The sequence below is a fragment of the Chitinophaga sp. YR627 genome (assembly GCF_900114995.1).
In the GTDB taxonomy this organism is placed as follows: Bacteria; Bacteroidota; Bacteroidia; order Chitinophagales; family Chitinophagaceae; genus Chitinophaga.
On the sequence record NZ_FOUX01000003.1, the window covers coordinates 1038086 to 1095756 of the forward strand.

Below are 57671 nucleotides of genomic sequence, written 5' to 3' on the forward strand. Positions count from 1 at the left end.
CGAATAACGGTATTCTGATCAAAGGGGCCAATACACTGGAAGCTTTTAAGGATATTAAATATGTAGTCCTGGATAAAACGGGTACCCTCACGACCGGGAAATTACAGATAGGTAAGTACCACTTTGAAGGCATGACCGAACAGGAGTTCAAAGCCACTGTTTATAGTCTGGAGAAATATTCCTCCCACCCGATTGCCCGTTCTCTTTCCGGTCAGTGGAAAGGACAGGGAGAGGCCGGATTATTACAGGTCAGAGAGATCAAAGGCCGCGGTATGCAGGCAAAAGATACACAGGGCAATGAGTGGCAGCTGGGTTCCTATACAATGGCGGAACAGGCTACCAAAGATGATAATCATAACATTTATCTGCTGAAAAACGGGCAACTGGCAGGCTGGATCGACTTTACGGATGAGATCAGACCAGATGCCGCCCGGATGGTGCAGCTGTTGCAGCACAGGGGGATCAAAACGGTGTTGCTGAGCGGAGATACAGAAAGAAAGTGCCGGGAACTGGCTGCACAGGTAGGGATCACGGAAGTATTTGCCGGACAAACACCTGAACAGAAGCTACAAAAGATAGATGCCCTGATGAAAGAAGCTGCCGTAGCGATGGTGGGTGACGGTATCAATGACGCTCCTGCCCTGGCAAGAGCCAGTATTGGTATCTCCCTGAGTGATGCCACACATGTGGCCATGCAGAGCGCCAATGTGATCCTGCTGAATAACCGCCTGTCATCACTGCCACTGGCCCTGGGACTGGGACGGCATACTTACCTGACAATCAAACAGAACCTTTTCTGGGCATTTATCTATAATATCATTGCTATTCCTTTCGCCGCATTTGGCGTATTAAGCCCTATTTCGGGCGCCGGTGTAATGGCCCTGTCAGATATCGTCCTGGCAGTGAACTCAGTCAGATTACGCTATAAAAAGGTGGTCTGAGTATTGCATCCTGTAGGAGCAGATTCTTTATTTTTACACCTGCTCAGATATGCTCAATCCATCCGACATACTCAAGAAGTTCTGGGGATACGAACAATTCCGTCCTTTACAGGAAGATATCATACAATCGATCATCAACGGAAAAGATACCCTTGCATTGCTGCCTACGGGTGGAGGTAAGTCCATTTGCTTCCAGGTACCGGCCCTGATGAAACCAGGCCTGTGTCTGGTCGTGACCCCGCTGATCGCGTTGATGAAAGACCAGGTAGCGAATCTGCAAAAGCGGAATATACCCGCTGCTGCGATCTATGCCGGTATGTATTATCAGGATGTGGAACGACTCCTGGAAGAAGCCCGCAGAGGAAAGTACAAGTTCCTGTATGTTTCTCCGGAGCGCTTGCAGAGTAAGCGGTTCCTGGAGTATTGTGACGGGATGCCGGTGAACCTGCTGGCTATTGATGAAGCACACTGTATTTCACAGTGGGGCTATGATTTTCGACCTGCCTATCTGGAAATAGCGGCTATCAGGGAGTATTTTCCAGGAGTGCGTGTACTGGCACTTACCGCATCTGCAACTCCTGAAGTACAGCAGGATATCTGTGAAAAGCTGCTCATGAAAAGGGCGGTAATATTTACTAAAAGCTTTGCCCGCGCTAATCTTTCCTATAGTGTTATTGAAGAGGATAATAAACCTGAAAAGCTGAAGCACATCCTGCAAAGGGTACCTGGTAGCGCCATCGTCTATTGTCGTAACCGGAAGCGTACCCGGGAGATTGCTGATATGCTGGAACAGGAGGGGATTTCTGCAACCTACTATCACGCAGGACTGACCGGAGAGGAGCGTACTGCACGACAGGAGTTATGGATTAACGGCCGTATACGGGTGATCGCCTGTACCAATGCTTTCGGTATGGGGATCGATAAGCCGGATGTACGGGTGGTGGTGCATTATGATGCGACCGATGCACTGGAAGCCTACTATCAGGAAGCTGGCCGCGCAGGCAGAGATGAAAAGAAAGCTTATGCCGTACTCCTGTATCAGCAGCAGGAACTGAATGAAATGGTGCAGGCCATGCAGTTACAGTTTCCCGAAATATCTGAGATCCGTGAAGTGTACCAAAGTCTGGTCAACTACCTGCAGGTGGCAGTGGGCAGTGCGGAAGGAGTATACTATGATTTTGATATCAATGATTTTGTCAGAAGATTTAATCTCAATATCACGATTGCCTATAGCGCCCTACGTATACTGGAGCAGGAAGGGATACTACAGTTAAGTGAAAGTGTATTTATGCCTTCACGGATAGAGTTTGTGATCAGTAAGCAGACGCTGTACGATTTTACAGATATGCAACCTGACTTCGAACCCATCACCCAGACATTGCTGCGTACCTATGAAGGTATTTTCGATACACCTGTGCCGGTGTATGAAAAACAGCTTGCACGTATTTTAAGAAAACCTGAACCACAGATAGTACAGTGGTTACAACAACTGCATCAGCGGCGGATCATTCAGTATAATCAGCGTAAGGAAGAACCACAGCTGTGCTTTTCGCAGGAACGTGTATCTGCACAACATCTGCAGATAGATGCCGGAAAGATAAAAGAGCGTATGAAGGCATATAAAGCCCGGCTGGATGCCATGATGGGTTATGTAGAGAACAGGGATATCTGTCGTACGCAATTGCTGGTAAGGTATTTCGGTGAGAGAAATTCAGCGGAATGCGGTACCTGTGATGTGTGTATTGAGAAGAAGAAAAGACCATTGGAAGCAAAGGCAGGCGCCACAATCGCCAGTCAGCTGATCGCGCAGTTAGGGAGTGAGCCGGAGGAATGGAGTGTAGTGAGGAACAGACTCTCATCTATTGAAGAAGATGCATTGCTGGAAGTGATGCAGTTCCTGATCCTGGAAGAGAAAGCAGGCAGAGACGCTGATGGGAAAGTTTATCTCAGATAAGATGATTTGTATAAAAGCGAAAGCCGTACGCCTGAGGCGTACGGCTTTCGCTTTTATACAAAATGATTGTGTTACAGTTTAACGATACTACCGGTTTTGCTGCTTTCAAAAGCGGCTTCAATGACACGGATCACATTGACTGCGTCAGTAGGCTGAACCGGTACAGGTGCACCATTTGCAATAGCTGCATACATACCATCGAAGTATTCGAGGTAATTACCTTTTGGCGAAGGCAGGTATTTTCTGATCACTTCTCCGTCTTTCTCTGTGTGTATCAGGCCCCATTCATGAATGCCTTCTATACCCCATCCTGGTGCGCCAGGCATGAGTCCCTGTTGCAGCATGGTTTCCTGCGTATCGGCTTTTGTTTTGATGAAAGAACCTTTACGGCCATGGAACTGATAGGATGGAATTGGTTCTCTGGTGATATAGCTGCATTTTAAACGAACACGCAGTTTATCATAGAAGAAGACCAGTTCGAAGTAATCGTCCACCAGGGACTCTTTACGGATGATACGGATATCAGCCCAGATACCGTCAGGCATACCGAACAGTTGCAGCCCCTGATCTACCAGGTGAGAGCCAAGGTCATACAGACCGCCGGTTCCCGGTAATGCCGCTTCTTTATGTTTCTTGTAACTGAGTTCTTCGCGGTAGCGGTCATAGTGGATTTCAGCTTCCAGTATATCACCCAGATCGCCGCTGCTGATGACCTGTTGTACGATCTTGAAATCGCTGTCAAAACGTCTGTTATGATAAACGCTCAGTAAAAGACCTTTGCTTTTAGCCAGTTCCACCAGTTCCTGTCCTTCTTTGGATGCAACGGTGAACGGTTTTTCTACAATCACATGTTTGCCTGCATTCAGCGCAGCTTTGGTATACTCGTAGTGTGTATAGTTAGGCGTGTTTACAACGATCAGTTCCAGGCTGTCATCCTGGAGCATTTCTTCTACACTCTTGTACACCTTTACATCAGGATATCTTTCCTGAGCCATGTGTTTACTTCTTTCCACTACAGCCGTGAATGCAAATCCGGGATGTACATGAATAAATGGTGCGTGAAAAACGTGGCCTGACATGCCATAGGCGCATATGCCGGTTTTGATAATTTTTTCCATGTAATCTTTAGTTTGATCTATTGAGGCAATAAGATAATGAATCTTAAGAAAATGATATCAATAAAATGTATGACAGGCAGGAATGGGAGGGGGGAATACAATAAAAAAAGCCTGGCAGAAAGACGTTTGTTACGCTGCTGCCAGGCAATAAGGTGATTGTAGCAAGGCTTAGTTCTGTACCGTTCCTGTCAGATGTAATTCTTTTTCCTGGTCAATGCCTTTGATCTTTACCCAGATGGTTTTGTTTTGTTGTCCAACCGAGTTGGCAGAATAAGTAGTGGTTACTTTTCCTGTTTTACCTGGCAGTACGGGTTCTTTCGTCCATGTAGGAGCGGTGCATCCGCAGCTGGTACGTACATTTTCAATCAGCACCGGTTGTTTTTCCACATTGGTAAACTCAAAATTGACAGTAACGGGTTTGTTAAAAGCAGTGGTACCGAAGTCAACATTTTCCTTTTTGAATTTTACTTTGCTGTCTGCAGGGTGTTCCGTAGCGGTAGAGGTGTTTGTCTGGGCTTGGGTGCATAAGAAAAAGAGGCTGACAAAAAGGGTTAAAGCTAATTTCTTCATGTTATACTTTTGAGGGTTATAGATAAAGTAAATTTAAAGAAAATGTGGTAAACGCTATAAAGGATTTATTTTAGCTATCCGAAGCCCTTTTTAAACCCTGAAATATGTTACCGATACAACAATTGACTGCCGCCGGATTTGGCGCTTACCGTACATCAGTTAACCAGCAGGAACACCATGAAGCCCTTCTTGCTGCTATATATGCCGGATGTAATCTGCTTGATACCGCAGGTAATTATCTGAATGGCGCTTCTGAAAGACTTATAGGAGAGGTCCTGTCAGCGCATCAGCTCAGAGAGAAGGTTTTTATTGTGACGAAAGCAGGTTATATACAAGGGGAAAGCCTGCCCCTGCTGGATACTGTAGACAATAGACTACTGGAAGATGAAGTGATTACCTTTTCTGAAAGGATGAAATATTCTGTCCATCCGGTATACCTGGAATTACAGTTGCAGCTTTCCTTACAGCGCATGCAGACTGATTATGTGGATACATTTCTATTACATAATCCTGAGCATTATTTCCGGCAAACGAATGTGACATTGAGTAAAGATGAGTATTACGATCGTATCAGAAAAGCATTTTTATGGATGGAAACACAGGTTGATAAAGGTGTGATAAGATACTATGGTATTAGTTCCAATACTTTCCCTTTTGATACGGCAGCAGATGATACTACAGATCTTGACAGACTGTTGGATATCGCGCGCAGTATCCGGTCTGAACATCATTTTAAATTCATACAGTTTCCTTTTAATCTGCTTGAGCAACAGGCGCTTGCGCCACATCATAACGGACGAAGTATTATAGCTGCTGCAAAGGAAAATGATATCATCACCATTGCAAACAGACCATTGAGTAGTCAACAGGGAAATGAGATTATCAGGTTTGCCTCTTATGAGAAAGAGGCCGCAAAATTGCAGGAGGAAAAAGATTTGTTGCTGGTAGAAAAGGCGATAACGTTAATACAACAACGAATGATCAGGAATGGGCTTGAAGAAGATGTGTTGTCTTTGCCGGTTGTTAAAATTATTCATGAGCGATGGATGAGTATTGGTACCCCAGATGCGGTGGAGCAGGTGTTTCAGACACATTTGTATCCACTACTCAGAACTTTGTATGATAATAATATTCCGGTTACGCACAAACGCATATACGAAAAACTCAAACAGTTGTGTAAAGATTACTCACGAAAAGAACTCACGTTGAAGGCTGCTGCATGGAGAGATAAATTTGTCCAAAATGGCTTTTTACCAGCTAATGATAAACGAAAAATTTCTGAGCTCGCTTGTGAATATTGTCTGAAATCCGGTATGGATCACGTTTTGGTAGGAATGACAAAGAAAGCTTATGTAAAGTCTATTGAGCGTTTGTTCTCAATGCGTGACTAAATTTTTTTGGAGGATTGGAAAATGTTACTAAATTCGTTTTGAAGATTAAAGAAAGGAAGTAAGAAGTGTTGCCCAATAAATTAAGACCCATAACATAACATCCACAACACTATGTTACCCCTCAATATCACGCGGAGACCGGATCACTCAACAGATTTTATTGATGATCTCAAGCTGCAGGATAAGCTGGAAGAACTTGCGCAAACAATAAAAATACTGGTATATAAGGAGGACGAAAATATCATATCCCTACTGGACATCAATGATGATGATATCTTTCTGGAACCCCTGTTATTTGCCTGGTTTAATAACGCGACAGCTCCCAACCGTCCTTCACTGGAACAGATCCTGTTTGGATACATTTCTGAAGAACAGCGACCAAATTCGTTTACAGCGACATTTGACCCGCATGGGATAGCTTATCTGCCTAAGATGGGAAGCATTTGCCTTACCGGTGCAACCCAGATAGAAACAGCGCAGGTGCGCTACAGAGGAGGAACTGCCTTCGAAGTAAGACATGGTGATATACCGCTGACACATACTTTTGTGCCACTGCAGATGGTTGGTGATTTTGAATTACTACCATTCAATCATCCACTGTTTTACAAGTATTTTGTCCCTGTACGTGAAGACGCTGTTGTAGATGCATCAGCGATCGATACCTACAACATCAGCGTGTTACAGCGCGATAACCTGGAACGTGCCCTGAAGCTCATTGAAGTACATTGTCCTGCCTTTTACAGGTTGTCCTGTATGACCAACCGCAAGATAGTGATCTTTAACAGTGAACCCGTTAACAGCTTTGCTACGAAAGAATTACAGGGGACTGTGTTCCTGAATGCAAATGCGAACAGCAGCATCGCTTTTTTTCTGGATGATTTGATACACCAATGGTCACACAATATGCTCAACGCTTACATGTTCAATATGGACGAGTATTTTGTGATCAATCCTGAACTGAAATTATTATCAGATTATTCAGGGATAACAGCTGACAAAAGAAATATCTACGACGCTTTCCATGGAATATTTACCGTGGCACAACGTGTGAAATGTTTTGATGTGTTGTTTCGGTTAAAGGATGCATTCTCCAGAGAGGAACGCCATGAACTGATAGCCCGATACTGTGACCAGAGCCGGAGATACAAGACCGGTATGCAACAGGTTGTTTTTTCAGAAGTCTATACCGATGCAGGAGAAAATCTCTATACAGCCCTGCATGAAGGTATCGGGCATACACTGGAAAACATCCGGCATATACTGGATCGTGCGGACTTCTCCAATCAGGTTTCCAGGTTTAGTTATCCTAAATTTTGTCTCTTAAATGATTACTCAATAACCAGCGAATAACCAATAGATCCTGTTCCGATTTGCTTTTAAATGAAAACCTATGATGAGCGCTTGTAAAAAGACAGCGTCACTGTTAGTATTGTCTGTACTCATTCACCTGCAGGTGTTAGCCCAGGTACAGATAAGAGGAACAGTGAAGGAGGATAGTACGCAGTTACCTATCGCATATGCAAAAATTACTGTGTTGAATCTACCCGATTCGGCAATAGTTGCCAGTGCCGAAAGTGATGCTGCAGGTGGCTATGAAATCAGACACCTGAAGAAGGGAATCTATGTGCTGAAAGCAGTATTGATCGGTTACAGGGAAGCGGCGACGCCATTGAATCTCACAGGTGCTGACAACAGTGCCATAGAACAGTCACTGGTGTTGAAAAGAGATCCCCGCCTGTTAAAGGAAGTGACCGTCGTATCGCGGAAGCCACTGATAGAATATAAGATAGATAAGATCGTACTGAATGTAGAGAAGAGTATCCTGACAAACGGAAACTCGGTGTGGGACCTGCTGGGAAAATCACCCGGTGTTGAAACCAGTGGAAGTGCAGTATCTATCCTGGGTACTACAGGCGCTGTAGTACTGATAAATGGTAAGTCAACTTATCTGCGCGGAGAACAGTTGAGCAACATGCTGAGAGGTATGGCCGCTGATCAGGTAAGCCAGATAGAGATCATCAAACATCCTTCTGCCCGCTATGAAGCCGGACAGGGCGTTGGTGTGGTCAATATCAGAACAGTCAGGAACCAGGCGGAGGGCATGAATGGAACAGCGTCTTTCACGTATGGACAGGGAAAGTATGATAAGTATAGTCCCGCGTTGAACCTGAACTATAAAGTAGGAAAGCTGAATGCTTATGTGAATTATTCCTTCATGAGCATCAAAGATTATCAGCGGCAGCCATCTTATGTTGATTACGCAGATCAGGCCGTACCGGTTTACTTCGATCAGCAGCAATACGCACGTACAACAAACAGATCGCATACCCTGATAGGTGGGCTGGATTATACCATCAATGCGAAACATACGATAGGTTTTCAGGTCAATGCCCAGCGGGTGCGCAGGAAGAGCGGGTACGACAATGATACCTATATCTGGAGTAAAGGCAATATAGATTCTATTGTACATACCAATAGCGCCATCAGATATCCTTCAGGTGTGCAGTTGTATAACTTGTACTATAATCTGACAATGGGTACGAAAGGCTCCCTGAGTGTAAATGCAGACTATGCACGCTACAATGCCGAAAACGGACAGGATTATTTCTTTTCCTATTTCAATCCGAATATGGAGGAACGCAAGCCTTCTGCTTACTTCAGGAATGATGCTCCTGTAAAGCTGAATGTAAAGGGACTTACCGTAGACTTTACAAGAAAGCTGAAGAACGATTATACCCTTGAACTGGGTGCCAAGAGCACCTGGATGGAGAATAACAGTGATCTCGTTTACGCAGAGTTGCAAGGTGATAAATACCGGGTGGATACTTCGCAGTTGAATAAGTTTGACTATACAGAAAATGTCAATGCCGCCTATTTTAACCTGGAAAAAGCTTTTATGAAATGGACGGTAAAGGCTGGTACGCGTGTGGAACAGACCATTGCAAAAGGCAGTGTGCTAAGACAAAGCGACATCGTAGACAGAAATTACTTCAGGGTATTCCCTTCTGTGTTCGCACAGTATGTGGTCAATAAAAGCCATGAGTTTAATTTTTCCTACACGACGAGCTTTGAGCGGCCGAACTATAGCTATCTGAGTCCGCTGGCCATAAGGAGAGATCCAAATGCCTATTCAACGGGTAACCCTTTCCTGAAGCCTTCTTATACCAATACACTGGAACTGGCTTATATATTCAGAAAGAAATATCGTGTGGCGATCGAGATAGATAATATCAGAGACAGGATTGAGCAGTCAGTACAACAGCATTATGATACGCAGTCATTGCAGAATATCATTGCAAATATTGATCACTGCTATTACTACCGTATATACTTTATTATTCCTGTCACGATCACGAAATGGTGGCAGAGTAATATCACCTGGAATAATTACCTGATACAGTATAAGACGCCTTATCTGAATGGTACTTATAACATCACCAAACCGGTATTCTATATCAACGCTAATAATACATTCCCTATATCTAAGAGTCTGACAGCAGAGATGACAGCTTATTACAGAACGCCATCGCTGAATGGTCTGTATGAAGTAGGCACACGTTTCTTTGTGGATGCTGCTATCCGTAAAACATTCTCTGCAAAATTTGCAGCTGTATTAAGTGTAACGGATATATTCTATACCAACAGGTGGCAGTGGGACATCAACTACCTGGACCAGCACTCCGGATATAAGACCTATACCGACTCAAGGGTTGTTAAACTGAACCTCAGTTATAAGTTTGGCAACAGTAAACTGAGAACTGCCAAAAGACATACCATCGGTATTGGCAGTGAAAGGGACAGAATGAGATAATTGTTATTTACAATACAAGGGTTTTACAGAGGAAGCCGAAAATCTGAAACAGAGTAGGCGTTAACCAAATAAACGTTCATTGTATGAAAATGGGTAAAAACAGCTCCAAAGCTAACGAAACAAAGAAAAAACTGACCATCGAAGAGCTGAAAGCAGCTGCACAGTCAGTGAAAGCAGAAGATGCACTGGCAAAAATCGTAGGTGGTACACTCGCATCCTGCCACACTACGCTGGAAACAGCATCTGCGCTGTAATCTAAAAAACGTAAGAGTGTAAACAAGGGCAGTAGCAATACTGCTCTTGTCTTTTTCCCTTCACTATTAACCCCGCAAGATGGATAACGAATTAACAACGTTCCATGCCGGTGATACGATCGTTGCCGCCAATGCAGGATGGACCTTCTCCGGTAAAACTGTGGCTGCCTTTGATACACACGCTCCCAAGTCGATCCCACTATATCATGAAGGACATGACCTCATTGTAAAATTGTCGGATTTCTTTTTGTCGGATGATTCAGTATGTTATGAAATAGGCTGCTCAACAGCCGAACTTACAAAACAGTTAGCCATTAACTGTAAAGACAAGGATGTTGAAATCATAGGTGTAGACAGGGAAGCTGATATGATCAGTGCTGCAAAGGAGAAGTGCAGCGCATATCCGCAGGTGTCTTTTATTCACGATGATATCCTCGATATTGACCTGAAGAAAAGCGACCTGATCATCCTGTACTATACACTGCAATTTATAAAGCCAAAAGTGCGGCAACTGGTGGTGGACAAAATATATAATGCACTCAACTGGGGCGGCGCCCTGATCATGTTCGAAAAGGTACGGGCGAATGATGCACGGTTCCAGGATATTGCGACCAGCCTCTATACAGAGTTTAAACTGGCACAGGGCTTTACTGCCGGAGAGATCCTGGCAAAAAGCAGAAGTCTGAAAGGCGTACTGGAACCTTTTTCTACTACAGGCAACAAGGACCTGTTAACAAGAGCCGGTTTCGTAGATATCCTGTCTGTGATGAAATATGTTTGTTTTGAGGGTTTTCTTGCTATAAAATAATTCAGATGATTACATATACTGACATTGCTGCCGATCAGATGATCTGTCTGCAATGCGGATCACCTCTTATAAAAGAGGAAACATACAGTTGTGCCGTATGTCATAAAGACTATCAACACCTGCATGGAGTGCCATTGTTTGTGAGCAACGAAGAAGAATATATTGCCGGTATGGCAAAACAATATGCAGATTTTGCCCAGCAGAAAGAAAGAGAGCTGGGCGAACTGGAACAGGCTTTTGAAAACAGACCCTACAGACAGATCTACTGGCAGCAGTTGAGAAAAGCGCTGTCCGGTAATAATGAACTGATAGGCACACTGGTCAATATGCTGTGTGAACGGGTGAGTCCTGCTGCATTACTCAGGACGAAGTCTTCTCCGGTATCAGCGGCGGTGCTGAAAGATTTTCAATACCTGAAGCGGGACTGGTGCTGGCTGGAGGAAGGTGAACTACAGCTTTCCGAGATCCTGGGACCACTGGAAGAAGTGATCAGTGAAGCTATCAGCGACCGGGAGAACATCCTTGTAGCAGGTGCGGGAGTTGGACGTATTGCTGTAGAACTTTGCGGCTATTTTGAAAAGGTCTATGCAACAGATCTGTCCTTTTCCATGCTCTGGTTCTTTCAGCAGTTGCTGAAAGGCGCGAGTATCAATTTTCATGAAATCAACTACACTAATATATTACAGGATACTTATGTAGCCAGGGAACTGACAGCCACTTATCATCCGCCTTTCAGCGGATATACACTGCCTGGGGTGAATGATAAGCTGTTCTGCTACATTTCAGATATCCTGCATTCTCCTCATAAAGATGGTAGTATCTCGGCTTTCTGTTCCGCCTATTTCACGGATGTACTGGCCCTGAAGTTATTACTGCCTGAAGTGAAAAGGCTCCTGAAACCGGGAGGTGTATTTATTCATCTCGGACCGCTTGGATACGGTTTTGAAGACGTCAGCGAGAAACTGGCGGCTAATGAGATCAGGGCTGCTTTTATACGGGCCGGCTTTGAAGTGGTACGGGAAGAAGTGATCAGGTGTAATCACCTGGAATCGGAATTGTCTATGCAGACTGTTACGCTGAAAAACTGGCTGGTGGTGTTTCGGAAGAAAGAGTATGTACAGCAGCCGATAGTGGATACGACCATATTCGGCGTTTCTGAAGGTATCAGATATGAAGTAAGGGGCCGTCTGGAAGAAGATATTCCGATGGATCAGATCATGATCCGTAAGGCTGACGGAGAAGCGGTTATCATCGCCGAACTGGCGTTTGATATATTGCGTTTTCTGGCTACGCCACAGACATTTGAATCATTGATCTCACACCTGGATACCTGTTATGAGATCGAAGCGCCTTCCATGATAGCAGATGTATTGCTGCACCTTGAATCACTGAAAGTGATCAACAGGATCTAATTATCTTAAACCATTATCAGTTGATCAGATTTTCCTCATTTCCGTTCTTCAGGCAGCTGGATCAGATGGACTGCGGAGCAGCCTGTCTGAAGATGATCTGTGCTTTTTACAAAAAGAATTATTCCATTCAGCAGCTACGTGAAATGTCAGGTATCACCAGACAGGGCGTATCTGTGCTGGGGCTTTGTGATGCAGCAGAACAGATCGGGATGAAAACCCTGGCGCTGAATATCAGTTTTGAGTCACTGGTGAATGATGTACCGCTGCCCTGTATCGTACACTGGCGGCAACGCCATTTTGTAGTGGTGTATAAAACGGATGATAAGCATATATGGGTGGCAGATCCTGCTTTTGGCAAGGTAAAATACACCCACGCGAAATTCCTGGAAGGCTGGTTATACAACAGGAAGATTAAGAAAGAAGAAGAGCAGGAGGGATTTGCATTGTTTTTAGAGCCTTCTGCGGAGTTTTATAATAAAGAAGGACAAGGAGCAGGGAGACCCCTTGATCTTCGATTTTTGCTGCCTTATTTACGCTCACATAAGCAGATCCTCTATCAGGTAATGATCGGGGTGCTGATCCTTTCTTTTATACAGGTTGTTTTCCCTTTTCTGACAAAGGCATTGGTCGATAAGGGCATCAGGTTTAATAACCTCAACTTTGTATACCTGATCCTGGCCGGACAACTGATATTATTCCTGTCACAAACAGGAGCCGAGATAGTACGTCGCTGGCTGTTGCTGTACATGAGCAAGCGGGTAAATATCGCCATCGTATCAGATTTCCTGGTCAAGATGATGAAACTGCCGATCGCTTTTTTTGACTCCAAGATGATCACCGATCTTATTCAGCGTATAGAAGATCAAAAGCAGATAGATACCTTCTTATCCAATACATCACTCAGTGTATTGTTTTCTCTGATCAACATATTGTTGTTCGGAACGGTCCTATGTGTGTTCAGTTTTCCTTTGTTCCTGACCTTTCTGGCCGGCAGTGTATTGTATTTCACCTGGATCATGCTGTTTGTAAAAAAACGGGCAGTCCTGAGTTATAAAAGAAGGGATGAGTCAGTGGAGAACAGGAGTAGTATTCTTGAGATCATGCATGGTATCCAGGAGGTGAAACTGAATAATAGTGAACGCCGCCGCAGATGGGAATGGGAGTCGGTACAGAACAGGGTGTATAATACAGCGGTGAAGGAATTACGCCTGGAGCAATTGCAGGTGGTGGGCGGTAACTTCCTGTTGCAGCTCATGAATATCATTATCACTTTCGTGGCTGCCTGGTCAGTCATCGAAGGGAGGATCACACTGGGGGGGATGCTGGCAACGCAATACATCATCGGACAATTAGCCACACCCCTGAATAGTTTTGTGGCATTCATCCACGGCGCGGCAGAAGCCCGTATCAGTATAGAGAGGATAGGAGAAGTCCTGAATGTGGAAGAGGAAGATAAGCAGAAAAGCATTTTCGATGTGTCTGATGAAACCGATGACCTGGTACTGGACAATGTATCCTTCCGTTATGGGAGCGCCAGTTCCCGGCTGGTACTAAAGAATATCAGTCTGACGATCCCCCGGGGAAAGGTAACGGCTATCGTAGGTACCAGTGGCAGTGGAAAGACAACCCTGATGAAATTACTGCTGAAGTTCTATGATCCATCTTCTGGTAGTATCAATCTGGGAGACAAGTCACTGGAAGCACTGGACAGCCGTCACTGGCGTAGTAACTGTGGCGTGGTGATGCAGGACGGATTCATTTTTGCAGATACTGTTCTGCGCAATATCACAGAGTCGGATAACGATTATACCATCGACAAGGAAAGGCTGCAACAGGCGGTGCATGTAGCAAACATAGAAGATATGATCGAGCAATTGCCATCCGGTTATCATACCAACCTGAGTCATGGCGGCATTGCTTTAAGCGGTGGTGAATACCAAAGGGTATTGATCGCACGAGCTGTCTATAAAGGTCCGGCTTTCCTGTTCTTCGACGAGGCTACCAGTTCGCTGGACGCTAATAATGAGAAGGTGATCATGGAGAATCTGCAGGAGTTCTTCAGAGGCAGGACGGTTGTGATCATTGCGCATCGTTTAAGCACCGTAAAGCATGCAGATAAGATCATTGTACTGGATAAAGGAGAGATCATAGAAGAAGGGGATCATACGGAGCTGGTCGCCCTGAAACAGCATTACTTCAAACTTGTAAAGAATCAACTGGAACTGGGAAAATGATGAAGCGGTATAAAGCAATTGACGAGGTGCCTGAGAAAGGCGATTTTGTACTTGAAGTACAGAAGGATAAACCTCACTGGTTACTGCGTTATGGTAACCTGCTCATCCTGATATTCCTGGCAGCAGGGATATGCTTATTCATGTATTGGAAAGACCGGATATAAAAAAAGCCGGCACATGGCCGGCATGTCTCATTATTTTGACGCTGATCAGAACCAGCTACTACTTTTTTTGCTGCTTTTGCCACCAAGACCAAGAGCGCCCAGCAGACTGCGGGTGATGATATTGGCGGCAGTACGTCCTACCTGTCTGGCAGCAGAGCTGGTCAGTACAGTTTCCAATACACTTTTTTCTTCTTTCTGTTTGCCTCCCTTTGCAGCAGGCTTTTCCTGCTTTTCTTCTGCCGTTTTTTCGGCTGCTTCCTGTAGTTTGGCAGTTAGTATCTCGTACGCACTTTCATTGTCTATTTCGCGGTTATATTTCTTCACCAGCTTAGATGCAGTTACCAATGTATCCGCCTCGGCGTCGGTCAGCACGTCCATACGGGAGCGCGGAGATACCAGCATCGTCGCGGCAAGTGGTGTAGGCTGCCCTTTTTCATTCAGACAGGTAAAGAGGGCTTCCCCTATACCGATCTGCGTCAGCAGGTCATCCGTTTTATAGAATTCAGAGAGTGGGTAGTTTTCAGCTGTCTGTTTAATCGCCTTTCTGTCATTCGCAGTAAACGCGCGCAGCGCATGTTGTACTTTCATACCCAGTTGTCCCAGTACGGAAGGAGGTACATCCATAGGGTTCTGTGTACAGAAGAATATACCTACGCCTTTGGAGCGGATCAGTTTAATGATGGTTTCGATCTGTTGAAGAAGAGCGGTACTGGCTTCCTGGAAGATCAGGTGTGCTTCATCGATGAACATCACCAGCTTAGGTTTCTCCAGATCGCCTTCTTCCGGCAGGGTCGCATAAAGTTCGGCCAGCAGACTTAACATGAAGGTAGAGAAGAGCTTTGGACGGTCCTGGATATCGGCTACTCTCACGATGGAGATCACTCCACGGCCATCATCACTGATATGCATCAGGTCGTCCACTTCAAAGGAGGCTTCTCCAAAGAAACGATCAGCACCCTGCTGTTCCAGTCCGATCACCTTACGGAGAATGGTGCCGGCAGAAGTGGTGGATATTTTACCATAGTCTTTCTCCATTTCTGCTTTACCCTCATCACTGACATACTGCAATACTTTTTTGAAGTCTTTCAGGTCAAGCAGGGGGAGTTTGGTATCATCGCAATACTTGAAGATCATGGAGACCAGACCTTCCTGCGTATCGTTCAGTTCGAGGATCTTGGAGAGTAATACGGGGCCGAATTCACTTACGGTCGCACGCAGGCGGGCGCCTTTTTCATCACTGAGGGAGAGCAGTTCCACGGGGTAGGCAGAAGGAGACCAGCTACCGCCTATTTTCTGGTAACGCTCTTCAATTTTTGCATTGCTGGTGCCGGCGGCAGCTACACCACTCAGGTCACCTTTGATGTCCATCAGCAGGACAGGAACGCTTGCGTCACTAAGGGCCTCGGCTATGACCTGCAGGGTTTTTGTTTTACCGGTACCAGTGGCGCCGGCAATAAGACCGTGTCTGTTGAGTGTTTTCAGGGGTATGAATACATCTGCGCCAGTTACCACTTCGCCATCCAGTATGGCGCATCCAAGCTTAACGTGTTCACCCTTAAAGGAATAACCATTGCGGATATATTCCAGAAATGCTTCTTTCGTTGCCATGGTGTGCAAATTTTTACTGAAGATAAAGAAAAGCGATTTCGGACAATAGGGCTACACAAAAAAATTACGAATGCCTGGTGAGACAAAGTTTACACTTTGTCCGCACCTGACATTCGTAATAGCTAACGGTGTTTAATTCCCGTTACAGATCTTCTTCGCGTTCCAGCAGCAGAATAGCGCCCTGTGGAACGATATAGTATTTTTCGCCCTGGTAAGATACCTCGGTAGAACCACTTAACAGGAAGATGGCGAGGTCGCCTTCTTTTGCCTGTAGCGGAATATATTTCACTTTCTCTTCTTCCGGTTTCCACGCTTCATCTTCTTCAGAAGGAAGTGGTAGCGCATATCCGGGACCTGTTTTGATCACATATCCCTGTTGTACCTTTTCCTTTTCCTGCATACCTGGAGGAAGGTATAAGCCGCTGTCAGTGCGTTCATTCTGAGTGGTCAGTTTGATCAGCACCCGGTCTCCTACAACAATTAGCTTCTTCAATTTATTGTCTTGCGTCAAATGTATAGCCATGATAATATAACCTCCGGTAATGGTATTGCAAAATGTGTGCAGCAGGGACACATGGTGCCAATATGGCACTACTTATACATCAGATAGTCTGAATGTATCTGCTACACGGATGCCTTTGTCGGTCATCTGCACAGTGCAACACTCTGTTACAGGATCGTGTTCAAAAAACAGAATATATTTATTCTCGACGGCCTCCTGGAGGAAATTTTTTTTCTCCTGAAGGGTTGTCATCGGGAACATATCGTAAGACATGATATAAGGGATGGGAATATGTCCTTTGCTGGGTAACAGATCGGCCATATACAGGATCGTTTTATCCTTGTACTGAATCTGTGGCAGCATCATGGAATCAGTATGACCATGTACAAAACGGACATTAAAATCATTGCTGAAAGGAATGCCTTCTTCTCTGGGAATAAATTTCAGCTGACCACTTTCCTGGATAGGGAGGATGTTCTCCTTCAGGAAAGAGGCTTTTTCACGTTCATTTGGTTTGGTCGCCCATTGCCAGTGTTCCTCATTGCTCCAGTAGGCTGCATTTTTAAATGCAGGTACCAGTTGATCACCCTGTCTTTCTATACAACCTCCGCAATGATCAAAATGCAGATGTGTCAGAAATACGTCTGTAATGTCATTGCGGCTGAAACCATGTTTTGCCAGTGAACTGTCGATCGAGTCGTTACCATGCAGGTAATAGTGGCTGAAGAACTTCTCATCCTGTTTATTACCGATACCGGTGTCTATCAGGATCAGGCGGTCGCCGTCCTCAATAAGCAGACTACGCATGGCCCAGGAGCACATATTGTTTTCATCCGCCGGATTCAGCTTATTCCAGATACTTTTAGGCACAACGCCAAACATAGCGCCACCATCCAGTTTAAAATTGCCTGTCTCTATTGTATATAACTTCATGGTGTTGTCAGTTGATTGCCTGCTGAAGTTCGTGAATTTCAGCTTTTTGCAGCAAGGCTTTTTTGTTTTTTCTGTGCTGAAAACAGCCAGATCAATCCGATCACAAAGAAAACGATGAGTGCCAGTACGGAGTTACGCATACTGCCGGTCAGTTCGTGGATGTAACCAAAGGTGGTCAGGCCGACAGTAATGGATAATTTCTCCACTACGTCATAATAGCTAAAGAAGGAGGTGGTATCCTCTGTTTCCGGCATCAGCTTCGCATAAGTAGAGCGGCTGAGGGATTGTACACCACCCATCACCAGACCTACGGCAACGGCCAGCATATAGAAATCGTTAGCGGTCTGCATACGGTAGCCGGCCAGACAGATACCGATCCATAATACGATCACGACCATCAGTACGGGGAGGTTACCAAATCTACCGGAAAGCTTAGCCATACCCCAGGCCCCCAGTATTGCTACCACCTGAATCGCGACAACTGCTACGATCAGGTTGGTGGAAGGCAGGTGTAATTCCTGGCTGCCAAAGATAGTAGCGGCCATCATTACGGTCTGGACACCCATGCTGTAAAAGAAGAAGCCACGCAGGAAGTTTTTCAGTACAGGCATGGTCTTTACCTGTGCATATACTTTCTTGAGCTCATTAAAACCTTCAGTCAATGCACCTGCTTTATGTTCCTGGATGGTACCCTTAGATGCAGGCAGACGCAGGAAGGTGATCTGGGCAAAGCCGATCCACCATATACCGGTGAGCAGGAAAGTCAGTCGTACAGCGTCTCCGTCACTGAGACCAAATGGTTTTACTGCTACCAGCACAAACCCGATCAGCTGTAAGATCACGCTACCGATATATCCCATGGCGAAACCTTTGGCACTGATACGGTCACGGTCCTCGACAGCTGCCAGTTCAGGCAGGTAGGAGTTATAGAATACCAGTCCGCCGCAATAGCCAAGCGTTGCGAGGATAAAGAAGATGACGCCATATTCTACATTACCGCCCCGGAAATTGTACAGGGCAATACAGCTTAATCCACCCAGCCAGGTGAACAGCATCAGATATCTTTTCTTATTACCTCTCGTATCGGCGATAGAGGAGAGGATAGGTGACAGCAAAGCGGCCAGTATAAATGCAGCAGCCATTGCATAGTCATAGAGTGCAGAGTTGACAAAGTATTTACCAAAGAAGGAGACATTGTCGCCTGTTTCAGCAGAATGCGTTGCTGAGGTAAAGTAAATAGGGAAAAAAGTGGTGGTAATTACCAGGTTGTACACTGAGTTCGCCCAGTCATACATCGCCCAGCCATTGATTACTTTTTTACTGGCAGTTTGCATATTGAGTAAGTAAGTTAATGATCAAATATAAGAAACAAGACATAAGCAGCAGCTATCGGGGCTGCTACCTGAGGGGGGAGCTTATTTATAATCCTGTATTCTGATCTGGTTGGGACACATGAAGTATTCCTGTTCATCATTGGAACTGACAATGATCATGCGGTCGCCGCTATAGTCCGTGATCAGTTGCTGATAAAGCCGGATACCTGCGGCATCCAGGTTGGTACAGGGTTCATCCAGCAGCAATACGGGTACGTCAGAGAAAATGGTCAGTGCCAGTTTCAGACGCTGTTTCATGCCGGATGAGAAGTTGCGGACCTGTTTATGCATGGATTTCTCCAGGCCTACAACGGCCACAGCATCAGCGGGAGTAATATTGGGAATGAAGTTTTTGAACTGCAGGTGGAATTGCAGGCTTTCTGCGAGTGTAAATTCTTCCACCAGTTCAAGATAGGGAGCAGCGATGGCACAATGCCGGAAAAACTGATCATGACTGAGCAGTTCTTCCGGTGTGCTATAGGTAACGGTGCCTTCATTCTGGTGAAGGTGACCGCTTATAACCTGTAATAGAGTAGATTTTCCCGAGCCATTGGGACCCAGTATGGCATATCGTCCGCCCTGTTCGAAGGTAGCGGATACACGACGGAAGATCCAGTCGTAGTTAAAGCGTTTGCCTGTCTGGTCGAGCGTTATTTTCATTCGTCGCCGGCTAGTGACGTATAACCTTTCATAATGCCCCGGCCGGATTCACGGATGAAGGAAAGTATTTCGTCTCTTTCGTCAGTGGCAGGATATTCTGCTTCGATGATACTGATCGCTTTTGACAGCTTGTATCCTTTCACGAATATCACACGGTATATGTCAAGGATGTGATTGATCTTTTCGAGCGAGAAACCTCTTCTTTTGAGACCGATAGAGTTTACACCTACGTAAGACAGCGGTTCACGGGCTGCTTTTACGAAAGGCGGTACGTCTTTTCTCACCAGGGAGCCACCTGTAACAAAGGCATGATCGCCAATTTTACAGAATTGCTGTACGGCTACCATGCCTGCAAGCACCACGTAGTCGCCCACGGTGATATGACCTGCCAGGGTAGTGCTGTTGGAGAATACGCAGCTGTTACCAACTTCGCAGTCGTGAGCAATATGGCTATAGGCCATGATCAGGCAATTCTTGCCGATAACGGTTTTCCATTTGTCTTTGGTTCCCCGGTTAATGGTTACATACTCTCTGATGGTGGTGTTGTCTCCGATTTCAGTTGTAGTGTCTTCGCCAGCAAATTTGAGGTCTTGCGGGATAGCGGAAATTACAGACCCGGGGAAGATACGGCAGTTCTTGCCGATCCTTGCGCCTTCCATAATGGTGACGTTAGAACCGATCCAGGTGCCTTCACCGATTTCAACATTTTTGTGAATAACGGTAAACGGATCGATTTTCACGTTTGGCGCCACCTTAGCGTCCGGGTGAATGTAAGTAAGCGGATGGATCATTGCTATGGTTTAGCTTTCTCTTGTTTTAATGATTTGAGCGGTCAGGTCACCTTCAGTAACTACCTTGTTACCTACAAATACGGTTCCTCTCATTTCCACTATACCTCTTCTGATAGGACTCAGTAATTCCATCTTCAGGATCATGGTATCTCCCGGAACTACTTTCTGTTTGAACTTACAGTTGTCTATCTTAATAAAGTAGGTATCGTAATTATGAGGGTCCGGAACAGTGCTGAGTGCAAGAATGCCACCACATTGTGCCAGTGCTTCCACCTGGAGGACACCCGGCATTACCGGATTACTCGGGAAGTGGCCCTGGAAGAATGGCTCGTTGAACGTAACGTTCTTGATACCTACCACCTGCGTATCAGTAAGATCGATGATCTTGTCCACCAGCAGCATCGGAAAACGGTGCGGCAGTGTTCTTTCGATACGTGGTACATCGAAAACAGCTGGTTTATTAGGATCGTAAACAGGCATATCCTTGATATGCTTGTTCTTCTTGATATATTGCTTGATCTTACGGGCAAACTCAACGTTGGAAGCGTGTCCGGGACGGTTTGCGATGATATGCGCCCTGATCGGAACGCCTACAAGTGCCAGGTCACCCACGATGTCCAGCAGTTTGTGACGTGCCGGTTCGTTCGGGTAGTGCAACTGAATATTATTCAGGATACCTTCCCGCTGTGCTACGCTGATATGTTCACGGTTGAACACTTTTGCCAGGTGGCCCAGTTGTTCTTCACTTACCGCTTTATCTACGATTACGATGGCGTTGTTGATATCGCCGCCTTTGATCAGGTTATTGGATATCAGGTATTCCAGTTCGTGCAGGAACACAAAGGTGCGACATTGCGCTACTTCCTGTTTGAAGTCCTGCAGGCTGTTGAGATTAGCATGCTGAGTACCTAATATCGGCGAGTTGAAATCGATCATACAGGTGATGCGATAGTCAACGGCTGGTAATGCCACCATTTCCACGTTCTTTTTATCGTCGTAGAAGCTGATGTTGGTATCAATTGTATACCATATTTTTTTTGCATCCTGTTCTGCAATGCCTGCTTCTTCTATTTTCTGGATAAAAGGGTAGGAACTACCATCCATAATAGGAATCTCAGGACCATCGATCTCGATGTGTACGTTGTCTACTCCGGTACCAACCAGCGCAGCCATAATGTGTTCTATAGTACTTACGCGGGCGCCATTGTGTTCGAGCGTCGTGCTGCGGGATGTATCCACAACATAATCTACATCGGCTTTCACTACAGGTTGCCCTGCCAGATCCACACGTTGAAACTTAATACCATAACCGGGATTAGCCGGCTTCAGAGTCATATTTACATGGGCTCCTGTGTGTAAACCAACACCCGATATTGTAACTGGGTCTTTAATCGTGTGTTGATTAGACGACTGTTGATTATCCATATTTTGCTATAACTGTTTGTCCTACTTAATCATCAAACACCTTCCCGCACGGAAAGCAGTTGTTTTACCATGTCTTCCAATTCCTTCACACGTTTTTCCAGATCGGGCAAATTTCTAAAAATTGCCTGACTTTTTAAGGAGCTTTTATAATCAAAAGCAGGAGATCCCATCAGGGCTGAATTCGGTTCTGCAATAGATTTAGACAGGCCGCTCTGTGCATTGATCTTGGTGCCATCAGCCAGCTGGATATGTCCAACCAGACCAACCTGACCACCAATTACACAGTTCTTACCAATTTTAGTACTACCGGAAATACCAGTCTGTGCCGCGATCACTGTATTGGTATCTACATCTACGTTGTGCGCGATCTGGATCAGGTTGTCCAGTTTTACGCCCTGACGGATGATGGTAGACCCCATGGTTGCACGGTCAATAGTGGTATTGGCGCCGATCTCAACATCATCATGAATGATGACATTACCGATCTGTGGTACTTTTTTATAGGTACCGTCCGGCTGCGGTGCGAAACCAAAACCATCGCCTCCTATCACACAACCGGCATGCAGTATTACACGGCTACCCAGTACACAGTTCTCGTACACCTTTACACCCGGGAAGAGGGTAGAGTCATCCTGTACGATCACATTATCTCCCAGGTATACGCCAGGGTAGATCTTCACATTGTTACCGAGCACGACATTCTCACCCAGGTAGGCAAAAGCACCAATGAAAACGTTCTGTCCGGTCTTTACAGACGCAGGAATATGAGACGGCTGTTGAATACCCGTCTTATTACTCATGATCTGCTTATATTTTTCAAGTAAAAGGGCGAAGGCGCTGTAGGCGTCTTTTACCCTGATAAGCGTCGATTTTACAGGTTTTTCCGTTACAAGGCTCTCATTCACTATCAGTATGGAGGCATTGGTCGTATAGATAAACTCTTCGTACTTAGGATTGGCGATAAAGCTGAGCATCCCTTCACCCGCCTCTTCGATCTTGGCGATGTTGCTCACTTTTACGTCTGGGTTGCCTTCCAGCTTACCATCCAACATGGTAGCCAATTGTAATGCGCTAAACTGCATAGTTATTAATTAATAATGTTATCCGAATCTGACCAGCTATCAAAACACTCTGTTCCGCCTATCGTATTTTTTTTATTCTTAATTGATAATTAGCCATTCATCAGATTTTTGGATGACAAATGTAGAATTTTTTTACGGGTATAGCCAGCGTATGACTAATCAGTGGGTTGTCAATGGAGGAAATGTCTTTTACAGTGCCGTCTTTAAAAAGAATATTAATCTTCTCGTTGTTCATATTATATGTACTGAGGCAGGCAGTTCCGGTAAAAACAAAATAATCCAGGTCAGCGCCACTGATGCCATATTCCCGCTGTACCTTTTGTTTCAGCAGCTGGATACTTTCCATGTCAAATGCCTCACTGTTCAGGATGCATTTGAATAAATTCCTGTCAATGAGCCATTTACATAACAAAGAGAGCACTTTGTCGGGATGCTGCGTCCAGACTTTGATGGCGCCCATGATGTCATAATCGTCCAGCAGGCAGAACTGCTGCAGACAGGACGGTTCCTGCTCAAAATTGGCCGCGGTTATATTATGGTATAGAAAATACTGCAAAGCCGGCGAAGCAAAGAGAGAAACTCCCTGTAAAGCCAGTTCTTTGGCCCTGCGCAAGATCTTAACCAGCAGATTCTCTGCACTTAGTACTGTTTTGTGCAGGTATACCTGCCAGTACATCAGCCTCCTCGCTATAATGAACTTCTCTATCGAATAGATCCCTTTTTCCTCCACCATGAGCTCTCCACGGTGGACCGTCAGCATCTTTATAATCCTGTCGTAGCTGATCACCCCCTCAGAAACACCCGTATAAAAGCTATCCCTGTTGAGGTAGTCCATCCTGTCCACATCCAGCTGACTGGATACCAGCTGGTGCAAAAACGTCTTATGGTACCGGCCGTTGAATATCTCTATCGTCAGCGTCAGTGCCCCGTCCATTTCCCTGTTCAGCTCCTCCATCAGCCACTGGCTGATCTCTTCGTGCGATACGCCTTCAATAATGCCATTCTCCAGTGCATGTGAATACGGTCCATGACCTATATCATGCAAAAGTATGGCCATCTTTGCAGCAACCTCTTCTTCTTCTGTGATATCCACTCCCTTCCCCTTTAGTTCAGAAAGCGCACAACACATCAGATGATAGGCCCCCATACTGTGATGGAAACGGGTATGCATTGCGCCCGGATAAACCAGATGCGCCAGCGCCATCTGATGGATCCTGCGCAGGCGCTGATAATAAGGATGGGAAATCAATGTAAAGATCAGTGGATGGTCGATCGTAATGAAACCATATACCGGATCGTTTACAATTTTACGCTTGCGTTCTGCCATTGACCGTTCTCCTTTAGCTAGACAAAGCTACGTTAAGGAATTATTATCTGTAACTTTTTCTAATGTATAGACGCACGAGGGAAGTCTTTCCCCTATCTTACCCACTATTTTAACTATTTTTATGATCGAAATTATTAATATTTGACGACAGCTTACGGAACATGTTGTTTTTTAACAATTTATTGTGTCCCCTGAAAGGCGGAGGAACGGTTTTTGACCAAATGAAATGTTAACTTGAGTACGATAGTTGTCAGCGCCAACTATTCTTTACCTTACTATAAATACCTTACTTGAATGAGTCAAATAAATATACTTTGGGTAGATGATGAGATAGAATCACTTAAATCGCAGATCATGTTTCTGGAAACAAAGGGCTACAAGGTGTCAGCACTCACTAATGGGTATGACGCGCTCGAGTTCCTGAAGGAGCAGGTCGTTGATGTGGTTCTCCTGGATGAGTCTATGCCGGGTATAACCGGGTTGGAAACGTTGGGCAAGATCAAAGAGATCGATCAGCAGATCCCGGTGGTAATGATCACCAAGAATGAGGCAGAGAATGTAATGGACGAAGCGATTGGTTCACAGATCACGGATTACCTGATCAAACCGGTGAACCCCAATCAGGTGCTCCTGTCCCTCAAAAAGATCATCGACAACAAACGCCTGGTGGCTGAAAAGACCACCATCGCTTACCAGCAGGAGTTCCGTAGCCTGTTTATGGCACTCAACTCCAACCCTGACTACAATGAATGGATGGATATTTATAAGAAACTGGTATACTGGGAGATGGAAATGGGTAAAACCAACAGTCCCGAAATGCTGGAAGTACTGAATACCCAGAAAGCGGAAGCCAATACGGAGTTTGCCAAATTTATCAGCCGTAACTACGCCAGCTGGGTAAGTCCAAAGGCCAAAGAAGCGCCTGTTATGTCGCATACGCTGTTCCGGGATAAGATCGTGCCCGCTCTCGATAGCGAAGTCGCCAATTTTGTCATTATAATAGATAACCTGCGCCTGGACCAGTGGAAGGCCATTCTGCCGATCTTCCTGGAATCGTTCCGTTTAGTGCATGAAGATACTTTTTACAGTATCCTGCCTACCTCCACCCAGTACAGCCGTAACGCCATTTTCGCAGGTATGCTGCCGGTAGATATCGAAAGCCGTTTCCCGCAGGAATGGAAAAATGATGATGAGGAAGGAGGGAAGAACTTGTATGAAGAACACTTCCTGGCCGATCAGTTGCGCCGCCTGAAGATGGATCCCCGGTTTTCCTACACCAAGGTGACCACCCATAACGACGGACAGCACCTGGTGAACAATATTCACAACCTGATGGCCTATCCGTTGAATGTCATTGTATACAATTTCGTGGATATGCTCAGTCATGCACGTACCGAAATGGAAGTGCTGAAGGAACTGGCTGCAGATGAAATGTCTTACCGCTCTATTACTGCCAGCTGGTTTGAACATTCTCCATTGCACCAGGCCCTGAAAAAACTCTCTGAAAAGAAGATAAACCTTATTATAGCAACCGACCATGGTAACGTACGCGTAAAAACGCCGATCAAAGTGATTGGAGACAAGCAGACAACGACCAATCTCCGTTACAAGCATGGCCGTAACCTCAACTATGAGGCAAAGGAAGTACTGGCGTTCAGAGATCCGAAGGAAGCCGGATTGCCAAGGCCGAACGTGAATTCCTCTTATATTTTCGCGAAAGAAGACGGCTATCTCTGCTATCCTAACAACTATAACTACTTCGTTAATTTCTACCGGAATACTTTCCAGCATGGCGGTATTTCACTGGAAGAAGTGATCGTACCCGTGGCCAGACTGGTGAGTAAATAGGAGCTCCCGGCTTTTTCCTTATTTTTGTTGAATGAATTTTAAAGTCACGCCCAATAACCTGACCCGCCTCGAAAAAATATTTGGAGAGGCTAAGTATGAGTTGCGTTTTGAAAAAGGAACGTTCAACTCAGGCTATTGTGTACTTGAGCACAAGAAGGTGGTTGTAGTTAACAAATTCCTGAACCTGGAAGGTCGTATCAATACCCTCCTTGATATCCTTGGTGGCATGGAACTGGATGAAACGATGCTGTCGCCAGAGTCCCTGAAACTGTACAAACAGGTACTGGAAAACAGGAATGCGCCGGAAGCGGAAGACAACGCCGAAGAAAAATCACCTTCACCCGAACAACCTTCAGAAAATTGAAAGTAACCTTTTTAGGCACAGGTACATCACAGGGCGTACCTGTAATCGCCTGTGGCTGTCAGGTCTGTACCTCCTCCAACTCAAAGGACAAGCGTCTTCGCAGCAGCATCCTGATCAGTGATACGCCCGCTGGCAATATTGTGGTAGATACCACACCGGATTTCCGTTATCAGATGCTCAGAGCCGGTGTAAAACACCTGGAAGCTGTGCTGATCACCCATTCACATAAGGACCATATAGCGGGGATGGACGACATCCGCGCTTTCAATTATTTCCAGCAGCGGGCCATTGATATCTATGCGACAGAATTCAGTCAGCAGGTGATCCGCAATGAGTTTTCCTATGCTTTTGCAGAACAGAAATATCCCGGTATTCCGGAACTGAACCTGCGTACACTGACCAGCGCATCTTTTAATGTTAACGGACTGGATATCACTCCCATCAATGTAATGCATCACCGCATGCCGGTGATGGGATTCCGTTTTAACGATTTTACCTACATCACTGACGCCAACTTTATAGCTGAAGAGGAAAAAAAGAAGATCATCGGCTCCAAAGTGCTGGTGTTGAACACCCTCAGAAAAGAAAAACATATCTCCCACTTTACGCTTGACGAAGGCATCGAACTTGCCAGAGAACTGGGCGTTCCTCAGGTTTATTTTACACATATCAGTCATCAGCTGGGATTACATGAAGAGGTATCTGCAGAGCTGCCGCATGGTATGGCGCTCGCCTATGACGGCCTGGAAGTGATCCTGTAACTTTCTGCCGGCAATGGCCGTTTTACAGGAAATCCCCCTTCTATGCGATCTGTATCTGTTTCACTGTCATTAACAGGGCTGTTCCTGTTTCTCCAGGCCTGTGATAAAAATGACGATCAGTCCGCATCAGAACAGGGATTAAGAAGAGCAGGGCTTTATACTTCCTGTGTGACCGTTGCTGTACAGGGACTTAACAGCAATACAGGCGCCACATGGACCAATTGTCATGATCAGCAAACCAATGAACACGCACTCAATGTGATATTGAGTGATGGATGGTGCTTCTTTGGGAGCAGCAACGATACGTATTACCGACAACTGACTAAAATATCCCTTACATGAAACCTTTATCTGCGATGATACTGCTGAGCGGCCTGCTGATGGTATCGGCCGGCTGCAGTAAAAATGATACTCCCGCTAATAATATCCTTCAGACAGGATTGAGAGGCAAGATCATCTATTCTTCCTGCGCTACGACCGTTGTACAGGTGCTGAATAAAGATATCGGCACGGATTGGACCAACTGTCACGATCAACAAACGTTCGAACATGCGATCGGTGTAAATATCATTAACAGGAACGGCATAGCGGCGGAAGCAGAATTTAACTTTAATATCGTTCAGAAAGAGCCAGAGATGAAATGTGATATGGGGGACTGTGGCCCCATCAACTATGAGACGATTGTGATCACCGGCAATTAACCTCAAAATTTTATCTATATGCGATCAACCCCTTTTTTGTTATGTGCTGTCATCTTATGTCTGCTCTTCACCGGATGCCGTAAGGATGATGATCAATATTATAAAGGCGTCGTTGTATACCAGTCCTGCACAACAACCGTTGTGGCAGTTACTAACCGTGACTATGGCGTCGCCTGGACCAACTGTCACAACGGAGCACGTTATGAACATGTTTTTGAAGCACACGTTGCCGGTACTGCTGCGCTGGGAGAAGGCCTGCGTCCCGGTGACAAGATCAGGTTTGAACTGGCGCCCAGAGAAACATTTGCGCATTGCAAGGTAATGGATTGTGTGCCGGCGCTCACGGCATCTATTATTCTCAGGTGAGTTTAACTTCGTATTAACCAATTCCGGTTGTTTATGCGATAACTTGCCCTGCTTTAAAACCGTTAACCCATGAAGCAGGCGTTATGGAAAGCCTATTGCAGCTTTTCAGCAAAAGAACGGCAGGGAATTTTATTACTGTTATTAGTAACAGTTGTCTGTGCAGGAACGCCTGCTTTGTGGGAGTATTGTATGCCACCGGCAGCCCTGACTGCAGACAGCACTTTGCTGGCTGAGGTCAGGGCATTCCGCTCTTCGCAGTCTGTTACACCAGTTAGAGGAAGTGATAGCAGCAAACATCAGCAGCGATTTTACTTTGATCCGAATACAATTGATGCTGCAGGATGGTCTGCGCTGGGTGTACCGGAACGCACTATCCGTACAATCGCGCACTACAGGGAAAAGGGAGGACAATTCCGCCGTAAGGAAGACCTGCTGCGGATCTATGGATTAACGCCCGCACTCGCTGATGCGTTATTGCCATACGTACGTATTGCAGCTATGGTGGTGGCTAAAGACACCGGTCATCCTTCAGTAACCGCCTTTTCCGCCAGACTACCTTACAAAGGAGTAAAGCGCCTGCCGGAACTGGATATCAATACCGCTGATTCAGTGCAATGGGAAGCACTCCCGGGCATCGGACCAGTGCTGGCTGCACGCATTGTGAAATTCAGGGATAAGCTGGGCGGATTCTATGCTGTCGCGCAGATAGGCGAGACTTTCGGATTGCCAGACAGTACATTTAATAAAATTCAACCGTACCTGAGATTGTCTACGGTTTCACTAAAAAAACTGGACCTCAATCAGACGGATGAGAAATCTTTGGCACAACATCCATACATCCGCTATAAACTGGCGCGGTTAATCGTACTGTATCGCAGTAACCACGGGGTTTTCAGGCGACCGGAAGATCTTCTTGGCATACCATTGGTAGATGATAGTATTTATCGTAAAATTGAACATTACATCAAAACAGAAAATTCCCCATTATGAACTTTGAGCCCACTGAAATGCAGCAGCAGATTACACAGGTGATTCGCGATTTTGGAAAGACACATATGCAACCCTATATCCTCGAATGGGATGAGAATCAATCTTTTCCTGTTCAGTTATTCAAACAGTTGGGAGAACTGGGGCTAATGGGCGTACTCGTACCTGAAAAATATGGTGGCAGCGGTCTGGGATACCTGGAGTATGTCACCGTGATCAGCGAGATCTCAAAGATCTGTGGCGCTATCGGATTGAGCGTGGCCGCACATAATTCACTCTGTACCGGTCATATCCTGCAATTCGGATCAGAGGAGCAGAAACAGCGTTATCTGCCAAAACTTGCCAGTGCCGAATGGATAGGCGCCTGGGGGCTGACAGAACCCAATACTGGTTCTGACGCCATGAACATGAAATGCGTCGCACGCCGGGAAGGAGATGAGTGGGTACTCAATGGTACCAAATGCTGGATCACACATGGTAAAAGTGGTGATGTGGCAGTCGTGATTGCGCGAACAGGAGATGTCAGGGATAGCCATGGAATGAGCGCCTTTGTGGTGGAGAGAGGTACACCGGGTTTCAGTGGTGGTAAAAAGGAAAATAAACTGGGTATGCGGGCTTCCGAGACCGCAGAAATGATCTTTGACAATTGTCGTATACCGGCAGCCAACATGCTGGGTAATGAAGGAGATGGTTTTATTCAGTCTATGAAAGTACTGGACGGCGGACGTATCTCTATCGCCGCACTTTCTCTTGGTATCGCTAAAGGTGCTTATGAAGCTGCGCTGAAATATGCACAGGAAAGACACCAGTTTGATAAACCAATTGCCAGTTTCCAGGGGATCTCTTTCAAACTGGCGGATATGGCCACAGAGATCATGGCGGCAGAATTACTGACCATGCAGGCGGCAGATGGTAAAACAAGAGGAGCGAAGGTGACACAGCACGCCGCTATGGCTAAATATTACGCTTCAGAGGTAGCCGTAAAGACGGCAAATGATGCCGTACAGATCTTCGGCGGATACGGTTATACAAAGGACTTCCCTGTGGAGAAATTCTACCGCGACGCTAAGCTTTGTACCATCGGTGAAGGGACTTCTGAAATACAGAAGCTGGTGATTGCCCGCGAAGCATTAAAATAATATGAACAAATTCGTATAAAGTGGTCACACCGTCGGGAGTTTCCCGGCGGTTTTTTTATGTGTTTACGCGGCCATATTGGATTCCATTTCATGCTATTTCTTGTATGAAAGAAAGAAATAGTTATCAATTTCAAAGACTGGGGTATAAGGCCTATACTCTCTTCACACCTTTTCTTATCTTCATCTGACTAAATTAACTATGTCATGAGCTTTGAAGAACAATTACACCAAATGTTCCCTACAGCTGACGCAATTCCGGCCGAATACAGGCTGGAGAAGGAAGTACATCAGCGGGAATACCTTTCAGGTGGTGAGATGAAACCATGGAATGGCGATGTGCATACAGTGTTATCTCCGATCTGTATTCAGACAGCCAACGGACTGGAGAGAAAAGTGATCGGTTCCTATCCTTTATGTGGCCCGGAAGAAGCGATGGCCGCACTGGATGCCGCAGTACTCGCTTATAATGATGGCCGTGGAGAATGGCCGACAATGCCGGTTCCGGAACGTATTGTCTGTATGGAGAAATTCACGGGCAGGATGATCGAAAAGAAAGCGGAGATCGTTCAACTCATTATGTGGGAGATCGGTAAATCCTATGCCGATTCCGTTAAAGAGTTTGACCGTACTATCGAATATATCAACACGACCATAGACGCACTCAAAGACCTGGACCGCAACTCCAGCCGTTTTGAAATTGAACAGGGTATTATCGCCCAGATCAGGCGTTCTCCATTGGGTGTTGTGCTTTGTATGGGCCCATTCAACTATCCGCTGAATGAAACCTTTACCACACTGATCCCTGCATTGATCATGGGTAATACAATATTGTTCAAACCTCCGAAACACGGTACTTTATTACACTATCCACTGCTGGAAGCTTTTGCGAGCTGTTTCCCGAAAGGTGTAGTTAATACCATCTATGGTCGTGGAAACGTCATTATCGGTCCGCTGATGGAAACCGGTAAGATCAATGTGCTGACATTGATCGGTAGCAGCAGGGTGGCTAATCAGCTGAAGAAAATGCACCCGAAAGTAAACCGTCTGAGAGCGATCCTCGGACTGGATGCTAAAAATGCAGCTATTATCACTGATAAGGCAGACCTTGACCTCGCTGTACAGGAAACAGTACTGGGTTCATTGTCATTCAACGGACAACGTTGTACAGCGCTGAAGATCGTATTTGTACACAGCAAGGTGGCAGATGTGTTCCTACAGAAGCTGAGTGCCGCTATCAGCCAATTGAAAGTTGGTATGCCATGGGAAAAAGGCGTGTTCCTGACCCCATTGCCGGAACCGCAGAAACCGGCTTATCTGAAGGAATGTATTGATGACGCAATTGCTAATGGTGCAAAGATCATGAATGAAAACGGAGGCGCATCCTACGAATCATTCGTGTATCCGGCGGTGTTATATCCGGTAAACAATAAAATGAAATTATACAGAGAGGAACAGTTTGGTCCCGTGATTCCTGTATTGCCATTTGATGATATCGAAACACCGATCGAATACCTGATCGAATCAGATCATGGTCAGCAGGTGAGTCTGTTCTCCAATGATGCAGACGAACTGGCTTCGCTGATAGATCCGCTGGTGAATCAGGTGAGCCGTGTGAATATCAACTGTCAGTGTCAGCGTGGTCCCGACGTATATCCGTTCACAGGACGTAAGGATTCCGCAGAAGGTACACTGAGTGTTCCGGATGCATTGCGTGCATTTTCGATTCGTTCAATGGTTGCCACAAAACAATCAGAAATGAACAAAAATTTGCTCAATCGTATCGTAAATGATCAGACTTCAAACTTTTTATCAACAAAATATATATTCTGATCAAAATATTATTGAAGGGTAAAATACTTGTTACAACACTATGAAATAGTTGTTTAACTATATTTTAAAATTATAATGTGAAGATTATCGTTATCTTTTTTTGCAAAAAAATGACTGTTAGTGGCTTAGGGTGATGGAATTGTGGATTAAGAACGTTAAATTTGGGTTAATTCATCACTCTTTACCATTTATCAACCTTCAACAAAAAGAAAGACAATCGAAACATTTTTACGCAACCCACAAGAAAAGCATCCGCTTCAACAAAGCGGATGTTTTTTTGTCCTGCGAAGAATGTATAAACGATCGCTCTAACTGTTAGTGAGTCCCGGGTATGTGATCGACTACCGGACGAAAAGGAAAAAGGCCGATCTGTCTCAGACAGATCGGCCTTTTATTATCCTTTCACTCCTGGCTTAGTGCTCCAGGAAATCATTTTCTTTACTTTCATCGGTTGTGCCACTGGTGCCTGCTCTTTTTTCAATATCGGCAAACCATTTTTCTACAGTACCTGATAGAAATACGGGCACTTTCCCCCTTACATACTCTTTCAGTATTTCGAAAGTTTTCACTGCCTGCTCATTGGAGAGTCCGGCTTTTTCCTGAAGTTCTTTTAAGAGGTCCATATCGTATTGCTTTGAGTTTAAAGGTAGGAGAAAATGCAGTAAGTATGAATTATATTCTATTTTTGCCGGAGCAATCCCCTATACCTATGAGCAGAATACCTGTTGGAATCCGCCATTTTACCAGGCGTGCCCTATCCAAAGAAGAGGCAGGATGCATTGATGCAATGCCTGGCGCGTTGCAACTTGAATATATCCAGTATTACTTTCACCTCTGTCAGATACCGGTGATACCGACGAAGGCCGGCTGGTATGCACGTAATAAAGAGAATACGATTGAGAAATTGCCGGAGGATATTGCCGCGCAGCTGAATGCCATCTATCATCCCCGTGTTTCTCTCTGGGCCTGTCTGGGACCATTGATGCTGATCATCGTAGTGGCACTCGCTTTCCTGGTCAAAGGACTGGCTGCGTACTACACAGAAACGCCTATCCTATGACGTATTACAGAAGACGTGTCATTTACAAACCTCACTATAATATTCCCTGCCTAATAAGACCATACCTATGTTATTCATTTTTGGCACCAATTCCTATGTCAGGAAAACGATCTATCCTTCCGAATTAAAGATGGATGTACCGGCTGATATCAGCCGCTTTGAGTATGTACAACATTACATGCATCTCTTTTATCTTCCTGTTATGCCGGTGGACGCGGGATGGGTTGCCCGTAGTAAGGAAAATAAGAGAAAAGCATATAAAGTGAATCCGCTGTTGGAAGAAGCGCTCTGGAAGTTGTATGAACCCGGTGCGCCGTTGATATCTTTCCTGTTACCGGGACTGCTGTTAATTGGTTTGCTGGTCTTCTTTGGCGTCAATATGATAAGGACAGAGGTGGAGAGCTTTAGCGGTAACAGTGAGCAGACAGATTGGGATAATACCGCCGGTATCAGGTCACAACTTAATCACGCTGTTGTAAATGACTATCTCAGGTTTGGTAAAAAAGCCTTTGGCGAACGGGAGCGGCCAGTTTATGCGAAAGTATTATCTGTGAAAGATTCAGCCCTGTTTTTACAGGTGGCAGATACTGCAAAAGGTCAGTTTTATCATGGGGAAAGCCTGTTTGAAATGTTTGATGATAATATACCCACTATTCAGGCTGAATGGGTCAGTATTGATCTGCTTGGAAGAATTACCCTAAGGAACCAGGATACGGTCTTATTTGGGCTTAGAAACCTATCTCTGAAGGAGGTTGGGCATATAGAAGACAAGCGGACTTTTGGCGTACGTAAAGTAAACAGTTATGGTGAGCAGGATGAACTGGTTATGGAGCATTCAGGAAAGAACATCAGCATTACTGCTGTAAAAAACCTCGAAGGGAAGATTGAACCGGCTGATAAGCGCATGCATGCTCCTTATGAATTACCTACGCTGTTTTCATTGAAGTACCATATTCACCAGACAGATAGCACCGCCAGATTTAAGGTGACGCTGAAGGATATAAAAGGACGTTATTCCTATTATACGGTTACTGTGAGAAGTGATGAAGAGCAACTGATGATCGTGCGTGATAGTTTATAGAAATAAAAAAGGCGCTCGCTGTTAACGAACGCCTTTTATTTCCCTGTAGTATTAGTATAATAAGTTTGTTAAGCGACTTTCAGCTGTACGAGGGTGGATTTGTCCAGTCTTTCTTCTGCGTAAGCCCTTGTCAGTACAAAGGTGCTTTCATTGGAAGAAGGGAGGTTAAACATCGCATCACTCAGTACCACTTCACAGATGGAGCGGAGACCACGCGCGCCGAGTTTATATTCCATTGCTTTTTCAACGATGTAACCAACTGCGTCATCTTCGATCACCAGGTCAATACCTTCTACTTTGAACAGTTTCTTGTATTGTCTCACCAGTGCATTTTTCGGCTCGGTCAGGATGGCTTTCAGCGCTTCGTGATCGAGTGAATTCAGGTAAGTCACAACCGGCAGACGACCCAGGAGTTCTGGAATCAGGCCGAAGGCCTTGAGATCCTGAGAGTTGATGTAGCGAAGGATGTGCTTTTTGTTCTCTTCTTCTCTGTCAGTGTTAACAGTGAAGCCGATACTGTGTGTCTGCACCCTGCGGCTGATGATCTTGTCAACGCCGTCGAATGCGCCACCGCATATGAACAGGATATTCTGTGTATTTACTTTGATGAGTTTCTGCTCAGGGTGTTTACGACCGCCCTGTGGTGGTACGAGTGCTTCGGTACCTTCCAGCAGTTTGAGGAGACCCTGTTGTACACCTTCACCGCTTACGTCGCGGGTGATGGAAGGGTTATCGCTTTTACGCGCGATCTTATCGATCTCATCGATATATACGATACCACGTTCAGCAGCCTCGACATCGTAGTTACATACCTGTAACAGACGGGTCAGGATGCTTTCTACGTCTTCACCTACGTAACCTGCTTCCGTGAACACGGTCGCATCTACGATGGTAAAAGGTACATTGAGCAGACGGGCGATAGATTTAGCCAGCAGGGTTTTACCCGTACCGGTTTCTCCTACCATGATGATATTGGATTTCTCGATCTCCACATCGTCATCACCAACCTGTTGGTTGAGACGTTTGTAGTGGTTATAAACGGCAACGGCCAGTATTTTTTTCGCGTCGTCCTGTCCAATTACATATTCATCCAGGAATTTCTTGATCTCTACCGGCTTCGCCACTTTTGGTACAAAGTGGGAAGGCGCTTTCTTGCCTTGTTGCTGAAACAGCTCCTGTTCTATGATTTCCTGCGCGTTTGCCACACAGTTCTCACAGATATGACCCTCAGCACCAGCAATCAGTATCTGCACTTCATCTTTTGAACGGTTGCAAAATGAGCAACGGATTTTGGACTCTTTCATAGCTTACAAAGGTACGTTAAAAGGGGAATTTAGATAGAAAAAGGGTGCTGAAAAGTTCATTTTCGCACCCTTTTTCATGTAGCTTTTTCCGTAATCTATTATTGCGGAGTGTTGTTTTCCTGCTGTTTTCTTGGATTTCTGGTGAGTACGTCATCGATGATGCCGTATTCTTTTGCTTCATCAGCAGTCATCCAATAGTCACGATCTGAGTCTTTTTCGACTTTCTTCACTGGCTGACCACAATGGGTAGCGATGATTTCGTTCAGCTCTTTTTTCAGCTTAACGAACTCACGTGCAGTGATTTCGATGTCGGAAGTCTGACCTTCCGCACCACCATGAGGCTGGTGAATCATAACCCTGGCGTGTTTCAGCGCAGTACGCTTACCTTTTGTACCAGCTACCAGCAGTACAGCGCCGAAAGAAGCGGCCATACCAGTACAGATAGTTGCTACATCAGGAGCGATGATCTGCATCGTGTCATATATACCTAAACCTGCATAAACGCTACCACCGGGGCTGTTGATATACATCTGTATATCACGGGTACGGTCAGTAGATTCCAGGAACAGTAACTGAGCAGTAATGATATTCGCTACGTAGTCATTTACAGGGTCTCCCATGAAAATGATACGATCCATCATCAAACGGGAAAACACGTCCATGATTGCCATATTCATCGGGCGTTCCTCGATGATGTTTGGCGTCAGGGCATTGATCTGATGACGGGTATAGCTATCTACTACCAGGCTGCTGATCCCTCTATGCTGGATGGCATATTTCCTGAATTCGTTATTAATGTTCATGATGGTGATGTTTATTAGGTAATTTAGCAAATTCTTCGGCTGTTACTTCCTCATCCTTCACATTTACCTTATTTTCTGCCCAATCAAACAATTTCTGGGTCACCATTTCGCGGTAGGTCTGGTCCACGAATTTCTCATCCTGCAGCAGACGCTCCAGGTAGCTGTCCAGCCAGTCAGCGCCATCGGTAGCAGCAGCGCCACCAAAATAGCCCATAACTTTCTGTTTAGCAGCTTCTTTCACCTCGTCGAAAGAAACGTCCAGCTGATTTTCGCGGATCAGTTTATCGCTGATGAGTGTCCAGCGTAACTGATGATCAAAACCTGGATATTCTTTGTCAGCTTCTTCAGCGGTTTTTGGTTTTTCACCGCCGGTCTGCAGCCAACGTTTCAGAAAATCCTTAGGCAGCTCAATAGGCGTCTCGTGAACCAGCACTTCGAACAGGTCGTTGTGCAGGCGGTTGCGGCTTTCGGCATCCCAGGATTTTTCTATTTCTGATTGCAGTTTTTCGCGGAAGGCTGCTTCAGTAGTGATTTCTTCAGCATTGAATACTTCTTTGAAAAACTCTTCGTTCAGTTCTCTTTTTTCTATTAATTCTACCTTGGTAATAGTCAGTTTGTAGTATTTCGCAGAGATATCTTCGTGCAGACCCAGTACATCGTGCTGGAACCACACCAGTTTATCTGCATCGATCGCAGCAGAAGCCAGCACTACAATGCTATCTTCTTTTTTCTTACCCTGCAGTTCTTTCTGAGTAGCAGCAGAGAAATTCTTTACGAGGAAAGAAACTTCTTTCTGCAGACCACCCTCTACAGCAGTACCCTGGGCGTCTGTTTCAACAACATTCAGGCCGAGTACATTATTTTCAGAGGAAATCGCTTCAACTTCTTCAGATTTACCACCTCTTAACTGCAGGCGCTCAATCTCTTCGTTCAGCATTTCCGGGGTAGCCTTGATCTTGTAACGGGTCAGGGTAGTCTTTCCGGACTCAAGTGGAGTCACTTCGAAAGCTGGTTTCAGACCGATTTCGAAATCGAAGTTGTATTCAGATGGGCTATTGATATCGAAATTTTTCGCTTCTTTGTCCAGGGACAGTGGCTGTGCAAATATTTCCACTTTCTCATTCTGGAGATATCCCATCAACTCTTTTTCCACGGTTTTCAGTACTTCATCTGAGAAAATGGCCTGACCATGCATCTTTTTTACCATGCCTACAGGTACCATTCCTTTACGGAATCCTGGTATATTGGCGGTTTTGCTGAGTTGCTTTACTGCTTTGTCAAAATTGGGAAGATAATCTTCCTGGCTCACTTTCACAGTGATCTTATCATTCAATAAACCGATGTTTTCTCTGGTAACGGTTGCCATAATAGTTTAAATGTTCTTGTATGAAGCAATAATAATTCCTTGTTTGTATTTTCTGCCATGAAGTCACAAAGGCACGAAGGAATGGCAGCTATGTGGGAGTTACTTGGTGACTTAGCGCCTTAATGGCAATTTTCAGAAGCCGGTTGCCGGATAAAAAAAACGCTTAATGCTGAGGCAGTCTCTGCGTTAAGCGGTCAGCATCTTGCATTAAGCGTCAAAAAAAGTGCGGGTGATAGGACTCGAACCTACATGCCGTGAAGCACCAGATCCTAAGTCTGGCGTGTCTACCAATTTCACCACACCCGCATTTAAATATTTATAAGAACTATTTCCCCCGTAAGAAATACTGGGAAAAGGACTGCGAAGGTATGTTTTTTTATGAATAAAAAAAATCAGACCCAACAGAATTTTTAAGTCACTGTCAGTCCTTCTACAACGGGTCTTAACAGATGGGCCAGCCGCTCCGAAAAAGTCCGTGTATAACGGTTGTCAGGGTCCAGGGTCGGGTCAAGGATCGTAATATGCATCCCCTTGAAATACCCCGAGTTAACTAATGGCGTCAGGGTTTCCTCCAGTTCCAGGTAGGAGAGACCGCCCTCCTCCGGACTATCCACACAAGGCATGACATCATTGTCCAGTACATCCACATCCAGGTGGATCCAGAACCCGTCCAGCCCCGTATGCCCCATCATCGTCAGGAATTCCGTCGTTATGGCATGTATCCCGCGTGCCCGGATAGATGGCAGGTCATAATAATGGACCTGGCTGTCCCGGATGATCTGTACATATTCCTCGTCCAGCTCCCGGTTGCCATAAGCATAAATGTGCTGCTCCATTATATATGGACGCAATGAGTGAATATCACACAACTTGGGATGCCCGTTGCCGGATACGATCGCCAGTCCCATACCTGCGGCTCCGGCAGTGCCGGAATGGAAAGGGAGCATATAATCATGATGTCCATCCATTGAAAACAGACCATAGCTGCCACCGGTACACTTCAACCCCAGGGCAGTACCTATCAGGATACTGCAGTCGCCACCAATAACAATAGGGATAATATCTTTCTGAACCGCTTCGCAAACCCTTTCTGCCAGCAACTGGCTATAGGCACAGATAGCATCGGCATTCCGGATCTGACTGTCCGGGTCTATGTCCATCGTATAAGGTGGAGCAGGAACATTGATAACATGGGTAATACCAGCTTCGCTGGCAAAGCCATTCCGGCGTAGTGCTTCCGGAAGAAAACGCACACCGGGTTCCACACCTGGACCAGGTTCCTTCAAACCCAGGTTAGACGGGGCCTCAATGATCATGAAATTACGCATCGGTACACGGTTTTGTGTCGTTTAACGTGGTCATAACAGTTGTGTACCGAAGATAAGCGCTTTCACAGAAACGCCGGACGCAGTGGCCGCTTTAAATTTTCTGTAACGCCATTTCTACTGCTGCACTGCCCGCTGCTTTCGCCTTATTTCTGAAGAAAAGCAGGATGTTGACAGTAATAATGGCACTGCAACCCAGACATACTGCCGGCCAGTGGCCAACATTCCAGAGGAACAACCCCATAGCGGAACCTGTTGCACCTCCTATAAATGTAGATGTCATGAAGACCGTATTGAAACGGTTTCTGGCTTCCGGAAGAATTGAATATATAATGGTCTGGTTCGTTACCTGCACCGCCTGATGGCCTACATCGAGGATGATGATACCTGCCAGGAGCAGGAAAATGCCGCTACCGGTAAAGTAAAAGCCGATAAAGCTCAGTAACTCACATACCAGTCCTATAATAATATTGTTACGGGGATCGCGTCCGTCACTGATCTTTCCTACCAGTGGTGCAGCCAGTGCACCCGCGGCCCCTGCCAGTCCGAACAGTCCTATCTCAAAGCTCTTATATCCAAAAGGGGCTGCAGAGAGGAATAATACCATGGTTACCCAGAAGGCGCTCAGCACAGCAAAAGAGAGTGCATTGGTAACAGCTGCCTGTCTTAATAATGGTTGTGTCATGGCATAATGGGCGACAGACTTCATCAACTGCCCATAATTACCATTGAAGGATGACCGGCTCACCGGAAAACGGAGCCGCATCAGTACCATCAGCACAGCACAAACACCGGCTGCGATGTAATACATGGCTCTCCAGCCGTATAATGAGCCGATTGCACCACTAAGACTGCGGGAAGCCAGTATGCCTACCAGCAAACCGGCCATAATGACGCCGATCGTACTGCCACGTTTATGATCTGCTGCCAGGGTTGCGCCCAATGGCAGGATTAGCTGCGGTATAATACTGCAGACCCCGATCAATACGCTCGCTATCTGTAGAATGATGAAATTTTGTGCGGTAGCCGCCATCAGCAGGGCGACAATAGCAGCGCCTGTCCCGAAAAGTATCTGTTTACGGCGTTCAAGGATATCTCCCAGGGGTACCAGTAACAGCAGGCCCATGGCATAACCGATCTGTGTCAGATAGGTCACCCTTCCTGCGATACTTTCATGTAATCCCCATTCTTTGGCCATTAATACGATCAGCGGCTGGCAGTAGTAGATGTTGGCAACGATTAATCCCGCGCAGGCCGCCATAAATGCTGTATCTCCCTTTCCTAAGTGTTTCTGTTCCATTCCCTGAGATTTCTGATAAAGGCGCAAAGTTACGACAATTACCGGAAGCCCTCCAGTAATGCAACAGCTCCTTTTGCGAGAATAGACGAACCGAAAGGAATACAAGCCTCATTAAAGATGACCTTCGGATGGTGCAGATAATAGTCCGGAGAAGCCGGGTCCTGCGCCCCTAGCAAATAAAACATAGAGGGCACCTTACGGGAATAATAACAGAAATCTTCCCCTGCCAGTAACGGCACTTTCTCTAGTGTATTGGCCTCGCCAAATACGTCGGTCAGACTGCCCAGCAGCTGCCGGTGCACATCTTTATTGTTGAGTACACTGGGTATAGTAAAATAAAGATCAAATATGATCTCCGTCTGATGAATAAGTTGCAGGCCGTCAATGATCTGCTGCAGATGTGTCACCACACCATTGTAAATATCCAGGTTCAGGGCACGGATGGTACCTTCCAGTACGACTTTGTCAGCAATCACATTAGGGGCAACGCCACCGTTGATCTTGGTAAATGACAGTACAGCGGTTTCCATCGGAGGGGTTTGTCTGGATACGATGGCCTGGGCGGATTGTACCAGTTGCGATGCAATCAATACGGCATCTATTCCCAGCTGTGGAGAAGCGCCGGCATGGGCTGCCTTTCCTCTTACCTCGATCGTGAAGAACCCGGTACATGCGAGTGCCGGACCAAGGGCATAGGATATTTGTCCGACCGGTAAAGACGGATCTACATGTAATCCCAGTGCCGCCTGTACATCATCGAGATGACCTGCTTCCACAAATTTCCGGGCGCCGCTTTTCTTTTCCGGATCATTGGCGGGTCCTTCTTCAGAAGGCTGAAAAAGGAATTTGATGGAACCACTGAAATCCATGTCTTTCAGTAAGGCAGCAGCGCCAATCAGCATGGCGGTATGAATATCATGTCCGCAGGCATGCATTTTCCCACTTACCGAAGAGGAAAATGGTAGTCCGGTCTCTTCCTGCATAGGAAGGGCGTCCATATCTGCACGGATAGCTACACAGGGACCTTGTCCGCGTGTCAGTGTGGCGATAACGCCTGTGCCGGCAACATTTGAAATATAATCTATTCCCAGTCTGTCTAATTCCTGTTGTACAAGGCGGGATGTATTTTCTTCTTCGTACCCTAATTCAGGTTGTGTGTGAATCTGTCTCCTGATCTGAATAAGCCTGTCCGTTAGTTGTGCGTCCATCTATGCAGCATTTTCCGTCAAGTTAAGTGGTTTTTCCGAAATTCTCTCGGAGAACAACGATAACGCTTGCGGAATACAGCTGTGAAATAATTAGCGCCCCGATACCCGCTGCTGATACTGATTTCTTTAATGCTAAGGGATGTTTGCGCCAGCAAAGAAGCGGCTTTTTTCATGCGCAGGTGCTCTATATAGCCTCTGGGTGATACGCTGAGCAGTTCTTTAAAAGCTCTTTCAAAAGTGTTGATGTGCATGCCAGCCTGCTTGCTCAGTTCAGAAATACTGAGATGATGGTGATAGTGCTCCTGAATATACACACAGATCTGCCGCAGCTTTTGTGCCTGGTCACTGTTTTGCAGGTATTTGGGCGTAAGGGCACTGAAGTAAAGGGTCAGCAGCTCATGAAGCCTCGTATCAATATATGGCTTCAGTGCTTCAGCTGCAGCTGGCGATTGCCGCATTTCCAGCAATACTTTAAGATCGGAAACTTCCATACGGATAGCAGGCAACATAGAGGCACGGCGGGCCTGCCGCTGTTGCAGCTGAAAGATCTCTTCAAAAGAAGGATGATGGGCAATGAATTGCCGCAGGAAAGCGGGAGAGAAAGAGATACATATCATCTCATAATAACCGGGTCGCAGGTCCGCTGTGTTGTCAGAATGATCAGGAATGTAATAGATACCAAATTCCTTTTCTATCAGCATTAGTTTGCCCTTTCCCTGCAGGCGGCAGGAAATATTGCCCTGCAGGATGCAATACATCGCCAGCATTGGTTGTGCAACGGAAGGGCGCAGTCTTACTTTTTCTTTCACGAAACAGTGCTGCCAGCTGATTACCCAGTCGGGCTCGCTGATCTGTTGTGTGATGTAACTGCCAAAGGGTGCTTCTGCATACGTTGTTTCAGTGGCTTGTGCGATCCGGTATTGCTGATATCTTTCCGGCAGGCTCTCTGATGTCCGGACATGTGGCTGCATCGCTTCGGGGATGCCGAAATGCAGTGCCGGGGGATATAAGCTGGAGGTCATGTTCAGGCATTTAACCGGTGACTGTAATAAATTCTGGTTGTAATAATTTTGGCTACTTCCCAAATGTATGTCCCGGTACTGCGATGAAACTTCAGATGAATTGGCTGCTAAATATACTTCAGCCACCACTGGCTGTGCGTTTTCCGGTATTCCCGGAACCATTTACATGGCTTATAAAGTATCGCAACAACTGCCATCCATATCAGATATACTACCGGTAATGAATAACCGAAATCTGCCGGACGGAATAAGAAAGGGATATTCGGATCAACAATATCCTTTGTGGTGTAACCGCTCAGGAAGAAGGCAGCCACTAACAGCAAGTGTAACAGATAGAAATGAAGTACATAATAGAAGAAGGGTACACTGCCATACACTTTTGCAATTTCCTGCCAGCGCCCTTTTACTTTTTCCAGTGCTGCCAGGGCCAGTAATGCCGGTCCCAGTGTCATACAATGAAAGTCCAGTGAAGGGGGATATTTACTGACATCAATAAACTCGAGTAAAGTATCAAATCCGTTTTTCTGTGCCTCCCATGGCGTAGGATTACCATACCTGTTGATAGCTCTCAATACAATGAACAACAGGATAGCAGCACTGCCTGTCATCAGCAGAAAACGCCTGCGCGTTTCCGCAGGGATATTGCTTTTGAAATAGTAACCTGCACAATAACCAAGCAGCATGGCGCTGGTCCATGGTAATACCGCATAGAACGCGAATATGAAACGATTACCTCCAATAGGGATCACAGTGCCGAATGAAGTAAAGAATAGTTTCCAGAGATTGCCCGGCAGATTGAAATAGTCCAGGATATTATGTCCGAAGAAGAGTACCAGTCCTGTTATCAGTATCACTTTAAAGGAAGTCCGCATCAGTAGTCCAAGTATCACCATACTCAGACCGATCGCCCAGATCACCTGTAAAATAAAGACATTGTAAAGCGGATTGAAGGTAAGTCCGAGTGTGACGATCACCAACTCAGCAATGATCAGCCATAATCCTCTTTTTAAAAGAAATGTACTCGCTTCCACCGGTGTTTTTCTTTGAGAAGATAAGTAAGCTGACATACCAGACAGAAATACAAATGTCGGTGCGCAATAATGCGTGATCCATCGTGTGAAGAATAACCAGGGAGTCGTCGTATCAACATCCAGGGGATCAGCAGTCATCGCTGTATTGTGGAAGAAATCGCGGGTATGATCAAGCGCCATGATGATCATTACAATGCCACGCAGAATATCTATAGATGCAATACGGGGAGTGGATGACTGCATATGCTACGTTATTTACAGGTATGGTTGATACTATTGTGAATATAACGATGTTTGGGCAGCACAGCAATAACTTTCCGCGAATTTGATTTAAATTAGAGGACACTCCAAAAATCCACCATTGTCATGACTACACAAGAAATCGCTAACCGCCTCGTTGAGCTCTGTAAAAAAGGCGACTTCGAAGCTGCACAAAAGGAACTGTTTGCTAAAGATGCTGTCAGCATAGAGCCATATGCAACACCTGAATTCGAAAAGGAAACCAAAGGTCTTGATAAGATCTTTGAGAAAGGACAAAAGTTTATGTCTATGACAGAAGCGATGCATGGTGTTGAACTCTCTGCACCATTGATCGCCGGTTCTTCATTTGCCGTTGTCCTCAAAATGGATATGACCATGAAGGGACAGGACAGGATGAACATGGAAGAGTTGTGCGTATACGAAGTGAAGGATGGAAAGATCATTTCCGAGCAATTCTACATGTGACGAAGATGTATTATCTTTTCGGGAGAGAACTATCAGCGGATAATGAAAGGGCAGAAAAAGCATCAGACGATCAACAATACGTTTTTGCAGGAGGACAGCATCGGGCTGGAAATATTTACCATGGAGGAACTCCACGAACAGCACTATGAGTTGTTGTCCCAGCCACTGAGAACAAATAATTACCAGGTACTGATATTTTTTACCGCCATTGCACATCATGCGATAGATTTCTCTCCCGTTACCATTCGTCCATACACTACTTTTTTTGTAGGTAAGGGCAGTGTACATACCTTCGATCCCGACGCCCGCTATGAGGGCATCGTTATTAATTTTACGGAAGATTTCGTTTGCCGGGATGAGCATGATCTGGTGCTGTTACATCAACATCCTCTGTTCAGCGGCAGCGGACAAATAGATCTCCAGGATATTGCAACCTACAAGGTATTGATAGAAACGATGATGGCTGAATTACGTAAACCCAAAGATGAATTCAGCAGAATGTACCTCAGAAATCTGTTGCAGAATTTTCTGGTCCTTTCCGGTAGAGAATATACTGCTACCAATGCATTCAATCATATAAAAGGGCCCGATATACAGTACGTACAACGCTATACCGTTCTGATAGAAAAGCATTATAAGACAATGAAGACCGTCGCCGGATATGCGGAACTCATGCGTATCACAGAGAAGCGGTTGAATCAGGCAACAGGTAATGTGAGCGGTAAATCACCAAAACAACTGATAGATGATCATGTATTGATCGCAGCCAAACGTTTGCTCGCTTTTACAATTATGACCGTAAAGGAAATTGGTTTTGAGCTGGGCTTTTCACAAACAACGCATTTCATCAAATACTTCACTAAACATACCGGTGTTAGTCCCGCCAGTTTCCGGCAACAACAATCCATCTAGGACCAGATAGATAGCAGAAAGGAGCAAATACGCCTTTCCAGCGCCTGCTGCAAAGCTGAATTTTGTCGTCTAAATTTAGCTGCTATGCCAAAGATAAAAATGGCCCGGAAGTCTACTGCTGTTGATATGACGGCCATGTGTGACGTTGTGTTTCTGTTGCTTAACTTCTTTATTATGACCACCAGTTTCAAGCCGGATGAACCGGTGGCAATCGTTACGCCATCTTCCATCAACACAAAGCTCCTCCCTGATTCCGATGTCATACTGGTGAGTATAGATAAGTCCGGACGCGTATTTTTTGAGATGGATGGACAACCCAAAAGAAAACAACTAATTGAAGATATTAACACACAGTTTAAGCTGGGTCTGTCTGAAAAGGAGATAAATGCCTACATATTGGGGGCAAGTGTGGGCACTGATCTGCACCATCTGAAAGAATATCTTGGTCTGAAAACTTCCGACAGACGCAAGTATGCAGGTGAGACCGGTATACCAGTCGATACCGCGAATAATGAGCTGGCTGTCTGGATAGAATATGCGCAATCCGCGCAGGGAGCGAGTCTGAAAGCATTGAAGTATTGTATCAAGGCTGATAATGCGACACCTTATCCAAAGGTCAAAAGCGTAATGGAAACTTTTAAGGAGAAGAATATCCAGCACCTGAATCTGGTGACGAGTCTGGAGGCAGCACCTGTAGGAACTGCTGCAGCGGAGGATTAGTAAACATTGCAACTAAAAAAGGGGCTGCATCTTTATGTAGCCCCTTTTTGTTACCAGCCCCTTGAATTAGAGCCTGACTCAATACAGTGAAGACAATATCTCTCAAATTCTTCCCCGAATTTGTCCTGATACACACTGTAGCCAATAAAGCCGATCTCTCCGGAAGAGACATTCATAGTGGCCACAGCCGGATTTTCATCCACCATGTCATAATATTGTTCACCCATGCCGACGATGAAGCACCTTCGGTGCAGGAAGCCGTCATCTGTACCGCCAATGCGTTCATGGATCTCTTCACGGTCAATATGGAAGAGCTTTTCTTCCATGACGTGATTAAATTTCGTTAATTCCCGTTCATCCAGATAAATAAGCTGTTGCTGGATATGGTCTGTAATTTCTGTGGAAACAATGTTTCCAAGATACCTGATTAAGGAGGGATCATTGGTCGTAAGCGCTGTTTTTCTCAAATTATATAAATCTCTATCTGTTGTCCACGCCGTTTCAATGATTTCCCAGAATCTTGTTGCGTTCATAAAGACAGATTTTTGTATGTCGTGGAATAAGTGCCGGGTTAGAACTAATGTACATTTGCGTAGGCACCCTTACTATAACACGTAAAGCGGTGCAAAGTTCATCCCATATTTTAGAAGTATACCTGTGATTTTGCTAATTTGTCAGTTCCTGGATAATAACACCTCTAAACAGCATATTATTTTATGAAACATCTATTTTTTCTTGCCGCCCTACTTTCCCTGGGGGTGACCATGCAGGCGCAGCAAACCCAGAAACCGCCATTACACGGACGTCACTGGATGGCTGTGACAGGTAAACCATTGGCTGCCACAGCAGGTTCCATGATCTTCCAGAAAGGGGGGAACGCCGTAGACGCCGCGTGCGCGATGCTGGCTGCTACCTGTACCATGTGGGACGTATTAAGCTGGGGAGGAGAGACACAGGCGCTTATTTTCAATCCGAAAACAAAGAAAGTCATTGCCATCAACGCTCTGGGCGTTGCGCCTACAGGTGCGACACCGGAATTTTTCAAGGGCAAGGGCTATAGTTTCCCGCCGGAATATGGTCCTCTGGCAGCAGTGACGCCTGGTACACCGGGTGGTCTTTGCTATATGCTGGCAGAATACGGCACCCTTAGCCTGAAAGAGGTACTGGCGCCTGCTATGGAAATGGCTGCTGGTTATCCGATTGAAGCCCAGACGGCCAACAGCATGGAGAGAGCTAAAGACCGTCTGAAACAATGGCCTTACAGCAAAGCTGTTTTCCTGACCCATCCGGGCGAAAAAAGGGAAGCGCCGGAAGCAGGAGAGATCTTCGTACAAAAGGAGCTGCTGGCTACACTGACCAAAATGGTTGAAGCAGAACAGGAGGCACTGAAAAAGAAGAAATCCCGTAAGGAGGCGATCATGGCTGCTTATGACAGATTCTATAAAGGAGATATCGCGAAGGAATTTGTGCGTGGCTGTCAGGAACAGGGTGGTCTGATCACAGAACAGGACCTGGCCCGCTGGAAACCAATCGAGGAAGAGCCACTGCATGTCAACTATAAAGGGATCGAAGTATATAAACTCCAGTCCTGGACACAGGGACCGATGTTGCTGCAAAGCCTGAATATCCTGGAGAACTTTGACCTGAAGGGAATGGGTTATAACTCTCCGCAATATATCCATACGCTGTATCAGACGATGAACCTGACTTTTGCGGACAGGGATTTCTATTACGGCGATCCTTATTTCATGCCTAAAACACCGATCAACGGATTATTGAGTAAAGCCTATGCAAAAGAAAGGGCAAAAATGATCAACCCTGATCACAATGATCCGAACCCATTACCGGGCGATCCTTATCCTTTTGAAGGTAAAAGCAATCCTTATCTGCAATTGATGCAGCAACACCAGGCACTGACGGATACTGCTGCGGAGAAGAAACCAGCTGGTTTTGTACCGAAACATGATGCTGCCGGCATCCTTAATACGCCTGCTTCTGAAGAAATGTATGCGGCAAATGATGTTGACAGTGCTTATATGGATCGCTTATGGAGAGGTACGACCAGTGTGGAAGCAGCGGACAAAGATGGCTGGGTGGTATCGATCACGCCAAGTGGCGGATGGACGCCTGCCTGTATTGCCGGACACACAGGCGTTGGTATGAGTCAGCGTTTACAGAGTTTTGTGCTTGATAGTGCTTTATGCCCTTTTAATGTCATTGCTCCCGGCAAACGTCCACGTGTGACCTTGACGCCTTCCATGGCGCTGAAAGACGGCAAACCATATCTTTCTTTCGCAGTACAGGGCGGTGATACACAGGACCAGAACCTGCTGCAGTTTTTCCTGAATATGGTGGAATTTGGTATGACGGTACAGCAGGCGACAGAAGCTGCGAATATCAATACCAATCAGCTCTGGCTGTCCCTGGGTGGAACTTCTGTTAAAGAGCGTATGCCGCATCCGGGCAGTATTCTGCTGAACAATAATACACCGGAAGCTACCAGGACGATATTGAAGAAGATGGGTTATACAACAAGTTACAGTGAACGTACAAGTGGTCCGGTGAATGCGATATTCCTGGATACTGCACATGGCTCTTTATGGGGTGGTAGCAGTAATCATGGAGAAGATTATGGTATTGGCTGGTAATACAGCTACGCTTATATTATAAAAAAGGGCAGTCACGCTATTCGCGGACTGCCCTTTTTGTATAGGATAGAAAACAAGAGTTAGTTAAACAGGTATCTGATACCGAACTGCATCTGCCAGCGGGAAATGATCGCTGTATTGTTTGCAAAGCTGTTGGTCTGGTGTACCTGGTTGCCTGGATCTGCGTAAGGGAAGGAGAACAGTGGTGTAGTACCATCTGCCGCCAGACCTTCAAATTTCAGCGGGTTGGTTACTGTCGCTGCTTTTACGATACCCCAGTTTTTGTTTAGCAGGTTGCCCACGTTAATGATATCCAGGGATAAGCGCAGTGTGTGACGCGTCTTACCAGTCTTCATAGAGATATCTTCTGTAACGTTTACGTCAGCTTTCTTGAAGAATGGCAGTGTAACAGCGTTTGCTTTTGCAACCTCTCCACGGTGTGAAGACAGGTAACCGCTCTGGTTAATGAAGTTATTCAGCTGTGTCCAGGTCTGCGCTGCAGTTCTTGGGTCAGCAGCTGTACCGGTGGTAGAACCTGTGTGTGTGGTGGCATTGTAAGAACCAACGTTGATCAGGTTGATGTCTTTATCGTTTTTAGGGATGTACATCAGGTCATTGTTGAAGCCATCACCATTCAGGTCACCATTGTAGGTATAAGAAGTAACACCAGCAGGTGCTGCTTCATAGATCAGACCAAATGAGGTAGAGAAGTATTTAGCATAAGATACTTTGTAAGATGCCATTGCGATAATGCGGTTAGGCAGTCTGTAGGAAGCATACGCAAGGTTCTCACCGTTCGGATCTGTACTTACACCACGTGCACTCCACAGGGAAGAAGCGGTGCTACCTGTTTCAGCAGCATTGCGTGCATCACCATGTGTATAAGCAACGCTTACATACAGGTTTTTGTAAGTTTTCTGGATACGACCAGTAACGTTGTAAGAGTAACCCTTGTTAGTGTTGCTCATCAGGATCGCGTTACCGATGTTAGGATTATCCAGGCCGGTACCTGCATAATAATACTTGTTGCTGTTGGCAACAGATGTCAGGTAACGGTCTCTGTGATCGCCACCATTGCTAAGTGCAAACCCGTTTGTTTCATTCAGGTTGATGTTCTGGAAGTATACAGCGTTGATATCTTTTGAATAAGTACCTTCTACTGTGAATACCCAGTCACCTGGCAGTTTTTTATCAACCGCTATACTTGATTTCAGTACAGATGGATATTTGAAATTTTTGTCGGTCAGCGCTACTGCATAGTTTTTATTGGCAGACAGCTCAGCAGGAATATACTTGGTAGGATCTGCATCAAATGCTAAACCGCTTTTGGTGAAGGAACCCCACTGAACCCCGTTGTTGCTCGCCTGGTTGCTGATCCATACAAATGGAGGAGGACCAGAGAAGATACCTAAACCACCTCTAACCTGTAAGGATTTATCATCCAGGATGTTCCAGTTAAAGCCAATACGCGGAGAGATCAGCAGTGCATTGCCCGGAGCTTTTCCGATATCGTAGCTTTTGCCGTCTTTGAATTTGAGTGCGTTGAACTGTGGGTTGTCTTCGAAATCCTGTTTGTAGATAGTCATATCGAGACGCAGACCATAGGTCAGGGTGAACTTGTCAGAAGCTCTCCATTTGTCCTGTGCGAAGAAGCCTAATTCAGTTGAACCTGCATAAGCCCATGGGAAAGAACCATCAGGTAATGCAGAGTATTGCAGATAGTAGCTCTTTGCATTCAGGTCGCCGTTCTTTGCGCTGTTATAGAAATCGGTCAGGCTGGCGAACTGGTAAGCACCCTGGTAACCAGGAGCAAATGCGTTCTTATACTTCCTGTAATAGTCCTGTGTACCAACAGTGATCTCGTGCGCACCTTTGTAGAAGGTGAAGATATCAGAGATCTGGAATACGTCGGTATTCAGTACGTTATTGTAGGTGTAAGGCTCATAACCGAAAGTAGTGTAGATGTTACCGTTGTTCAGGATATCCACCAGCGGGAACGTGCTGGAGTTGGAGTGAGAAGAACGGAAATCGCGGAGTGCGGTATAACCAACCTGGAATTTATTGGAAGATGAATTACCAAAACGGCTGTTCAGTTCCGCAATAAAGATGTTGAAGTTGTTATTGATCACATAACCGCTACCATAGAATGGCATTGAGTTAAAACCTGGCTGACCACCTGTAACGCCTGCGGGTCTGCTGGTACTTGCAAACTGGTCAGAGAATGATTTCAGTCGGTTGTATTTCAGTGTCAGTGTATGGTTGCTATTGATGTTCCAGTCTACTTTCGCAGTGATCTTGTCACTGTTTGTTTTGAAAGAGTAACCGGAGTAAGCACCTGGATCATAGCCATAGTTAGTTTTCAGGAAATTAGCCAGGGCAGCCAGTGTATCAGCGTTTGCGTTGGAAACACCACCACCGTTGCTTGGTGCATTGCCAGCGCTGGAAGGTGTCCAGCTGGTAGCAGGCGTTGTCTGACGGGAAGACTCAGCGTTCACGAAGAAGAACACTTTGTTCTTAACGATGTAACCACCCAGTGACGCACCACGGATGTTGAAAGAGAGGTCAGTTTTAGGAACAACTGCGTTCTCTACTTTGTAACCCTGTGTGCCTTCATTTTTGAAGTAGGTGTAAACCGTTCCTCTGAAAGTGTTGGAACCGCTCTTTGTTACGGTGTTGACACCTGCGCCGGAGAATCCACCCTGACGTACGTCATAAGGCGCAACGTTCACCTGGATCTGATCGATCGCGTCCAGAGAGATCGGCTGTGCACCTGCCTGACCACCGAGTGTACCTGACAGACCGAAGGAGTTGTTGAAGTTCGCACCATCCACAGTAAAGTTGTTATACTGGTTGCTGCGACCACCAAAACTTTGTCCGCCGGCAGTGCTCACAGAAGTTGGTTCCAGTTTGGTGAAGTCCTGTGCTGACCTGTTAATGGTAGGCAGCTTTTCCAGCTGGTCACGACTGATGATCTCCTGTGCGCCTGTACGGCCGTTATTAAATGTTTTGTCCTGTTTACCTGATTTGATCACAACTTCACTCAGTTGTTTTGTGTCAGGTACGATGTTGAAGTCACCGGAATACTCCTGTCCCAGGGAGAGGGTAACGTTCTCGATCTTTTGATCTTTGTATCCGATGTAGGATACAGAAATGGTGTACGGTCCTCCGACGCGGACGTTTGGTACGTTATAACGTCCATCCTTACGGGTGGTCGTCATGTACTTTGTGCCGGTGGGATTGTGTAGTGCGATAACGACAGCTCCGGGAACCCCCGTTTGCCCATCTTTCACCTGCCCGTGGATCTCGGAGGTAGTCTCCTGGGCAAGTAGTAGCATAGGTAAGCTGATCAGCCCGAGGATGGCTGACAGGCATTTTTTTAATAGCATGTACTAATTGGATTTAAAGTTCGAAATACTCAAAAAAAACTCACATAACGGCAGTAGTTATGTTAACAAATTATTTAGATTTTGATTGACAGATTTACGATTACGATATGCTCCCTGAAGTGAATAAGCGCGGAAGATAAGTTGACCGGCAACGTTCCCGGAAAATAATCTGCCGGATCAGGAAGTCTGTCGCTGAAATGGGTGTTATTGGACGACGAATTTCTCGAAAACCACTCATTTCAGCAGTGAGTATACCTGTCTGTAATGTAGCAGGAGCAAGACTTTCGGGTGATTCGTTTTAAGTTGTTTTTAAGCCTTGTTTAAGCTGATTTTAAGGTCAGCTATTTGTGTGTGTTTCCGGTAACGGAGTCGGGTGTATTTTACAGATCGCTTTTGGCTGTATTTTCATTTTTTGCCTTCATCCAGAGGTATAACGGAATGCCTGTCATTTGTAAAAGGAATCCGTAAAAGATGGTTTTTTGTCCGGCGCTGGCAATTGCCCAGAATACATATCCAAAGGAAATAGTAAAGAGTAGTATACATTGTACCCATTCACTGCGTGTCAGTTGTTTACTCGTACGTAATACAAAGTAAGATGCTGTTGAAAACAGATAAGGTATTAATACAGAGAGAGTAGAGAGTAGTACAAGAAATTTAAACTGGTCTACCAGCCCCTTGTTGTAGTTCATGATCATAAATACAGAGATCAGTATGCTGCTGAAGAACATACCTACATAAGGCACACCTTTCTTATTCTCCCTGCCAAATATGCGCGGAAAAAGGTTGTCTTTTGCGATCGCGTAGGGCAACTGTCCCTGGATCAGGATCCATCCATTTAAAGCCCCAAATGCCGCAATAGCGACACCTGCGCTTACCAGGAAACGGGCGCCGGGTCCCCACATGATCACCGCGGCATCTGCAAAAGGCGTCAGACTGTTTTGTAACTGTGCGGGTGGAATGATACCCATTACACTTACTGTTCCCAGTACATATACAATTGTAACAATGATCAGCCCCAGCATCGTCGCACGGGGAATGGTCCGCTGTGGGTTGGCTACCTTATCTGCCGGTACTGTAGCTGACTCAATGCCCACAAAGGCAAACATGGTGAAGGTCACCGTCTGTGAAATGACTTCAAAAAGTGACATGTTGCTGTTATTGAAAGGAGGGAAGTTGTCGAACCGGATGAAGAACAATCCACAGAAAGCAACCGCGATCAGCGGTATCAGTTTGAGGATAGTCGTGATCAGCTGTACCCTGCCCGATACCCTTACGCCGGCATTGTTGATCCAGGTCAGCAGCCAGATAGAAGCCAGTCCGGTTGACGCCGCCGCCAGTGTACTGGTAGATAACAACGGTATAAAAGTACTCAGTGCGCTTACAAAGCCCACGGTAATCGCCGCATTCGCACAAGCCACCGCAATGTAATACCCCCAGGCAATAGAAAAGCCCATATAATCACCAAAGCCCCTCCGGGTATAAGCGTATGGTCCGCCGGTAACATTAGGAACGATCCGGCTCAGATTACTAAAGACCTTTACCAGGAAAAAACAGCCGATCGCAGAAATCACCCATCCCAGCAGACTGACGCTGCCAAAGGAAGATAAGGCGGCTGGCGCCAGGAATATACCAGCGCCGATCATGTTACCGACGATCAGAGAGGTGCTGGTTAATAACCCCAGTTTGTTCTTTTCTGTGTGAGCTGTTTTTTCGGGCATATAGAGTCGTATTGGCGGCAAAAATAGGTTTTGAGGCAGAAATTGGAATTATTATAGGGAATATTTGCTGATTTCAGGAAAAATTATACATTTGCACACCATTCAGCAGGGGAATTAGCTCAGTTGGCTAGAGCGCTTGCATGGCATGCAAGAGGTCACCGGTTCGACTCCGGTATTCTCCACAGATTAAAAATCAGGCTTTTAGATCAACATCTGAAAGCCTGATTTTTTTTAGCATCAACAGCCCCATTACTTCTTTTCATGATCATCAGGCACTCTTATCTGCAAGGTTATCTCTCTTCCATCAACCATTGCTGATGTACATCTCCGTTGTAACCTTTTTCCGGTAGTCAGCCGGAGTGATGCCTGTGTTGTTCTTGAAGAACTGGCTAAAGCCTGGTTGGGCCGTAAAGCCTATAGCAAAAGCGATATGTTCAAGTGTCCAGTCAGTTCGTTTCAGTAATATTTTGCTTTCTTCTAAAAGACGATTCCTGATATGCGCGCTCACAGTTTCGCCGGTATATTTCTTCGACAAAGCATTCAGATAATTAGGATGGATCGCTAATCGTGCTGCAAATTCATGTGCAGATTTTAGCTTAACGGGATTATCGTAGCTAAGCCCAGCAGTCTCATGCTCCAGTAGTTGGAAAAAATCGTATACATGTCTGAACTCGTTGCTAAGCGTAGTCGAATCGGGCTGGATACCGGAACGTGTGCCGGCAACAATAATAAGCTGTATATAAGCCTGTAATGTATCTCCCGACTGTGGCCCCGGAAGTGCAGCTTCCTTATGCATTTTATTGAATAATTCATTTACCTGTTCAACATCATCCGGCGGTAGTGATATTACGCTTTTCGAATTATCGTTAAACAATCTGTATTTATTCATAATAAACGATAACGCCGGATGATCGTCCAGGAAAGATTTCCTGAATAAACAAATATGGCCGGTCGATTCCTTACCCGTGTTTTCCCAGGAAATGATCTCATGAGGATTTACGAAAGCTATTGATGGCTGTTTGATCTTGTACTCATTGAGTCCAAGTGTAAATAAACCGGAGCCGGAGTTGAAGAAAATAATCTGGTAAAAGCTGCGCCTGTTGGGTTTTAAATTTTTAATACAGCTGTTGTTTTCCCGGTTATACACCTGAATGTCTCTTCCCTCATTATCGAACTCTCCGCTTACGAACATTTCATTGATGTCAGCAAGCTGAATAATTGAATTGTTGTGCGAATTTGAATGTGACATAATGTAAAGTTAATCAGTTCCTTATTTTGGTCCGTTACCAGACTGTCAAATTACGTGTGTTGTTTTCATCTTTGAAAATCGTATAAAGCCCTTTGATATGGCTATTTCAAACCATTGCTTCCGTTCGGAAATTTGTCTGGTAATTAATAACAACATGTTATGTTCATATTAGATAAATTTCATTGGCGGTATGCCACAAAGAAATTCGATCCTGCCAGACGTATTCCTGAACGTCAGCTGCATCTGTTAACAGAAGCCATTCGCTTAGCTCCTTCATCTTATGGGCTACAGCATTATCGCCTGCTGGTCATAACGGATGAAACGATACGTCAGCAACTCGCTTCAGCTGCCTGGAATCAGCCGCAGTTGCTGGAGGCTTCTCATGTATTGCTATTTGCTGCTGAAACGCGGATCGACGAGACCTTTGTGAAGGACAATATTGATCTGATGGCTACTACCCGTGGTGTGGAACGTGAGACCCTGGCCGGTTGGGAATCTATGATTATGGATGGGATCAGGCTGAGATCCCACGGTGAGGTGATGTTGAACTGGGCGCAAAAGCAAGCTTATATCGGTCTGGGCGTAGCAGTAAGTGTTGCCGCTGAGATGGGGATAGACAGTTGTCCGATGGAAGGATTTGATGTAAAGGAATTCGACAGGATCCTGCATCTTGGTGAGGAAAATCTGACAGCGACGGTACTGCTGCCAGTGGGGTACCGGGCTGCTGATGACATGTATGTTCAGCTCCCTAAAGTCAGAAGACCTGAAGCGCAGTTTTTAATTTACCATTGAGCTGAAATATGCAATGCGATTTGACATAATAACACACGCCTGTTTAGTATAGGCGTGTGTTATTATAAATGTTTATCAATGGAACAATATACTGAAACCCAATCAATGCCCTGCCGTTTCAACCAGATGCGTCTTCCGTTGCGACTCTTTTACAAAAATCAGCACCAAAGGCACGCTCACTAAAAACAAATAGCCTACCCATAAAAATACATCCATATAGGAAAGTAAGGTGGATTGTCGCTGCACTGTATTTTCTAAGACAGCATATGCATTTTGTTTGGCAGTTAAAAAGTCATATCCCCGTTGTTGAAAACGGGCAATCAGTTGCGACAGCCGCTGCTGCACGGTCGGATCATCTGCATTTAAATGGCTGATGAGTGTCACACGATGTTGTTGAGATTCCCGTGCGATAAAGGTCGAGATCAGCGCGACACCAAATGCGCCACCGAGTTGACGGAGCATACCGGTAAGCGCTGCGCCTTGTGCAATCTCTTTTCCTTCCAGTGTTGAAAGAGACATATTGGTTACCGGTACATACAGCAAACCTAGACCAAGTCCCCTGACGAATAACACCGCATATAAATTAGAACTTCCTGTTTGCAGGGTCAGCAAATGATAAGACCAGTACCCATAGATAAAAAAGGTGATCATGCCTGCAACGATCAGGTATTTGGAGGAAACACCACGCTGAATAAGCCGAGATACGATTACCACTACAACCGCCACAAACAGCGTTCCTGGCAGGAGTAATATGCCTGACTGGAAGGCGCTCCATCCTAGAAGGCTCTGAGTATATAAAGGAAGCACGAATGTCGTACCGAATAAGCCGAAACCTATTAAAAATGTAAGGATCGCTCCAATTCTTAAATTGGTATTTCTAAGTACACGTAATTCCACGACCGGATAACGGTAATTTAATTGCCGCCAGATGAAGCAGATAATACCAAATACGGCTGCCACGGTCAGTATGATAATGAGTTTGCTACTAAACCAGTCGTCTTCCTGGCCTTTTTCGAGTACATATTGCAGGGAGGATACACCAACGGTCAGCAATATAATACCCAGCCAGTCCACTTCGCTGGCGGGCCGTTTTTGTTCGTAACGCGGACTCCTGACATATTGAAGGGACAATACGGTTGCGATAATACCAATTGGCACATTGATGTAAAAGATCAGCGGCCATGAGTAATGATCTATTAGGTAGCCGCCCAGAGTTGGTCCGATGGTAGGTCCGATAATGAGGCCCAATGTATAGATACCCTGCGCAACGGCTCTTTTTTCAGATGGCCAGCTTTCAGCTATGATCGTTTGTGACGTTACCAGTAAGGCGCCGCCACCCAATCCCTGGATGAAACGGTATAGCATGATTTGCCAGATATTGGTCGCACTGCCGCATAAGACGGAACAAATGGTGAAAACGAGAATGGATACAGCGAAGTAATTCCGCCGTCCAAATTGCTGGGAAAGCCAGCTGGTCATAGGCACGATAATCACATTTGCCAGTGAATAAGCCGTGATGACCCATCCAATTTCGTTGACCGTCGCGCCTAAGTTTCCGCGAAGGTCATTGAGTGCTACATTGACGATGGTAGTATCGATCAGCTCAAGCATTGCGCACACCACTGCCACGACGGTAATGATGATCCGCCTGGATCCATATTCAATT

At 45.7% G+C, this 57671-nt stretch carries 51 protein-coding genes and 2 tRNA genes (2 of these 53 running past the window's edge); 27 read left to right on the top strand and 26 right to left on the bottom strand.

Annotation, left to right across the window (positions count from 1 at the left end):
* On the top strand, positions 1 to 941 hold the 3' portion of the coding sequence (locus tag BMZ72_RS19800) for a heavy metal translocating P-type ATPase (RefSeq protein ID WP_089811384.1). Its footprint begins 1165 nt before the window's first position; only the last 941 of its 2106 coding nucleotides appear in the window; the start codon falls outside the window, past its left edge; it ends in the stop codon at positions 939 to 941.
* A gap of 49 nt (positions 942 to 990) precedes the next feature.
* The gene (locus BMZ72_RS19805) at positions 991 to 2895 is read left to right on the top strand and encodes a RecQ family ATP-dependent DNA helicase (RefSeq protein WP_089811386.1); all 1905 of its coding nucleotides are present in this window, start codon (positions 991 to 993) and stop codon (positions 2893 to 2895) included.
* A 71-nt stretch (positions 2896 to 2966) separates the two neighbouring features.
* On the opposite strand, the gene BMZ72_RS19810 is transcribed toward BMZ72_RS19805, so the two are convergent.
* On the bottom strand, positions 2967 to 4013 hold the full coding sequence (locus BMZ72_RS19810) for a Gfo/Idh/MocA family oxidoreductase (protein ID WP_089811388.1): 1047 nt from the start codon (positions 4011 to 4013) through the stop codon (positions 2967 to 2969).
* Between the two features lie 168 nt (positions 4014 to 4181).
* Positions 4182 to 4583, bottom strand: a complete 402-nt coding sequence (locus tag BMZ72_RS19815) for a DUF1573 domain-containing protein (RefSeq protein ID WP_089811390.1) — start codon at positions 4581 to 4583, stop codon at positions 4182 to 4184.
* A gap of 104 nt (positions 4584 to 4687) precedes the next feature.
* Here BMZ72_RS19815 and BMZ72_RS19820 point away from each other — a divergent pair, with 104 nt between their 5' ends.
* The 8 genes from BMZ72_RS19820 to BMZ72_RS36610 all read left to right on the top strand — a co-directional run bounded on the left by BMZ72_RS19820 (position 4688) and on the right by BMZ72_RS36610 (position 14657).
* Entirely contained in the window at positions 4688 to 5974 is a 1287-nt protein-coding gene (locus BMZ72_RS19820; RefSeq protein WP_089811392.1) for an aldo/keto reductase, read from the top strand.
* A 111-nt stretch (positions 5975 to 6085) separates the two neighbouring features.
* A complete protein-coding gene (locus BMZ72_RS19825) occupies positions 6086 to 7324 on the top strand; it encodes an HEXXH motif-containing putative peptide modification protein (protein WP_089811394.1) in 1239 nt (412 codons plus the stop codon).
* A gap of 40 nt (positions 7325 to 7364) precedes the next feature.
* Entirely contained in the window at positions 7365 to 9785 is a 2421-nt protein-coding gene (locus BMZ72_RS19830; protein ID WP_089811396.1) for a TonB-dependent receptor, read from the top strand.
* 83 nt (positions 9786 to 9868) lie between these two features.
* Positions 9869 to 10039, top strand: a complete 171-nt coding sequence (locus BMZ72_RS36605; protein WP_012788942.1) for a hypothetical protein — start codon at positions 9869 to 9871, stop codon at positions 10037 to 10039.
* 79 nt (positions 10040 to 10118) lie between these two features.
* A complete protein-coding gene (locus tag BMZ72_RS19835; RefSeq protein ID WP_089811398.1) occupies positions 10119 to 10847 on the top strand; it encodes a methyltransferase domain-containing protein in 729 nt (242 codons plus the stop codon).
* Positions 10848 to 10852: 5 nt separating this feature from the next.
* On the top strand, positions 10853 to 12259 hold the full coding sequence (locus BMZ72_RS19840; RefSeq protein WP_089811400.1) for a class I SAM-dependent methyltransferase: 1407 nt from the start codon (positions 10853 to 10855) through the stop codon (positions 12257 to 12259).
* Between the two features lie 20 nt (positions 12260 to 12279).
* Positions 12280 to 14493, top strand: coding sequence for a peptidase domain-containing ABC transporter (locus BMZ72_RS19845; protein WP_089811402.1), 2214 nt, complete (start codon positions 12280 to 12282; stop codon positions 14491 to 14493).
* On the top strand, positions 14490 to 14657 hold the full coding sequence (locus BMZ72_RS36610; protein ID WP_177222852.1) for a hypothetical protein: 168 nt from the start codon (positions 14490 to 14492) through the stop codon (positions 14655 to 14657). The genes BMZ72_RS19845 and BMZ72_RS36610 overlap by 4 nt, the downstream gene beginning before the upstream one ends.
* A 45-nt stretch (positions 14658 to 14702) precedes the next feature.
* On the opposite strand, the gene BMZ72_RS19850 is transcribed toward BMZ72_RS36610, so the two are convergent.
* The 9 genes from BMZ72_RS19850 to BMZ72_RS19890 form a co-directional block, all read right to left on the bottom strand.
* Complete coding sequence (locus tag BMZ72_RS19850) at positions 14703 to 16265, bottom strand: helicase HerA-like domain-containing protein (protein WP_089811404.1); 1563 nt, start codon at positions 16263 to 16265, stop codon at positions 14703 to 14705.
* Positions 16266 to 16407: 142 nt separating this feature from the next.
* Positions 16408 to 16758, bottom strand: coding sequence for a co-chaperone GroES (locus tag BMZ72_RS19855; protein ID WP_255373246.1), 351 nt, complete (start codon positions 16756 to 16758; stop codon positions 16408 to 16410).
* Between the two features lie 102 nt (positions 16759 to 16860).
* Entirely contained in the window at positions 16861 to 17700 is an 840-nt protein-coding gene (locus BMZ72_RS19860; protein ID WP_089811406.1) for an MBL fold metallo-hydrolase, read from the bottom strand.
* Positions 17701 to 17738: 38 nt separating this feature from the next.
* A complete protein-coding gene (locus BMZ72_RS19865) occupies positions 17739 to 19034 on the bottom strand; it encodes an MFS transporter (RefSeq protein ID WP_089811409.1) in 1296 nt (431 codons plus the stop codon).
* Positions 19035 to 19115: 81 nt separating this feature from the next.
* Entirely contained in the window at positions 19116 to 19733 is a 618-nt protein-coding gene (locus tag BMZ72_RS19870) for an ABC transporter ATP-binding protein (RefSeq protein WP_089811411.1), read from the bottom strand.
* Complete coding sequence (gene lpxA / locus BMZ72_RS19875) at positions 19730 to 20524, bottom strand: acyl-ACP--UDP-N-acetylglucosamine O-acyltransferase (RefSeq protein WP_012788952.1); 795 nt, start codon at positions 20522 to 20524, stop codon at positions 19730 to 19732. The genes BMZ72_RS19870 and lpxA overlap by 4 nt, the downstream gene beginning before the upstream one ends.
* A 9-nt stretch (positions 20525 to 20533) precedes the next feature.
* The gene (locus BMZ72_RS19880) at positions 20534 to 21949 is read right to left on the bottom strand and encodes a bifunctional UDP-3-O-[3-hydroxymyristoyl] N-acetylglucosamine deacetylase/3-hydroxyacyl-ACP dehydratase (RefSeq protein WP_089811413.1); all 1416 of its coding nucleotides are present in this window, start codon (positions 21947 to 21949) and stop codon (positions 20534 to 20536) included.
* Between the two features lie 32 nt (positions 21950 to 21981).
* Positions 21982 to 23031, bottom strand: a complete 1050-nt coding sequence (lpxD, locus tag BMZ72_RS19885; protein WP_089811415.1) for a UDP-3-O-(3-hydroxymyristoyl)glucosamine N-acyltransferase — start codon at positions 23029 to 23031, stop codon at positions 21982 to 21984.
* A 100-nt stretch (positions 23032 to 23131) separates the two neighbouring features.
* Positions 23132 to 24358, bottom strand: coding sequence for an HD domain-containing protein (locus BMZ72_RS19890; RefSeq protein WP_089811417.1), 1227 nt, complete (start codon positions 24356 to 24358; stop codon positions 23132 to 23134).
* A 294-nt stretch (positions 24359 to 24652) separates the two neighbouring features.
* Between BMZ72_RS19890 and BMZ72_RS19895 the strand changes: the two genes are divergently transcribed.
* From BMZ72_RS19895 to BMZ72_RS19935, 9 genes are all read left to right on the top strand, one after another.
* Positions 24653 to 26206: a T9SS response regulator signal transducer PorX gene (locus tag BMZ72_RS19895; protein WP_089811419.1), complete on the top strand. Its 1554-nt coding sequence runs from the start codon at positions 24653 to 24655 to the stop codon at positions 26204 to 26206.
* A 31-nt stretch (positions 26207 to 26237) separates the two neighbouring features.
* Positions 26238 to 26570, top strand: coding sequence for a hypothetical protein (locus tag BMZ72_RS19900; protein ID WP_089811421.1), 333 nt, complete (start codon positions 26238 to 26240; stop codon positions 26568 to 26570).
* Positions 26567 to 27331: an MBL fold metallo-hydrolase gene (locus BMZ72_RS19905; protein WP_089811423.1), complete on the top strand. Its 765-nt coding sequence runs from the start codon at positions 26567 to 26569 to the stop codon at positions 27329 to 27331. The genes BMZ72_RS19900 and BMZ72_RS19905 overlap by 4 nt, the downstream gene beginning before the upstream one ends.
* A gap of 42 nt (positions 27332 to 27373) precedes the next feature.
* Positions 27374 to 27673 (top strand): hypothetical protein, encoded by a 300-nt coding sequence (locus BMZ72_RS19910; protein WP_089811426.1) that lies wholly within the window; start codon positions 27374 to 27376, stop codon positions 27671 to 27673.
* Entirely contained in the window at positions 27670 to 28032 is a 363-nt protein-coding gene (locus BMZ72_RS19915) for a hypothetical protein (protein ID WP_089811427.1), read from the top strand. Before BMZ72_RS19910 ends, BMZ72_RS19915 begins: the two co-directional genes overlap by 4 nt.
* A gap of 18 nt (positions 28033 to 28050) precedes the next feature.
* Positions 28051 to 28398 carry a hypothetical protein gene (locus BMZ72_RS19920; RefSeq protein WP_089811429.1) on the top strand — a complete coding sequence of 116 codons (348 nt, stop codon included), beginning with the start codon at positions 28051 to 28053 and terminating at the stop codon, positions 28396 to 28398.
* Positions 28399 to 28467: 69 nt separating this feature from the next.
* On the top strand, positions 28468 to 29388 hold the full coding sequence (locus tag BMZ72_RS19925; protein ID WP_089811431.1) for a ComEA family DNA-binding protein: 921 nt from the start codon (positions 28468 to 28470) through the stop codon (positions 29386 to 29388).
* A complete protein-coding gene (locus BMZ72_RS19930; RefSeq protein ID WP_089811434.1) occupies positions 29385 to 30524 on the top strand; it encodes an acyl-CoA dehydrogenase family protein in 1140 nt (379 codons plus the stop codon). Before BMZ72_RS19925 ends, BMZ72_RS19930 begins: the two co-directional genes overlap by 4 nt.
* Positions 30525 to 30728: 204 nt before the next feature.
* On the top strand, positions 30729 to 32354 hold the full coding sequence (locus BMZ72_RS19935; protein ID WP_089811436.1) for an NADP-dependent glyceraldehyde-3-phosphate dehydrogenase: 1626 nt from the start codon (positions 30729 to 30731) through the stop codon (positions 32352 to 32354).
* Between the two features lie 413 nt (positions 32355 to 32767).
* Here the strand turns inward: BMZ72_RS19935 and BMZ72_RS19940 are convergent, their stop codons facing one another.
* Positions 32768 to 32977 carry a hypothetical protein gene (locus BMZ72_RS19940; protein WP_012788964.1) on the bottom strand — a complete coding sequence of 70 codons (210 nt, stop codon included), beginning with the start codon at positions 32975 to 32977 and terminating at the stop codon, positions 32768 to 32770.
* An 86-nt stretch (positions 32978 to 33063) separates the two neighbouring features.
* Between BMZ72_RS19940 and BMZ72_RS19945 the strand changes: the two genes are divergently transcribed.
* Positions 33064 to 33414 carry a hypothetical protein gene (locus BMZ72_RS19945; protein ID WP_089811438.1) on the top strand — a complete coding sequence of 117 codons (351 nt, stop codon included), beginning with the start codon at positions 33064 to 33066 and terminating at the stop codon, positions 33412 to 33414.
* A gap of 67 nt (positions 33415 to 33481) precedes the next feature.
* Positions 33482 to 34495 (top strand): hypothetical protein, encoded by a 1014-nt coding sequence (locus BMZ72_RS19950; protein ID WP_089811440.1) that lies wholly within the window; start codon positions 33482 to 33484, stop codon positions 34493 to 34495.
* A 68-nt stretch (positions 34496 to 34563) separates the two neighbouring features.
* Here the strand turns inward: BMZ72_RS19950 and clpX are convergent, their stop codons facing one another.
* The 9 genes from clpX to BMZ72_RS19995 all read right to left on the bottom strand — a co-directional run bounded on the left by clpX (position 34564) and on the right by BMZ72_RS19995 (position 44097).
* A complete protein-coding gene (clpX, locus tag BMZ72_RS19955; protein ID WP_089811442.1) occupies positions 34564 to 35799 on the bottom strand; it encodes an ATP-dependent Clp protease ATP-binding subunit ClpX in 1236 nt (411 codons plus the stop codon).
* Positions 35800 to 35897: 98 nt separating this feature from the next.
* Positions 35898 to 36602, bottom strand: a complete 705-nt coding sequence (gene clpP / locus BMZ72_RS19960; RefSeq protein ID WP_012788968.1) for an ATP-dependent Clp endopeptidase proteolytic subunit ClpP — start codon at positions 36600 to 36602, stop codon at positions 35898 to 35900.
* Complete coding sequence (locus BMZ72_RS19965) at positions 36592 to 37968, bottom strand: trigger factor (protein ID WP_089811443.1); 1377 nt, start codon at positions 37966 to 37968, stop codon at positions 36592 to 36594. The genes clpP and BMZ72_RS19965 overlap by 11 nt, the downstream gene beginning before the upstream one ends.
* Positions 37969 to 38192: 224 nt before the next feature.
* Positions 38193 to 38274, bottom strand: a tRNA-Leu gene (locus BMZ72_RS19970).
* Positions 38275 to 38378: 104 nt separating this feature from the next.
* A complete protein-coding gene (locus tag BMZ72_RS19975; protein ID WP_089811445.1) occupies positions 38379 to 39296 on the bottom strand; it encodes an arginase family protein in 918 nt (305 codons plus the stop codon).
* Between the two features lie 91 nt (positions 39297 to 39387).
* Positions 39388 to 40593: an MFS transporter gene (locus BMZ72_RS19980; protein ID WP_177222853.1), complete on the bottom strand. Its 1206-nt coding sequence runs from the start codon at positions 40591 to 40593 to the stop codon at positions 39388 to 39390.
* A gap of 38 nt (positions 40594 to 40631) precedes the next feature.
* Positions 40632 to 41801, bottom strand: coding sequence for a M20 metallopeptidase family protein (locus BMZ72_RS19985; RefSeq protein ID WP_089811448.1), 1170 nt, complete (start codon positions 41799 to 41801; stop codon positions 40632 to 40634).
* 17 nt (positions 41802 to 41818) lie between these two features.
* Positions 41819 to 42823, bottom strand: a complete 1005-nt coding sequence (locus BMZ72_RS19990) for a helix-turn-helix domain-containing protein (protein ID WP_177222854.1) — start codon at positions 42821 to 42823, stop codon at positions 41819 to 41821.
* A 107-nt stretch (positions 42824 to 42930) separates the two neighbouring features.
* The gene (locus tag BMZ72_RS19995) at positions 42931 to 44097 is read right to left on the bottom strand and encodes an acetyltransferase domain-containing protein (RefSeq protein ID WP_089811452.1); all 1167 of its coding nucleotides are present in this window, start codon (positions 44095 to 44097) and stop codon (positions 42931 to 42933) included.
* A gap of 123 nt (positions 44098 to 44220) precedes the next feature.
* On the opposite strand from BMZ72_RS19995, the gene BMZ72_RS20000 reads away from it, so the two are divergent.
* The 3 genes from BMZ72_RS20000 (at position 44221) to BMZ72_RS20010 (ending at position 46212) form a co-directional block, all read left to right on the top strand.
* The gene (locus BMZ72_RS20000; RefSeq protein WP_089811453.1) at positions 44221 to 44580 is read left to right on the top strand and encodes a nuclear transport factor 2 family protein; all 360 of its coding nucleotides are present in this window, start codon (positions 44221 to 44223) and stop codon (positions 44578 to 44580) included.
* Between the two features lie 42 nt (positions 44581 to 44622).
* On the top strand, positions 44623 to 45492 hold the full coding sequence (locus tag BMZ72_RS20005; protein ID WP_089811455.1) for an AraC family transcriptional regulator: 870 nt from the start codon (positions 44623 to 44625) through the stop codon (positions 45490 to 45492).
* An 84-nt stretch (positions 45493 to 45576) separates the two neighbouring features.
* Positions 45577 to 46212: an ExbD/TolR family protein gene (locus tag BMZ72_RS20010; RefSeq protein WP_089811457.1), complete on the top strand. Its 636-nt coding sequence runs from the start codon at positions 45577 to 45579 to the stop codon at positions 46210 to 46212.
* A gap of 50 nt (positions 46213 to 46262) precedes the next feature.
* Here BMZ72_RS20010 and BMZ72_RS20015 read toward each other — a convergent pair whose 3' ends face one another.
* Positions 46263 to 46745: a DUF4240 domain-containing protein gene (locus BMZ72_RS20015; protein ID WP_089811459.1), complete on the bottom strand. Its 483-nt coding sequence runs from the start codon at positions 46743 to 46745 to the stop codon at positions 46263 to 46265.
* Between the two features lie 183 nt (positions 46746 to 46928).
* Between BMZ72_RS20015 and BMZ72_RS20020 the strand changes: the two genes are divergently transcribed.
* On the top strand, positions 46929 to 48860 hold the full coding sequence (locus BMZ72_RS20020; RefSeq protein ID WP_089811461.1) for a gamma-glutamyltransferase family protein: 1932 nt from the start codon (positions 46929 to 46931) through the stop codon (positions 48858 to 48860).
* A gap of 80 nt (positions 48861 to 48940) precedes the next feature.
* Here BMZ72_RS20020 and BMZ72_RS20025 read toward each other — a convergent pair whose 3' ends face one another.
* Together BMZ72_RS20025 and BMZ72_RS20030 are read right to left on the bottom strand one after the other, a co-directional pair.
* Positions 48941 to 52246, bottom strand: coding sequence for a TonB-dependent receptor (locus BMZ72_RS20025; protein ID WP_089811463.1), 3306 nt, complete (start codon positions 52244 to 52246; stop codon positions 48941 to 48943).
* Between the two features lie 380 nt (positions 52247 to 52626).
* Positions 52627 to 53964, bottom strand: a complete 1338-nt coding sequence (locus BMZ72_RS20030; protein ID WP_089811465.1) for an amino acid permease — start codon at positions 53962 to 53964, stop codon at positions 52627 to 52629.
* A gap of 108 nt (positions 53965 to 54072) precedes the next feature.
* On the opposite strand from BMZ72_RS20030, the gene BMZ72_RS20035 reads away from it, so the two are divergent.
* Positions 54073 to 54146 (top strand) — tRNA-Ala (locus BMZ72_RS20035).
* 122 nt (positions 54147 to 54268) lie between these two features.
* On the opposite strand, the gene BMZ72_RS20040 is transcribed toward BMZ72_RS20035, so the two are convergent.
* On the bottom strand, positions 54269 to 55213 hold the full coding sequence (locus tag BMZ72_RS20040) for an AraC family transcriptional regulator (RefSeq protein ID WP_089811467.1): 945 nt from the start codon (positions 55211 to 55213) through the stop codon (positions 54269 to 54271).
* Positions 55214 to 55372: 159 nt separating this feature from the next.
* On the opposite strand from BMZ72_RS20040, the gene BMZ72_RS20045 reads away from it, so the two are divergent.
* Positions 55373 to 56005, top strand: a complete 633-nt coding sequence (locus BMZ72_RS20045; protein ID WP_089811469.1) for an NAD(P)H-dependent oxidoreductase — start codon at positions 55373 to 55375, stop codon at positions 56003 to 56005.
* Positions 56006 to 56107: 102 nt separating this feature from the next.
* On the opposite strand, the gene BMZ72_RS20050 is transcribed toward BMZ72_RS20045, so the two are convergent.
* On the bottom strand, positions 56108 to 57671 hold the 3' portion of the coding sequence (locus BMZ72_RS20050) for a DHA2 family efflux MFS transporter permease subunit (protein WP_089811471.1). Its footprint extends 23 nt past the window's final position; 1564 of the gene's 1587 nt are visible here — the last part of the coding sequence; its start codon lies beyond the right edge, outside the window; it ends in the stop codon at positions 56108 to 56110.

What these genes read in the sequence shown, in the direction of transcription:
- BMZ72_RS19805 (WP_089811386.1), top strand. Translation starts at nt 991, where the DNA reads ATGCTCAATCCATCCGACATACTCAAGAAGTTCTGGGGATACGAACAA.
- BMZ72_RS19810 (WP_089811388.1), bottom strand. Translation starts at nt 4,013, where the DNA reads ATGGAAAAAATTATCAAAACCGGCATATGCGCCTATGGCATGTCAGGC.
- BMZ72_RS19815 (WP_089811390.1), bottom strand. Translation starts at nt 4,583, where the DNA reads ATGAAGAAATTAGCTTTAACCCTTTTTGTCAGCCTCTTTTTCTTATGC.
- BMZ72_RS19820 (WP_089811392.1), top strand. Translation starts at nt 4,688, where the DNA reads ATGTTACCGATACAACAATTGACTGCCGCCGGATTTGGCGCTTACCGT.
- BMZ72_RS19825 (WP_089811394.1), top strand. Translation starts at nt 6,086, where the DNA reads ATGTTACCCCTCAATATCACGCGGAGACCGGATCACTCAACAGATTTT.
- BMZ72_RS19830 (WP_089811396.1), top strand. Translation starts at nt 7,365, where the DNA reads ATGATGAGCGCTTGTAAAAAGACAGCGTCACTGTTAGTATTGTCTGTA.
- BMZ72_RS36605 (WP_012788942.1), top strand. Translation starts at nt 9,869, where the DNA reads ATGAAAATGGGTAAAAACAGCTCCAAAGCTAACGAAACAAAGAAAAAA.
- BMZ72_RS19835 (WP_089811398.1), top strand. Translation starts at nt 10,119, where the DNA reads ATGGATAACGAATTAACAACGTTCCATGCCGGTGATACGATCGTTGCC.
- BMZ72_RS19840 (WP_089811400.1), top strand. Translation starts at nt 10,853, where the DNA reads ATGATTACATATACTGACATTGCTGCCGATCAGATGATCTGTCTGCAA.
- BMZ72_RS36610 (WP_177222852.1), top strand. Translation starts at nt 14,490, where the DNA reads ATGATGAAGCGGTATAAAGCAATTGACGAGGTGCCTGAGAAAGGCGAT.
- BMZ72_RS19850 (WP_089811404.1), bottom strand. Translation starts at nt 16,265, where the DNA reads ATGGCAACGAAAGAAGCATTTCTGGAATATATCCGCAATGGTTATTCC.
- BMZ72_RS19860 (WP_089811406.1), bottom strand. Translation starts at nt 17,700, where the DNA reads ATGAAGTTATATACAATAGAGACAGGCAATTTTAAACTGGATGGTGGC.
- BMZ72_RS19865 (WP_089811409.1), bottom strand. Translation starts at nt 19,034, where the DNA reads ATGCAAACTGCCAGTAAAAAAGTAATCAATGGCTGGGCGATGTATGAC.
- BMZ72_RS19870 (WP_089811411.1), bottom strand. Translation starts at nt 19,733, where the DNA reads ATGAAAATAACGCTCGACCAGACAGGCAAACGCTTTAACTACGACTGG.
- lpxA (WP_012788952.1), bottom strand. Translation starts at nt 20,524, where the DNA reads ATGATCCATCCGCTTACTTACATTCACCCGGACGCTAAGGTGGCGCCA.
- BMZ72_RS19880 (WP_089811413.1), bottom strand. Translation starts at nt 21,949, where the DNA reads ATGGATAATCAACAGTCGTCTAATCAACACACGATTAAAGACCCAGTT.
- lpxD (WP_089811415.1), bottom strand. Translation starts at nt 23,031, where the DNA reads ATGCAGTTTAGCGCATTACAATTGGCTACCATGTTGGATGGTAAGCTG.
- BMZ72_RS19890 (WP_089811417.1), bottom strand. Translation starts at nt 24,358, where the DNA reads ATGGCAGAACGCAAGCGTAAAATTGTAAACGATCCGGTATATGGTTTC.
- BMZ72_RS19895 (WP_089811419.1), top strand. Translation starts at nt 24,653, where the DNA reads ATGAGTCAAATAAATATACTTTGGGTAGATGATGAGATAGAATCACTT.
- BMZ72_RS19900 (WP_089811421.1), top strand. Translation starts at nt 26,238, where the DNA reads ATGAATTTTAAAGTCACGCCCAATAACCTGACCCGCCTCGAAAAAATA.
- BMZ72_RS19910 (WP_089811426.1), top strand. Translation starts at nt 27,374, where the DNA reads ATGCGATCTGTATCTGTTTCACTGTCATTAACAGGGCTGTTCCTGTTT.
- BMZ72_RS19915 (WP_089811427.1), top strand. Translation starts at nt 27,670, where the DNA reads ATGAAACCTTTATCTGCGATGATACTGCTGAGCGGCCTGCTGATGGTA.
- BMZ72_RS19920 (WP_089811429.1), top strand. Translation starts at nt 28,051, where the DNA reads ATGCGATCAACCCCTTTTTTGTTATGTGCTGTCATCTTATGTCTGCTC.
- BMZ72_RS19925 (WP_089811431.1), top strand. Translation starts at nt 28,468, where the DNA reads ATGAAGCAGGCGTTATGGAAAGCCTATTGCAGCTTTTCAGCAAAAGAA.
- BMZ72_RS19930 (WP_089811434.1), top strand. Translation starts at nt 29,385, where the DNA reads ATGAACTTTGAGCCCACTGAAATGCAGCAGCAGATTACACAGGTGATT.
- BMZ72_RS19935 (WP_089811436.1), top strand. Translation starts at nt 30,729, where the DNA reads ATGAGCTTTGAAGAACAATTACACCAAATGTTCCCTACAGCTGACGCA.
- BMZ72_RS19940 (WP_012788964.1), bottom strand. Translation starts at nt 32,977, where the DNA reads ATGGACCTCTTAAAAGAACTTCAGGAAAAAGCCGGACTCTCCAATGAG.
- BMZ72_RS19945 (WP_089811438.1), top strand. Translation starts at nt 33,064, where the DNA reads ATGAGCAGAATACCTGTTGGAATCCGCCATTTTACCAGGCGTGCCCTA.
- BMZ72_RS19950 (WP_089811440.1), top strand. Translation starts at nt 33,482, where the DNA reads ATGTTATTCATTTTTGGCACCAATTCCTATGTCAGGAAAACGATCTAT.
- clpX (WP_089811442.1), bottom strand. Translation starts at nt 35,799, where the DNA reads ATGAAAGAGTCCAAAATCCGTTGCTCATTTTGCAACCGTTCAAAAGAT.
- clpP (WP_012788968.1), bottom strand. Translation starts at nt 36,602, where the DNA reads ATGAACATTAATAACGAATTCAGGAAATATGCCATCCAGCATAGAGGG.
- BMZ72_RS19965 (WP_089811443.1), bottom strand. Translation starts at nt 37,968, where the DNA reads ATGGCAACCGTTACCAGAGAAAACATCGGTTTATTGAATGATAAGATC.
- BMZ72_RS19975 (WP_089811445.1), bottom strand. Translation starts at nt 39,296, where the DNA reads ATGCGTAATTTCATGATCATTGAGGCCCCGTCTAACCTGGGTTTGAAG.
- BMZ72_RS19980 (WP_177222853.1), bottom strand. Translation starts at nt 40,593, where the DNA reads ATGGAACAGAAACACTTAGGAAAGGGAGATACAGCATTTATGGCGGCC.
- BMZ72_RS19985 (WP_089811448.1), bottom strand. Translation starts at nt 41,801, where the DNA reads ATGGACGCACAACTAACGGACAGGCTTATTCAGATCAGGAGACAGATT.
- BMZ72_RS19990 (WP_177222854.1), bottom strand. Translation starts at nt 42,823, where the DNA reads ATGACCTCCAGCTTATATCCCCCGGCACTGCATTTCGGCATCCCCGAA.
- BMZ72_RS19995 (WP_089811452.1), bottom strand. Translation starts at nt 44,097, where the DNA reads ATGCAGTCATCCACTCCCCGTATTGCATCTATAGATATTCTGCGTGGC.
- BMZ72_RS20000 (WP_089811453.1), top strand. Translation starts at nt 44,221, where the DNA reads ATGACTACACAAGAAATCGCTAACCGCCTCGTTGAGCTCTGTAAAAAA.
- BMZ72_RS20005 (WP_089811455.1), top strand. Translation starts at nt 44,623, where the DNA reads ATGAAAGGGCAGAAAAAGCATCAGACGATCAACAATACGTTTTTGCAG.
- BMZ72_RS20010 (WP_089811457.1), top strand. Translation starts at nt 45,577, where the DNA reads ATGCCAAAGATAAAAATGGCCCGGAAGTCTACTGCTGTTGATATGACG.
- BMZ72_RS20015 (WP_089811459.1), bottom strand. Translation starts at nt 46,745, where the DNA reads ATGAACGCAACAAGATTCTGGGAAATCATTGAAACGGCGTGGACAACA.
- BMZ72_RS20020 (WP_089811461.1), top strand. Translation starts at nt 46,929, where the DNA reads ATGAAACATCTATTTTTTCTTGCCGCCCTACTTTCCCTGGGGGTGACC.
- BMZ72_RS20025 (WP_089811463.1), bottom strand. Translation starts at nt 52,246, where the DNA reads ATGCTATTAAAAAAATGCCTGTCAGCCATCCTCGGGCTGATCAGCTTA.
- BMZ72_RS20030 (WP_089811465.1), bottom strand. Translation starts at nt 53,964, where the DNA reads ATGCCCGAAAAAACAGCTCACACAGAAAAGAACAAACTGGGGTTATTA.
- BMZ72_RS20040 (WP_089811467.1), bottom strand. Translation starts at nt 55,213, where the DNA reads ATGTCACATTCAAATTCGCACAACAATTCAATTATTCAGCTTGCTGAC.
- BMZ72_RS20045 (WP_089811469.1), top strand. Translation starts at nt 55,373, where the DNA reads ATGTTCATATTAGATAAATTTCATTGGCGGTATGCCACAAAGAAATTC.